Raw genomic sequence first — 56,082 nt, 5'->3', positions numbered from 1 at the left:
ACGCGTGGGTGCGCGCGCTGATCTCCCTCGTACTCGTCCTCGGCGTGGTCTACGTGCTGTTCCAGTACGTCTTCCCGTGGGCCGAGCCGCTCCTTCCGTTCAACGACGTAACGGTGGACGAGGGATCGGGAGCCACTCCGTGAGCGCGCGCATTCTGGTCGTGGACAACTACGACAGCTTTGTCTTCAACCTGGTCCAGTACCTGTACCAGCTCGGCGCCGAGTGCGAGGTGCTGCGCAACGACGAGGTCGCCCCCGCCCACGCCCAGGACGGCTTCGACGGCGTGCTCCTCTCCCCGGGGCCGGGCACTCCCGAGGAGGCGGGCGTCTGCGTCGACATGGTCCGCCACTGCGCCGCCGCCGGCGTCCCCGTCTTCGGCGTCTGCCTCGGCATGCAGTCCATGGCCGTCGCGTACGGCGGCGTCGTCGGCCGCGCGCCCGAGCTGCTGCACGGCAAGACCTCCCCGGTGGTCCACGAGGGGCTCGGGGTCTTCCGCGGGCTCCCCTCGCCCTTCACCGCGACCCGCTACCACTCGCTGGCGGCCGAGCCGCAGACCCTGCCGGACGCGCTGGAGGTCACCGCGCGGACCGAGGACGGGATCATCATGGGTTTGCGGCACCGCGAGCACGATGTCGAGGGCGTCCAGTTCCACCCCGAGTCGGTGCTCACCGAGTGGGGCCACCGGATGCTCGCCAACTGGCTCGTCCGCTGCGGCGACGAGGGCGCCGTCGAGCGCTCGGCGGGGCTGGCCCCGGTGGTGGGCAAGGCCGTCGCGTGACCTCGCTCGCGCCGTCCGCCCCCGCAGAGGGCCGGGCCGCGCGGCGCAGGGCCGCCCAGCAGGCCGCCAGACGGGCCCGCAGGCGCGGGGGCGGGCGGCGGCGCAAGCGGCCCGCCTCGGGCGGCCCTGTGGTCGTCCTGAGCCGTCTGGCGGGCGAACTGCTGATCACCACGGGAGTGGTGATGCTGCTGTTTGTCGCCTACCAGCTCTGGTACACCAACGTGCTCGCGCAGCGCACGGCCGACGGGGCCGCCGGCTCGCTGCGCCAGACCTGGGAGCGGCTGCCGCAGGGGGACGCCGCCCCGCCCCCGGCGGCCTTCGAGCCGGGCCAGGGCTTCGCGATCCTCCACATCCCGAAACTGGACGTGAAGGTGCCCGTGGCCGAGGGCACCAGCAAGGCAAAGGTGCTCGACCGCGGCATGGTCGGGCACTACGCGGACGGGGCGCTGAAGACGGCGATGCCCTCGGACAAGCAGGGCAACTTCGCGGTGGCGGGCCACCGCAACACCCACGGCGAGCCGTTCCGCTTCATCAACCGGCTGGTGCCGGGCGACCCGATCGTGGTCGAGACCCGGGACGCGTACTACACGTACGAGATGGCCTCGGTGCTGCCGCAGACGCCGCCGACCAACGTGTCCGTCCTCGAACCGGTGCCGAAGGGCTCCGGGTTCACGGCGCCGGGCCGGTACATCACGCTGACGACCTGCACGCCCGAGTTCACCAGCACCTACCGCCTGATCGTATGGGGCAGGATGGTCGAAGAACGCCCCCGCGGCCAGGGCGCTCCGCCCGCGCTGGCCGCCCGCTGAGCCCGCAGCGGCTCTCCCGCCCGAAGGACGAACCGCAGTGCCCCCTACCGCGCCGCCCCGGAACCGCAGTCTGCTCGCCGGGTTCCTGAGCCTGCTGGGCGAGTTCCTGATCACGGTCGGCCTGGTGCTCGGCCTGTTCGTGGCGTACTCGCTGTGGTGGACCAACGTCCTCGCCGACCGGCAGGCCTCCTCCCGCGGCGACGAGATCCGCCGCCAGTGGCTGAGCGCCCCCGCCGCCGGCGCCCCCGCCGAGCCCGGCGCGCTGGACACGCAGGGCGGCGCCGGCTTCCTGCACGTGCCGGCGATGGGCGGCGGCGAGGTGCTCGTCAAGCGGGGCACGTCGCCCGAGGTGCTGAACCACGGCGTCGCCGGCTACTACACGGAGCCGGTGAAGTCGGCGCTGCCCTGGGAGGCCTCGGGGAACTTCGCGCTGGCGGCGCACCGCGACGGGCACGGCGCCAAGTTCCACGACATCCACAGGATCCGCAGGGGCGACGCGATCGTCTTCGAGACGCGGGACACCTGGTACGTCTACAAGGTCTTCGCGGAACTGCGCCAGACCTCCAAGTACAACGTCGACGTGATCTCCCCCGTGCCCAAGGAGTCGGGCAAGACCGCCCCGGGCCGCTACATCACCCTGACGACCTGCACCCCCGTCTACACCTCGAAGTACCGCTACGTGGTGTGGGGCGAGCTGGTGCGCACCGAGAAGGTCGACGCGAAGCGGACGCCGCCGGCCGAGCTGCGCTGACGCGGCCGCCGGCCGGCGCGCACGGAAGAGGCCCGGCCCTCCCGCGGGGGGGCCGGGCCTCTTCGGGGGCCGGGTGCCGGTCAGCGGCCGCCGGTCAGGCCTCCGAAGAAGCCGCCGCCCTGCTGGTTGCCGCCGGGCATGGTGAACAGGTTCACCGTGGCGCCGGTCTGGACGGGCGAGCCGGCGTTCGGGTCGGAGCCGACGACCTGCGCCTTGTCGTCCGTCGGACCGGACAGCACCCGGCCGAAGGTCAGTCCCCGCGCCGCGAGTTCTTGCTTGGCCTGTTCGAGGGTCCGTCCGGCGAGGTTCGGGACCTGGGTCGGCTGTGCTCCTTTGCTGATCTGCACGTTGACCGTCGTCCCCGGGGCCAGCTGCTCCCCGGCCGGGTACTGCTGCTGGACGATGGTCTTCGGCGCGGCGCCCGGCGAGTCGACCTCGGTCGTGCTGCCCAGCTTCAGCTTGGCGGCGTTGAGCAGCTTGGTCGCTTCCTCGCGGGTCTTGCCCATGATGTTCGGCATCTCGGACTTCGCCGGCTCCTTCGCCACCGTCAGGGTGACCGTCGAGCCCTGCTGGGCCTGCGCGCCGGGCTTCGGGCTCTGCTCCAGGACGGTGCCGGGGGTCCGCTCGGACTCCTGGAGCTTCTTCTCGACCTGGAACTTCTTGTCCCTGAGCGCCTTCTCCGCCTCCTCGAACGGCATGTTGAGGACGTCGGGCAGGGACTGGAGCGGAGCGCCCGCGGAGATCGTCAGCTTGACCACGGTGCCCTCGTCGACACGGGTGTCGGGCGCCGGGTCCTGCTTGCAGACGTTGCCCTTGGGCTGGTCCGCACAGGGTTCGTCGCCCGCCTTCTCCACCTTGAGGCCGACGTTGTCGGCGCTGCGCTGCGCCGCGTCGAAGGTCTGGCCGACCAGCTTGGGCACGGCGGGCCGGTTGTCGACCCCGCCGCTGAAGAGGGAGCGGCCGATCAGGGTCGCCCCGACCAGCACCAGTATTCCCGCCGTGACCAGCAGGATGGTCGAGGCCCGGCTCTTCTTCTGCTGCCGGCCGCGGCCGTGCCCCTGGTCGTAGCCGGGGCCCTGGTCCGGGTAGTAGCCGCCGTCGCCGCCCGGGGGCATCGGCGGCATCATCGACGTCTGGCCGGCGTCGGCCGGGCGCATGGCGGTGGTCGGCTGGTCGTAGCCCTGCGGACCGTACGCGTGGTTCGGGTCGGGGTAGCCGTAGCCGGCCGCGCCCATCGTCGCGGCGGCGGCGACCGGCTGGCCCTCCAGGCAGGCCTCGATGTCGGCGCGCATCTCGTCGGCCGACTGGTAGCGGTAGTCGGGGTCCTTGACGAGCGCCTTCAGCACGATCGCGTCCATCTCGGGCGTGATCTCGGGGTCGAAGTTCGACGGCGGCTGGGGCTCTTCGCGGACGTGCTGGTAGGCGACCGCCACGGGCGAGTCGCCGATGAACGGGGGCCGCACGCACAGCAGCTCGTACAGCAGGCAGCCCGCGGAGTAGAGGTCGGAGCGCGCGTCGACCTGCTCGCCCTTGGCCTGCTCCGGGGAGAGGTACTGGGCGGTGCCGATGACGGCCGCGGTCTGGGTCATGGTCATGCCCGAGTCGCCCATGGCGCGGGCGATGCCGAAGTCCATGACCTTGACCTGGCCGGTCCGGGTGAGCATGACGTTGGCGGGCTTGATGTCGCGGTGGACGATGCCGGCGCGGTGCGAGTACTCCAGTGCCTGGAGGATGCCGATCGTCATCTCCAGCGTGCGCTCGGGCAGCAGCTTGCGGCCGGAGTGCAGGAGCTCGCGCAGGGTCGAGCCGTCGACGTACTCCATCACGATGTACGGGATGGAGATGTTGTCGACGTAGTCCTCGCCGGTGTCGTAGACCGCGACGATCGCCGGGTGGTTGAGCGAGGCTGCCGACTGGGCCTCGCGCCGGAACCGGGCCTGGAAGGACGGGTCTCGGGCCAGGTCGGCGCGCAGGGTCTTGACGGCGACGGTACGGCCGAGCCGGGTGTCGTGGGCGAGGTAGACCTCGGCCATGCCACCGCGGCCGAGCACGTGGCTCAGCTCGTACCGGCCGCCGAGGCGACGCGGCTCTTCCATAACGTTCCAGCCCTCTCCGTCAGTCCCGACCGCACCCGTGTGTGGTCCGGCGGTGTGCTGTCCGCGCAAAGGCTACCGGCCGATCGTCGGTGATCGGTTGGCGGCCACAGCCTGATACCGGACCGGTACAGTGCGCTCGCCCGGCGGCGCCGCCGGCGGTCCGGTCCCCCGCGGCGGCCCTCGCGCCCCGCCGCGGTCGTTCCATTGTCCGTGCCGTCCGCCGGTGCACCGCGTCCGTCAGATCTTGCTCTTCAGGACCGCGTCCATGACGGCCTTGGCGACCGGGGCGGCCAGGCCGCCGCCGCTGATGTCCTCGCGGTCGGCATTGCTGTCCTCGATGACGACGGCGACGGCGACCGGGGAGGTTCCGTCCGGGTTCTGGACGTAGGAGATGAACCAGGCGTAGGGGCGCTTCTTGTTGCCCTCGCCGTGCTGCGCGGTGCCGGTCTTGCCGCCGACCGTGACGCCCTTGATCTTCGCGGGCTTTCCGGTGCCGTTCTCGACGACGTCGACCATCGTCTGCTGGATCTTCTGCGCGTTCGCGGCGGAGAGCGGGCGGCTCATCTCCTGCGGCTCGTGCTTCTCGACCACGTCGAGGTTGGGCGCGGTCAGCTGGTCGACCATGTACGGCTTCATCAGCTTGCCGTCGTTGGCGATGGCGGCGGTCACCATGGCCATCTGCAGCGGGGTGGCCGCGGTGTTGAACTGGCCGATGGAGCTCTGGGCGTTGCCGTCGCGGTTCATCGTCTTGTCGTAGACGCTCGCGAAGGCGCGGACCGGGGTGTCGATCTTGTCGTTGTTGAAGCCGAACTTCTCGGCCGTCTCGACCATGTTGTCGCGGCCGACCTTGTCGCCGAGGTTGGCGAAGACCGAGTTGCAGGAGACCCGCATCGCCGCGAGGAGGCTGGCCTTCTCGCAGCCCTGGGCGTGGTTGACCATCGGGGTCCGGGTGCCCGGCAGGATGTACGGCTCCGGGGTGTCCGTCGGCTCGTTGACGTCCTTCACGACGCCGTGCTCCAGCGCGGCGGCCGCGGTGACGACCTTGAACGTGGAGCCGGGCGGGTACGTCTCGCGCAGGGCGCGGTTGACGAGCTTCTTGTCCTCGCCGTCCTTCAGCTCGACCCAGGCCTTCTCGTCCGCCTTGGAGTTGCCCGCGAAGCTGCCGGGGTCGTACGACGGGGTGCTGACCAGGGCCAGGATCGCGCCGGTGCGCGGGTCGATGGCCGCGACCGCGCCCTTGTTGTTGCCGAGCGCCTTGAAGGCGGCTTCCTGCACGTCCGGCATGAGCGTGGTGACGACGTTGCCGCCGGCCTTCTTCTCGCCGGTGAACATGCCGATGGTGCGGTCGAAGAACAGCCGGTCGTCGTTGCCCGTGAGGATCTTGTCCTCCAGGGCCTCCAGCTGCGTGGACCCGAAGGCCTGCGAGGCGTAGCCGGTGACCGGCGCCCACAGCTCGCCGTTGACGTAGGTCCGCTTGTACTTGTAGTCGCTGCCGTCGGTGGCCGTCGAGCCGGTGATGGCCTGACCGCCCTTGACGATGATGTTGCCGCGCTGGATCGCGTACTGGGCGATCTGGACCCGGCGGTTCTCCTTGCGGGTGCTGAGCTCCTCGGCCTGCACGTACTGCAGCCAGTTCGTGCGCACGAGCAGGGCGAGGACCAGCAGTCCGCAGAAGATCGAGATGCGGCGCAGCGGCTTGTTCATGACGGGCGGACCACCTGGGTCATCTCGGAGTCGGGGGACGGCGCGGGGGCGGGCGCGGGGCGGCGCGCGGTGTCGCTGATCCGGATGAGGATGCCGATCAGAGCCCAGTTGGCGAGGACGGACGAACCGCCGGACGCGAGGAAGGGCATCGTCATACCGGTCAGCGGGATGAGTCCCATGACGCCGCCTGCGACCACGAAGATCTGGAGCGAGAAGGCTCCGGACAGGCCGATGGCGAAGAGCTTGCCGAACGGGTCGCGGGCGGCCAGCGCGGTGCGCACACCGCGCTCGATGATCAGGCCGTAGAGCAGGAGGAAGGCCATCACACCGGAGAGCCCGAGCTCCTCGCCGACCGTGGAGAAGATGAAGTCGGAGTTCGCGGCGAAGCCGATGAGGTCCGAGTTGCCCTGGCCCCAGCCGGTGCCGAGGACGCCGCCGGAGCCGAAGCTCATGATCGACTGGCCGACCTGCTCGCAGGCGCCCGAGGTGGTGTAGCAGCCGAAGGGGTCGAGCCAGGCGTTGACGCGGGCCTGGACGTGGCTGGCGAAGGTGCCGACGACGACGGCGCCGCCGACGCTCATCAGCAGGCCGATCACGATCCAGCTGGTCCGCTCGGTCGCCACGTACAGCATGATCACGAACATGCCGAAGAAGAGCAGCGAGGTGCCGAGGTCGTTCTCGAAGACGAGGATGAGCAGGCTCATCGCCCAGATCATCAGGATCGGGCCGAGGTCGCGGCCGCGCGGCAGGTACAGGCCCATGAAGCGGCGGGAGGCCAGGGCCAGGGCGTCGCGCTTGACCATGAGGTAGCCGGCGAAGAAGACCGCGATGACGATCTTGGCGAACTCGCCGGGCTGGATGGAGAAGCCGGCGACGCTGATCCAGATCTTCGCGCCGAAGACGTCCGCGCCGAGGCCCGGGATGACCGGCAGGATCAGCAGGACGAGCGCGGCCGCCATCGAGATGTACGTGAACCGCTGGAGCGTGCGGTGGTCCTTCAGGAGCATCAGCACCGCCGCGAACAGGGCGATGGCCACCGCGGTGTACATCATCTGGCGCGGCGCCGACTCCGAGAACGCGCCGAAGCTCCGCTTGGCCAGGTTCTGGAGCCGCTCCGACTGGTCGAGCCGCCAGATCAGCACGCAGCCGAGGCCGTTGAGCAGGGTGGCGATCGGCAGCAGCAGCGGGTCGGCGTACTTGGCGTAGCGGCGTACGACGAAGTGGGCGAGGCCTGCCAGGACGGCGAGGCCGCCCCCGTAGGCGAGCATGCCCGGGGGCAGCTCGCCGTGGATCGCGAGCCCCACGTTGGCGTAGGCGAAGATCGGGATGACCACGGCGAACACGAGCAGCATGAGCTCGGTGTTCCGCCGGCTCGGCAGCTCGATGGCACCGATGGTGGTCGTGTTGGTGACAACGCTCATGGTGTGGCAGGCCCCCTGTGCCCGCGTGGGTCTACTGCTTCTGGCACTGGCCGACCAGCTGCTGCTCCTCGGGAGTCAGGCTGGGACCGGGTGTCGGGCTGTTCTGCGCCTCGGCCTTGCGGCGCTCCTCTTCCTTCTTGCACGCGGCGACCTGGGTGCCGAGTTCATCGACCTTCTTGCGGGCCCCGTCGAGGCTGGCCTCGCCGATGGTGTCCTCCACCAGCTTCCGCTTGAAGGGCGGCAGGTACTTCAGTTCGATGTCGGGGCGGTCGGTCTCCACCTTGGAGAGCTCCAGCGGCCCCAGATTCTGGCTGATGCCGCGGAAGAGCGCCACGTGGTCGCCCTTGACGCCGATGTAGTACTGCGTCTGCGTCCAGCGGTGGGCCGCGTAGAGGCCGCCGCCGACGACGCCGGCGACGAGCAGCAGGAGCAGGGTGCGGGTGGTCCACTTGCGCCCTTTGCCGCGGCGCCTGCGGGGGTTGTCGTACCCGTCGTCGAAGGCGGCGCCGTCGTCGTAGGGCTCGGGGTCGCCGAAGCTGCCGTACCCGCCCCCGGACTGGCTCTGGTCGGGGTAGCCGTAGCCGGGGACGTCGCCGCTGCCGGGCGGCCCGAAGGCGCCGGCGGGCGGGGGCGCCTGCCGGCCGAGGCCGGCGGCGCGGCCCGCGGGGGTCTGCATGGCGCCGCCGTCGAAGAGCTGGTGCTGGTTCTCGGCGACCGCGCCGACGACGACCGGGGTGTCGTTCAGCTGGGCGGCGAGCGTGTCGCCGCTGTCGGTGTCGAGGACGTCGGCGACGATGCAGGTGATGTTGTCCGGTCCGCCGCCGCGCAGGGCGAGCTGGATCAGGGACTGCACCGTCTCGTGCGGGCCGTGGTAGTCGGCGAGGGTCTCCTCCAGGGTCTGGTGGGAGACGACGCCGGAGAGCCCGTCGGAGCAGATCAGGTAGCGGTCGCCGGCCCGGACCTCGCGGATCGACAGGTCGGGCTCGACGGTGTCGCCGCTGCCCAGGGCCCGCATGAGCAGCGAGCGCTGCGGGTGGGTGGTGGCTTCCTCTTCCGTGATGCGGCCCTCGTCGACGAGGCGCTGCACCCAGGTGTGGTCCTGTGTGATCTGCGTCAGGACGCCGTCGCGCAGCAGGTACGCGCGGGAGTCTCCGACGTGGACCAGGCCGAGCCGCTGGCCCGTCCACAGCAGGGCGGTCAGCGTGGTGCCCATGCCTTCGAGCTGGGCGTCCTCCTCGACCATGATGCGCAGCTGCTCGTTGGCGCGCTGCACGGCGGAGCCGAGGGAGGTGAGGATGTCGGAGCCCGGGACGTCGTCGTCGAGCTGCACGAGCGAGGAGATCACCTCGGAGCTGGCGACCTCGCCGGCGGCCTGGCCGCCCATGCCGTCGGCGACCGCGAGGAGGCGCGGGCCGGCGTACCCGGAGTCCTCGTTGCCCTCGCGGATCATGCCCTTGTGGGATCCGGCGGCGAACCGCAGGGACAGACTCATGTGCACCTGCCCTGTCGACGCCTCGTCGGGGTACAGCCGGTCTCGAGCCACACTGCCCACCCTCCGGTCGGGAGCGCGCTCGGGTCCGTGCCCCGGGCGGGACGGACTGCCGCGGCTCGCTCGCTCCGCTCGCTCATTCTCGTACTACTTCCGCAGCTCGATGACGGTCTTGCCGATGCGGATCGGGGCGCCCGGCGGGATGGGCGTCGGGGTGGTCAGCCGGGTCCGGTCGAGGTACGTGCCGTTCGTGGACCCGAGATCCTCGACGATCCACTGGCCGTCACGGTCGGGGTAGATCCTGGCATGGCGGCTGGAGGCGTAGTCGTCGTCCAGCACGATGGTGGAGTCGTGCGCCCGGCCCAGCGTGATCGTCTGGCCTGCCAGGGCGACCGTGGTGCCGGTCAGGGTGCCCTCGGAGACGACGAGCTTGGTGGGCGCGCCGCGGCGCTGGCGCTGCTGCGGGGGCCCGGCGGCCTGGCGGCCCGGCGCCTGCGGCGCGGAGCCGCTGCCGCGGCGCGAGCCGCGCTGCGTGACGCGCGTACCGAAGAGGTCGCTGCGGATGACCTGGACGGCCACGATGACGAACAGCCACAGAACGGCCAGGAAACCCAACCGCATGACCGTCAGGGTCAGCTCTGACATTGCCCCCGCTTCACCCTTCGGCTTGCCGGTAAATGATGGTGGTGCTGCCCACGACGATCCGCGAGCCGTCGCGGAGCGTAGCGCGGGTGGTGTGCTGCCCGTCCACCACGATGCCGTTGGTGGACCCGAGATCCTGGATCGTCGAGGGCGTTCCGGTCCGGATCTCGCAGTGCCGGCGCGAGACGCCGGGGTCGTCGATCCGCACGTCGGCCTCGGTGCTTCGGCCGAGTACGAGCGTCGGGCGGGAAATCTGGTGGCGGGTGCCGTTGATCTCGATCCAGTGGCGCCGCGGGCCGCCGCCGGGGGCGGCGGGCCCGGCCGGGGCGCCGGGCCGGTGGCCGGGGGCGCCCGGCGGCGGCCCGGCCGGCATGGGCGGCGCGGCGACCGGCGGGTAGCCGTAGCCGCCCGGCTGGTTCTGCGGGGCCTGGGGCTGCGAGGTGCTGGCGGCCAGGGTCCGGCTGCGGACCCGGTAGAGGCCGGTGTCCAGGTCCTCCGCCTTCTCCAGGTGGACCTTGATCGGGCCCATGAAGCTGTAGCGCTGCTGCTTGGCGTAGTCGCGGACCAGGCCCGCGAGCTCGTCGCCGAGCTGGCCCGAGTACGGGCTCAGGCGCTCGTAGTCGCCGGTGCTCAGCTCCACGATGAAGTCGTTGGGGACGACCGTCCGCTCGCGGTTCCAGATCGTGGCGTTGTTGTCGCACTCCCGCTGGAGGGCGCCGGCGATCTCGACGGGCTGGACCTCGGACTTGAAGACCTTGGCGAAGGTGCCGTTCACCAGACCTTCGAGTCGCTGCTCGAACCGCTTCAGAACTCCCATGGGGCACCTCCTCCGTCGCTGTCGCCCTGTACTGCTTACTGATCGTATCCACGCGTGGCGGATTCGGGTGGTTCCCCCTGGGACCTGTGCGGACGAGTGTTGGTCCTCACAAGGGATCGTAGGGGTGCGCAAGGGACAGTGTCCCGCACCCGGTGCGCTGTGCGGGAGGGGCGTTCCGGGTCGCCTCCCGGGTGCCCCCGGAAAGCGATGTGAATCCAGCCCCGATGACGTGCTAATGTTTCGACGTCGCCAGGGGGACGGACCGAAAGGGAAGAACCACTGGGACGCTGCTCGGGCGAGTGGCGGAACGGCAGACGCGCTGGCTTCAGGTGCCAGTGTCCTTCGGGACGTGGGGGTTCAAATCCCCCCTCGCCCACTGACAGAACCCCCGGTTCGGAGAAATCCGCACCGGGGGTTCTTTCGTCATGGCCCCAACTCCGTGTGACGCGGCCGACTTTCGTCGGCCGGAACGCGACGAAAGAGGGCGGACCCGTGCCCGCGCGGGTGTCTAGGGTCGTCGCGTGGATGTGACGGCGAAGACACGTGCGGGCCTGCGGTGGCTGCGGGGCCCCGAGCCCTGGACCGGCCGGATGCTCGCGGCCGACCTGGCGCTGGCCGCGGGCGTCGCGCTGCTCGGCCTCGGGGTGGAGGAGCTCGACAGCGGCGGTCCGGTGCGCATGGCGCTCGGTGCCGCGGCCGTGTTCCCGCTCGTCCTGCTGCGCCGGCGGCTGCCCGCGGCGACCCTCGTCGCCGCAGCGGCCGTCGGCCCGTTCCTGCCGGGCACGGTGCTGGTCACCCTCCCGCTCGGCTGGTCCGCGGGCCGGCGGATCGTCGGGGCGGGGCGGGCGCTGGCGGCGTTCGTCCTCGCCTTCCTCGCCTCCGTGGGCTTCGGCGTCCTCGAACAGTGGTCGGGGATGCGGCCGCTGCTGGTCGTCGTGTTCACCACGCTGATGTTCCTGGTGACGACCGTGATGCCCGGCCTCGCCAGCCGGTACTGGTCGCAGCGCCGGACCCTGCTGCAGGCCCTGCAGGAGCGCAACAGGCAGCTCCTGCGGGAGCGGGCGATGGTCGCCGGGCAGGCCCGGCTGCGCGAACGCCAGCGGATCGCCCAGGACATGCACGACAGCCTGGGCCACCAGCTCGCCCTGATCTCGGTGCACACCGGCGCCCTGGAGGTCGATCCGGAGCTCACGGACCGCCAGCGTGAGGCCGTCGGCGTGCTGCGGCAGGCCTCGGTGTCGGCCATGCACGAACTGCGCGAGGCCGTCGGCATCCTGCGCGACGGCGTGGAGGCGCCCGCCCCGGTCGAGGAGGCGCACCCCGCCGCCCGCGGGGTCGCCGGTATCGCCGGGATCGTCGAGGCGGCGCGCAGCGCCGGCACCGACGTGCGGCTCGGCACGGCGGGCACGCCGCGGCCGCTGGCCGCGGCGTGCGACCACGCCGCGTACCGGATCGTGCAGGAGGCGCTGACGAACGCGTACAAGCATGCGCCGGGCGCGGCGATCGCGGTCGAGCTGCGCTACGAGGACGACTCCCTGGTCGTGGAGGTCGCCAACGGGCCGGCCCCCGCGGCGGCTGCCGGGGCGGTGGTCTCCGGCGGGCAGGGGCTGACCGGCCTGCGGGAGCGGGCCCGGCTCGTCGGCGGGATGGTGCACGCCGGGGCGACCGGGGACGGCGGCTTCCGGATCGCGGGCGTGCTGCCGTACGGGGCCGAGCCGGCCGGGGCCGAGGACGCCGCCGACGACTTCGGCCAGCAGGAGCGGGGGCTCGCCGGGGGGCCGCCGATGGACTGGGCGGCCGTCGACCGGGAGCTGGCGGTGCGGGGGCGCAGCCGGGCCGGGGGGCTCGCGCTGGGCTGCGGCATAGCGGTGGCGGCCGTGGTGGCGCTCCTGATCGTGTTCGCGGCCATGATCGCCCTGTTCATAGGGTCGGCGAACAACGCGATGATCAGCCGGGCGGACTACGACCGGGTGCGCGTCGGCGATTCCGAGCAGTCGGTGCGGGACCGGCTGCCCGACGGCGACAGCTTCCTGACGGACGGCCTGGACCGGAAGGGGCCGCCGCGGCCCGGGGGCTCGGAGTGCCTGGCCCTGATGTCGGTCGACGACTCGGACTTCGGAACCGATACGGTTTTCCGGTTCTGCTTCAAGGACGGCAAGCTCGTCGACAAGCAGTCGTACGAGGCCGAGCACTAGGAGCACGGGTGACAGCCAAGGTGATCCGCGTCGTGATCGCTGACGACGAGCCGCTGATCCGGGCGGGGATCAGGATGATCCTGACCTCGGACCCGGCGATCGAGGTCGTGGCGGAGGCGTCCGACGGCCGGCAGGCGGTGGACCTCGCCCGCGCCCACACGCCCGATGTGGTGCTGCTGGACATCCAGATGCCGGTGATGGACGGCCTGACCGCGCTCGGCGAGCTGCGCCGGGCCGCCCCCGAGGTGCGGGCGCTGGTCCTGACGACCTTCGGGGAGAAGGAGAACGTGCTGCGGGCGCTCGGCCAGGGCAGTGCCGGGTTCCTGCTGAAGGACTCGGCGCCGGGCGAGCTGATCGGCGCGGTCCGGGCGGCCGCCGCGGGCGACGCCTACCTCTCGCCCGGGGCGACCCGGCACGTCGTCGACCAGCTGGCCTCCGGCAGGGCCGCCGCCCGCAGCGAGGAGGCGCGGCGGCGGATCGCCGAGCTGAGCGAGCGGGAGTGCGGGGTCCTGGCGCTGCTCGGGGAGGGGCTGTCCAACGCGGACGCCGGCCGGCGGCTCCACATGAGCGAGGCGACGGTGAAGACGTACGTCAGCCGGATCCTGTCGAAGCTGGGCTGCGAGAACCGGGTGCAGGCGGCCCTGCTGGCCAGGGACGCCGGGCTGTAGGTAGGTTCGCCGGCATCGGAAGGCAACAGGACCGCGGCGGAGTGCGGCGGTCGGGGCGGGGGCACGGATGACGGTGGCGGAGCAGTACGCGGCGGGCGCGGGCCTGGCCGCATCGGTGCTCGGGGCGGCGGACGGCGGCCGGATCCCGGCCGTCCGCGGTTTCGCGCCGCGGCACGAGGCGGGCTCGCCGAGGGAGGCCGGCAAGGCGCTGCGCGAGCGCGTCCCGCGGTCCGCGCACGCCCGGTTCGAGCCGCCCGCCGGACGGCCCGACGCGGTGCAGGCCGTGGAGGAGTCCAACGCCGGGCGGGTGGCCGCGCTGACGCCGATACGGGTGGGCCGGATGGCCGCGAACCCGTTCGCGTTCCTGCGGGGTGCGGCCGGGCTGATGGCGCACGACCTGTCCGCCGGGCCGGTGACCGGGATCGGCGCCCAGATCTGCGGCGACGCGCACGCGGCGAACTTCGGGCTGTACGGCGACGCCCGCGGCGGGCTCGTCATGGATCTCAACGACTTCGACGAGACCGTCTTCGGCCCGTGGGAGTGGGACCTCAAGCGGCTGGCGACCTCGCTCGTCCTGGCGGGCCGGGTGGCCGGCGCCGACGAGGACGCCTGCCGGGCGGCCGCCCTCGACGCGGTCGGCGCCTACCGGCGCACCCTGCGGCTGCTGGCGAAGCTGCCCGCGCTGGATGCGTGGAACGCCATCGCGGACGAGGAGCTCGTCTCGCACACCGACGCCCGCGACCTGCTGGGCACGCTCCAGCGGGTCATGGCGAAGGCCCGCAACAACACCTCCGCCCGGTTCGCCGCCAAGTCGACCGAGCAGGGCCCCGACGGCGGCCGGCGCTTCGTCGACGCCCTCCCGGTGCTGCGCCGGGTCGGGGACGCGGAGGCGGCCGCCGTGGCGTCGTCGCTGGACCCTTACCTGCGGACCCTCCAGGGCGACCGGCTGCCGCTGCTGGCCCGGTACGCGATCCACGACGTCGCCTTCCGGGTCGTGGGCACCGGGAGTGTCGGCACCCGTTCGTACGTGGTCCTGCTGGTGGACCACCGGGGCGAGGCGCTGGTGCTCCAGGTGAAGGAGGCGCGGCCGTCGGTGCTGCTGCCGCACCTGCCGGAGGTGGGATTCGCCGCCCGCGCCGAGGAGCACGAGGGCCGGCGGGTGGTGTCGGGGCAGAAGCGGATGCAGGTGGTGTCCGACATCCTGCTGGGGTGGACGACCGTGGAGGGGCGCCCGTACCAGGTGCGGCAGTTCCGCAACCGCAAGGGGAGCGTGGACCCGGCGGCGCTGACCGCGGCCCAGCTCGACGACTACGGCCGGATGACCGGCGCGCTGCTGGCCCGGGCGCACACGCACACGGCGGATCCGCGGCTGCTGTCCGGCTACTGCGGCAAGAACGGCGAGCTGGACGAGGCGGTCGCCGCGTTCGCGGTGGCCTACGCGGACCGCAGCGAGGCCGACCACGCCGACCTGGTGGCGGCGGTGCGGGCGGGGCGGATCGCCGCGGAGTCCGGCGTCTGAGGCGGGCGCCGCGGCCGCTGCCGGGCTGTGCCCCGGCGGTGCGGCGTCCGTCCGGGTCACGTTCGCGGACCGATGTTCCACGTGAAACATCGGTCCGGGCGCACCGGCCTTAGGCTGGCCGGGTGAGCGAGCAGCAGACTGAGGAAACCGCCGCCGGGGCGCCCGGCGGCGCCGGCGGCAGCGGTGCGGACGGCGGTGAGCGGCCCGAGGCCCGCCTGGAGCGGGCCGTGCGGGCGGCCGAGCAGGCGCTGATCGAGTTCGAGATCGCGGTCGAGACCTTCCGGGTGGAGGTGGAGAACTTCTCCCGGCTGCACCACCAGAAGCTCGGCCCGATGTACACGCGCCTCGACGAGCTGGACGCGCTGATCGCGGAGGCCCGCGCGGCCCGCACCGGCGACGAGGAGGACCTGCGGCTGGCCCGGGAGGCCCGGTCGCTGGTGATGCCGATGCCGGGCGTCGAGGAGCTCTTCCACGACTGGATGGACTCCGGCGGCATCTCCGACGACGCCGCCGCGATGCTCACCGACCGGCCGGTGCGGCCGCCGCAGCGGGTCCGGCCCACGGAGGAGGTCCGCCGCCTCTACCGCGAGCTGGTCCGCCGGGCGCACCCCGACCTCGCGCAGGACGACGCCGAGCGGGAGCGCCGCGACGCCTTCATCGCGCGGGTCAACGCCGCGTACGGGCGCGGCGAGGAGCAGCAGCTGCGCGAGCTGGCCGCCGAGTGGGAGGCCGGCCCGGCCGCCGCCCCCGCGCAGGGGTACGGCGAGAGCGAGGAGCTGTACGCCCGCCTGGAGTGGCTGGCGCAGCGCAAGGAGCTGCTGTCGGTGGTGGCCCGGGAGCTGGAGGACAGCGCGATCGGCGCCATGCTGCGGATGGCGCCCGAGGACCCGGACGGGCTGCTCGACGAGATCGCGGAGCAGCTGCTCGCGCAGGTCTCCGAGAAGGAGGCCCTGCTCGCGGAGCTGGCCGGCCGGCCGTAGCGGGGCCGCAGGGCCTCCGGCTCGGCTAAGTTGGGGGGCCCTGACCTGTGACGAGAGAGGGCGACGTATGAACTTCGGGCCGCTTCCCTCGGTGGACGCCGCCGCGGTGCCCGCTGAAGGGTTTGTCCTGGACGTCCGCGAGGACGACGAGTGGGCCGCGGGCCACGTCGAGGGCGCGCTGCACATCCCCATGAGCGACTTCGTGGCCCGCTTCGGCGAGCTGACGGAGGCCGTCGAGGACGGCCGCCGGGTCCACGTGGTGTGCCGCGTCGGCGGGCGCTCCGCCCAGGTGACCCAGTACCTGGTCCGCCAGGGCATCGACGCGGTCAACGTCGACGGCGGCATGCAGGCCTGGCAGGGCGCCGGCCGTGCGATGGTGGCGGAGACCGGCGCCGACGCCTTCGTGCTCTAGGCCCTGTCGTCACACTCCCGTCTGCCCTTCGGGCGACGACGCGAGTGTGACGACAGGGCCTGGCAGGGGCGCCCCGGCGGGGGCTCAGGAGAGCGGGTGGGCGGCCAGCAGGTCGCCCAGTTCCTGCTCGTGCGCGGCGGCCGGCCCGAGCTGGAGCTCCAGCTGCTTGGCCCAGGCGTGGTAGCGGTGCAGCGGGTAGCCGGTGTCGGCGCCGAGGCCGCCGTGCAGGTGCTGGGCGGTCTGGACGATGCGGCGCACGCCCTCCGACGCCCAGATCTTCGCGACGGCGAGGTCGCCGGCCGCGGGCAGCGGGCCGCCTGCCCCGTCGGCGTCGAGGCGCCACGCCGCCTGCCAGAGGACGGCCTCCATCGCGCGCAGGTCGACGTAGCGGTCGGCGGCCTGCACGGCGACCGCCTGGAACGTGGCGACAGGGAAACCGAACTGCTCGCGCTGCGCGGTGTACCGGCTGGTCATGCCGAGGACGGCCGAGCCGGCGCCGAGGGCGAGCGCGCACGTCCCGAGAGTGAGGAGACCGCGCAGCCGCTCCCAGGCCTGCGGGGCTTGGATGAGGTGTGCCGCGGGGACGCGCACCCCGTTCAGGGTGAGCTCGGCGAGCCGCTCCCCGCTGGTGGAGAACTGGTCGGCGAGGGCGAGGCCCGGCGCGCCGCGCGGTACCAGGGCGAGAACCGCCTCCCCGCCGCCGGTGTGCGCCGGTACGGCGGTCCAGTCCGCGCCGTGCGCCCAGGGGACGGCGGTCTGCATGCCGTCCAGGAGCCAGTCGGCGCCGTCGCGGCGTGCGGTGACGGCGAGCTCCGCCGGGTCGTGGCCGGTGCGGCCGTGTGCGGCGGCGGTCAGGACGGGCCGGCCCGCGCCGGCGCCGGGCAGCAGGGCGGCGGCCAGTTCAGGGCCGGCGTGGGCCTGGAGCGCCGCGGCGGTGGCGCAGTGCTCCAGCAGCGGCACCCGGGCGAGCACCCTGCCCGCCTCGCGCAGCACCAGGCAGAGGGCGGTGGCGCCGAGGCCCGCCCCACCGTGCTCCTCGGCCAGGACCAGGCCGAGGAGGTCCGCGGCCGCGAGGCGGGACCACAGGGCGCGGTCGAAGTCGTCCGCGACGGCGCCGGAGACCAGGGCCGGGCTCGGCACCACGTCCGGTGCGGTGTCCGCGAAGACGGCTGCGGCCGCCTCCGCGGCGGCCTGCTGCTCCTCGGTGAAGGTGAAGTCCACTGCCCGTCCTCCCGATGCGCCGGAACCCGCCCCCGTATCTGACGGAGCGTCAAGATAGGGCAGGTTCCGGCAATTGGACAGGCCGCGGTCGGCGGTGGGTGTCAGCGGTCGAAGTCGATCTCGACTTCCTCGGTCAGCGCGTGCGACTGGCAGGCCAGCACGAACCCGGCCTCCGTCTCCTCGGCCTCCAGGGCGAAGTTCCGGTCCATCCGGACCTCGCCCGAGACCACGAACGCCCGGCAGGTCCCGCAGACGCCGCCCTTGCAGGCGTACGGCGCGTCCGCCCGGTTCCGCAGGACCGTGTCGAGCAGGGACTCGCCGGCCTGCACGGGCCAGGTGCCGGCGCGGCCGTCCAGGCGCGCGGTGACCCGGCCGTGGGCCGGCGCGGCGGCGGACGCGGGCGCGGCGGGCGCCGCCGTGTCCTCGACGTGGAAGACCTCCTCGTGGATCCGGGTGCGGACCACGCCCAGCGAGCCGAGGGCGCGCTCCGCCTCGACGACCAGCCCGTACGGGCCGCACAGGTACCAGCCCGTCACGTCGGCGACGGGCAGCAGCGCCGGCAGCAGGCCCGTCAGGCGCTCCTGGTCGAGCCGGCCGGAGGGCAGGCCCGCCTCCTGCTCCTCGCGGGAGAGCACCGTCACCAGCTGGAAGCGGTCCGGGTAGCGGTCCTTGAGATCGGCGACCTCCTCCAGGAACATCGTGGAGGCGGCCGTGCGGTCGCTGCGCACCAGGCAGAACCGGGCGTCGGGCCGGGCCGCGAGCAGCGTCGCCGCGATGGACAGCACCGGGGTGATGCCGCTGCCGCCGACGACGGCCGCGTAGTGGGCGCCGGCCGGGGCGGCCGCCGGGTCGAGGACGAAGCGCCCGGCCGGGACCATCACCTCCAGGACGTCCCCGGCGGCGGCCTCCTTGTGCGCGAAGGTGGAGAACTCGCCGCCCTCCACCAGGCGGACGCCGACCTGGAGCGACGCCGGGCCCGGCCCGGCCGGGTCGGGGGCCGGGGAGCAGATCGAGTACGTGCGCCGGACCTCGGCGCCGCCGGGGGCGGTGCGGCGCAGCGTCAGGTGCTGGCCGGGAGCGTGCCGGTAGGCGTCGCGCAGCTCCTCGGGGACCGACAGCGTCAGCGCCACGGAGTCGTCGGTGAGCCGGTCGACCGCCGACACCGCCAGCCGGTGGAAGGCGCCGTGGCGCGCGGGTCGCGCGGGGCTCGGCGCGGGCGCCGGCGTCGTCGCGGCCATCTACAGCTCCTTGAAGTGGTCGAACGGTTCGCGGCAGGCGGTGCAGCGGCGCAGCGCCTTGCACGCGGTGGAGGAGAAGCGGCTGAGCAGCTCGGTCTCGGTGGACCCGCAGTGCGGGCAGCGCACCGACAGGGCGACCGGCACCGGTCCGCCCGCCGCGTGCGGGCGGGGCGGGGCGATGCCGAACTCGGCGAGCTTGCGGCGTCCTTCGGCCGTGATGTCGTCGGTCGACCAGGCCGGGGAGAGCACGGTGCGGACCCGCACGTCGGGGATGCCGTGGCCGGCGAGGACGCGCTCGATGTCGGCGGACATCGCCTCCACCGCCGGGCAGCCGGTGTAGGTGGGGGTCAGGGTGACCTCGGCGTGGCCGTCCTCGTGCACCCGCACCCCGCGCAGGACGCCGAGGTCGGCGAGGGTGAGCACGGGCAGCTCCGGGTCCGGGACGGAGCCGGCGAGGGCCGCCAGCTCCTCCTCCAGGCGGGTCGCGGTCGCGGTGCCGGATCCGGAGCCGGCCGGGCCGGTCACCACGACGCCCCCGGGTGGCTGCGGTGCAGGTGCTGCATCTCGGCGAGCATCCTGCCGAAAGGCTCGGTGTGCAGGCCCTGCCGGCCCGCTCCGGCCGCCCAGGCGCCGGTGCGCGGCCCCTCGGGGAGGGCGAGGCCGGCCCGCTCCAGCACCTCGGCCAGGGCGGCGGTCCAGCGGCCCTCCAGGGCCGCCCAGTCGATGCCGTCGAGCCCCTCCACCGGCTGGAACATCTCTCCGGTGAACTTCCACAGGGCGTCCAGGGCGGCGCGCATCCGGCGCCGGCTCTCCTCGGTGCCGTCGCCGAGGCGGAGCGTCCACTGCACCGCGTGGTCGCGGTGGTAGGCGGTCTCCTTGACGGCCTTCGCGGCGAGCCCGGCGAAGGGGCCGTCCCCGGCGGCGAGGTCCGTGTGCAGTTCGTGCTGGTACAGGCTGAAGTACAGCTGACGGGCGATGGTGTGCGCGAAGTCCCCGTTCGGCTGCTCGACGAGCTGGAGGTTGCGGAAGGACCGCTCCTCGCGGAGGAAGGCCATCTCGTCCTCGTCGCCCGCCATGGACAGCAGGAAGCGGGCCTGGCCGAGCAGGTCGAGCGCGATGTTGGCGAGGGCGACCTCCTCCTCCAGCTCGGGGGCGTGGCCGGCCCATTCGCCGAGGCGGTGCGAGAGGATCAGCGCGTCGTCGCCGAGGGCGAGGGCGGCGGAGACGGCGGTGCCGGTGGCGGTCACAGGTGGCTCACCCCCTCCGGGATGTCGTAGAAGGTCGGGTGCCGGTACGCCTTGTCGGCGGCGGGCGCGAAGAAGGGGTCGCGCTCGTCCGGCGAGGAGGCGGTGATCTCGGCGGAGGGCACCACCCAGATGGAGACGCCCTCGCTGCGCCGGGTGTACAGGTCGCGGGCGTTGCGCAGGGCCATCTCGGCGTCCGGCGCGTGGAGGCTGCCCGCGTGCGTGTGCGACAGGCCTCGCCGCGAGCGCACGAACACCTCCCACAGCGGCCAGTTCTGCGTCATACCCGTGCCTCCTCGTTCCGTTCCGCCGCGGCCGGTGCCGCCGCGTGCTTGCGTGCGTAGGCCGCGGCGGCCTCGCGGACCCACGCGCCCTCCTCGTGCGCCCGGCGGCGCTGGCTCAGCCGCTGCTCGTTGCAGGGGCCGTTGCCCTTGAGGACGTCCCAGAACTCCGCCCAGTCGATCGGTCCGAAGTCGTAGTGCCCGCGCTCCTCGTTCCACTTCAGGTCCGGGTCGGGCAGGGTCAGGCCGAGGGTCTCGGCCTGGGGGACGGCGATGTCCACGAACCGCTGGCGCAGCTCGTCGTTGGAGTGGCGCTTGATCCGCCAGGCCATGGACTGCGCCGAGTGCGCCGACTCGTCGTCCGGCGGGCCGAACATCATCAGCGAGGGCCACCACCAGCGGTCCACCGCGTCCTGCGCCATCGCGTGCTGCTCCGGGGTGCCCTTCGAGAGGGCGAGGAGGAGCTCGAAGCCCTGGCGCTGGTGGAAGGACTCCTCCTTGCAGATGCGGACCATCGCGCGGGCGTACGGGCCGTAGGAGCAGCGGCACAGCGGTACCTGGTTGGTGATCGCCGCGCCGTCCACGAGCCAGCCGATCGCGCCGACGTCCGCCCACGTCAGCGTGGGGTAGTTGAAGATCGACGAGTACTTCTGCCGGCCGGAGTGCAGCTTGTCGAGCAGCTCGTCCCGGCTGGTGCCGAGGGTCTCGGCCGCGCTGTACAGGTACAGGCCGTGCCCGGCCTCGTCCTGCACCTTGGCCATGAGGATCGCCTTGCGCCGCAGTGAGGGCGCGCGCGTGATCCAGTTGGCCTCGGGCTGCATGCCGATGATCTCGGAGTGGGCGTGCTGCGCCATCTGGCGGACGAGCGAGGCACGGTACTCCTCGGGCATCCAGTCCCGCGGCTCGACGCGCTCGTCGGCCGCGACCGCGGCGTCGAAGGCCGCCGCGAGCTGTGCTCCGAGGTCAGCCCCGAGGCCCGAGTCCTGCCCCGATTCCGGGGTCACTGCCACCATCCCGGCCCCCTGCCAGAGTCCTTTGACCGCCCGACCGACCGATCGTTCGGTTCATGCTCTTCAATGGTGAGACGGCGCCCCGTAGGGTGTCAACCTCTGAGGTCGACCCTGTGGACGGCGAAACGATCGGGGCGGGATGGAAGCGAACGGGCGCGAGGCCGCGGAGGAGCCCCTTCCACCCGATCCGCCGCCGCCCGTCCGGGCGCCCGGCATCGCCGGCCTCGGCACCCCCGGCCGCGTCGTCGCCTCGGCTGCCCTGGCCGCCGTCGCCCTCACCGCCTGCGCGCACCTCGCGGCCGTCTTCCTGCACGTCGCCCCGGCCAACACGCTCAGCAAGCGGCACGCGGGGGCCGTGGACGCCTGGATCTACCCCGAGTTCGAGCAGAACTGGAAGCTCTTCGCCCCCAACCCCCTCCAGCAGAACATCGCCGTCGAGGCGCGCGCCCAGGTCCGCACCCGCGACGGCGGCCTCGTCACCGAGGAGTGGCGCGACCTCTCCGCCGAGGACGGCAAGGCCATCCGGCACAGCTTCTTCCCCAGCCACACCCGCCAGAACGAGCTGCGGCGGGCCTGGGACTTCTTCACCGCCTCGCACGACGAGGAGGACCAGCCCGTCGGCGAGCGCGGCGGACTGTCGGAGCAGTACCTCAAGCGGATCGCGCTGAACCGGCTGCGGGCCGCCCGCCCCGCCGACGGCGGCGAGATCGTCCGGGTCCAGCTGCGCTCCGCCACGCGTGCCGTCGAGGCCCCCGCGTGGAGCGACGAGGAGACCGACACCCGCACCCACCACCGGGAGCTGTCGTGGTGGACGGTGTGAGGAGGGCCCGGGCCGCCGCCGGCCGCGCCCTGGCCCGCGCCACCGGGGAGGCGCTCGGCCCCTACCAGAGCGCCGTCGTCCGCATCGGCTTCGCGACGACCTGGCTGTGCTTCCTGCTGCGCGAGTTCCCCCACCGGCACGAGCTGTACGGGCCCGACGGCCCGTGGAGCTGGGAGCTGGCCCGGCGGCTCGTCGACTCCAACCACGCCTTCACCGTCCTGCTGTGGTCGGACTCGGCCCTGTGGTTCGAGGCCGTGTACGCGCTGTCGGCGGCGTCGAGCGCCCTGCTCGCCCTGGGCTGGCGTACCAGGGCGGTGTCCGCCGTGTTCGCGGCCGGGGTGCTGTCCCTGCAGAACCGCAGCGTGTTCATGGGCGACGGCGGGGACAACGTCATCCACCTGATGGCGATCTACCTGGTCCTGACCCGGTGTGCGCAGGTGTGGTCGCTGGACGCGCGCCGGGCGCGGCGGCACGGCTCGGCCTCCGCCGGGGCGGCCGGGCCGGTGCTGTGGGGCCTCCTCGGCGCGGTGTTCGCGTTCGGCACGGTGACCGGGCGGCTCGGCTACGGCTGGGTCGCCGCCTTCGCCGCCCTGTGGGTCGTCTGCGCCGTGTGGTGGACGGCCGACCGGTACGAGCCGCGCAGCGAGGCCCGGGCCGTCCTCGACGTCCTCGCGAACACGGTGCACAACGCCGGCATGCTCGTCATCGCGGCCGAGGTGTGCCTGATCTACGCGACCGCCGGCTGGTACAAGGTCCAGGGGTCGCGGTGGCAGGACGGGACCGCGCTGTACTACCCGCTCGGCCTCGACTACTTCAGCCCCTGGCCGGAGCTGTCGTCGCTGCTGGCGGGCAGCGGCACGCTGGTGATGCTGCTGACGTACGGGACGGTCGCGGTGCAGGTGGCGTTCCCGTTCACGGTCTTCCAGCGGCGTGTGAAGAACGTCCTGCTCGCCGTGATGGTGCTGGAGCACGCGGGCATCGCGGTGCTGCTGGGGCTGCCGTTCTTCTCCATGGCGATGATCGCCGCCGACGCGGTGTTCCTGCCGACCGCGTTCCTGCTGTGGCTCGGGGCGCGGGCCGCAGGCGCGCGCACCGGGCTCGCGCGGCGGCTGCGCCGGGCGCGGCCGGGCGGCGGACCGGACGCCGCGGTCCTCCCCTCGCAGCGGGCCCCCGGCGGCGGGGCGGGGACCGGCCCCGGTCCCGCTCCGCCGGATGTGCGCACCGCGGGGTGAGCGCGGCGCCGTAGGGTCGGGGCATGAGCGACAAGACGGTGCGGGAGTGGCAGGCGGGGCTGGAGCAGGACGGGCTCGTGCTGCTCGACGGATTCCACGCCCTCAAGCACGCCCTGCGGTTCGGTGCGGACGTGCGGATCGCCGTGGCCCAGGACCCCGGCGCCGCCCTCGCACTGGCCGCGCAGCTCGCCCCCGACGTCCTCGACGACGTACGGCGGCTGCTGCGCCCCGCCGACCTGCGCGGGCTCCTCGCCCGCGTGCACCCCACCGGGGTCGCCGCCCTCGCCGTACGGCCGGACGCGGCGCGGGGGCGGGCCCTGCTGGACCGGCGGCCGCGGAGCGCGCCCGTGGTGGTGCTGGACAACCCCCGCAACCTCGGGAACGTCGGAGCCGTGGTCCGGCTGGCCGCCGGCTTCGGAGCCACGGGCGTGGTGACCCGCGGCGACCTCGACCCCTGGCACCCGAACGTGGTCCGGGCCGGCGCCGGGCTGCACTACGCGACGACCGTGGACCGGGTCACCCTCGACACCCTGCCCGAGGGCCCCCTGTACGCGCTCGACCCGGAGGGCGAGGACATCCGCGCCCTCGCCCTCCCGGACGACGCCCTGCTGGCCTTCGGCTCCGAGCGCCACGGCATCTCGCCCGAGCTGCGCGCCCGCGCCGACCACCTGGTGTCGCTGCCGATGAGGCCCCAGGTGTCCAGCTACAACCTGGCCACCAGCGTGGCCATGTCCCTCTTCCACTGGGGCGGGCCCAAGGCCGGCTGAGCCTGCCCCTGCCCTACCCCTGCCCCCGCCGCAGCCGTCAGGCCTGGCGGCGGACCTCCACCATGCGGAACCGGTTCGCGACGAACGCCCCGTCGCACAGCGCCGCGTTCGCCGCGGGGTTGCCGCCGGAGCCGTGGAAGTCGGAGAAGGCGGCCGTCTGGTTGACGTACACCCCGCCGGTCAGGTTCAGCGACAGCTGCGCCGACTCCTCCAGGCAGACCTCCTCGACGGCCCGCTCGGTGTCCGCCGAGGTGGTGTACGCGCCCACCGTCATGGCGCCCTTCTCGCGGACCGTGCGCCGCAGCAGTTCCAGGGCGTCCGCCGTGGAGTCCACGGCGACCGCGAAGGAGACCGGGCCGAAGCACTCGGAGAGGTAGGGCGCCGCGTCGTCCGGCTTGGCCGCGTCCAGCTTCACCATGACCGGGGTGCGGACCACGGCGTCAGGGAAGTCGGGGTTCGCGACCTCGCGGGAGGCGAGGGCCACCTCGCCGAGCCCGGCCGCCGCCTCCAGCCGGGCCTTGACGTCCGGATTGACCAGGGCGCCGAGCAGGGCGTTGGCCCGGGCGTCGTCCCCGAGGAGGCCGCCGACCGAGGCCGCGAGGTCCGCGACGACCTCGTCGTAGGTCTTGCGGCCGGCGTCGGTGTCGATGCCGTCGCGCGGGATCAGCAGGTTCTGCGGGGTCGTGCACATCTGGCCGCTGTACAGGGAAAGCGAGAAGGCCAGGTTCGCCAGCATGCCCTTGTAGTCGTCCGTGGAGTCGACGACGACCGTGTTGACGCCGGCCTTCTCCGTGTAGACCTGAGCCTGGCGGGCGTTGGCCTCCAGCCAGTCGCCGAACTCCGTGGAGCCCGTGTAGTCGATCACCTTGATCTCGGGGCGGACCGCGAGGGCCTTGGCGATGCCCTCGCCGGGGCGCTCGGCCGCCAGCGCCACCAGGTTCGGGTCGAAGCCGGCCTCCGCCAGGACGGTACGGGCCGCCTGCACGGTCAGGGCGAGCGGGAGGACCGCGCGCGGGTGGGGCTTGACCAGCACCGGGTTGCCGGTGGCGAGGGAGGCGAAGAGGCCCGGGTAGCCGTTCCACGTGGGGAAGGTGTTGCAGCCGATCAGCAGGGCGATGCCGCGCGGGACTGCCTTGAAGGTCTTGTCCAGCCGGAGCGGGTCACGCTTCCCCTGCGGCTTGGACCAGGCGGCCTCGCCGGGCACGCGGGTCTGCTCCGCGTACGCGTACGCCACGGCCTCCAGGCCGCGGTCCTGGGCGTGGGGGCCGCCCGCCTGGAACGCCATCATGAAGGCCTGGCCGCTGGTGTGCATCACCGCGTGCGCGAACTCGTGCGTCCGGGCGCTGATCCGGGCCAGGATCTCGATGCAGACCAGGGCGCGCGCCTCCGGGCCGGCATCCCGCCAGGCGGCCATGCCCGCCTTCATCGCGGGCAGCAGCACGTCCATGTCGGCGTGCGGGTACTCCACGCCCAGCTCCGGGCCGTACGGGGAGACCTCGCCGCCGGTCCAGCCGTCCGTCCCCGGCTGGTCCAGCTCCAGGCGCGTGCCCCGCAGCGCCTCGAAGGCCGCCAGGCCGTCGGCCGGGGCGGTCTCGCCGTAGGCCTTGGGGTGCTCCGGGTGCGGGGACCAGTACGCGCGGCTGCGGATGGCCTCCAGCGCCTGGTCGAGGGTGGGCCGGTGCCGGGCGGAGAGCTCCGACAGGGCGGTCGTCTGGGGGCGGGTGGGCTCGGCGGCCATCAGGGACCAACTCCTCGTTGAGCCGGGCAAGATCGGACTGGATCGCGGCTGGGTTCAGGCAAGGGCGGGTGAAGACGAGCAGACTGGAGTTAGAGTAACCGAACGATCGGTCGGGACAAGAGGGCCCGACCGGCCTGTGGACAACCCGGTGCGGGAGGATCAGGACATGACAGCAATCGAGCGGTCCCGCACCGTGGCGGTCGTCGGCGCGGGCACCATGGGCCAGGGAATCGCCCAGGTCGCCCTGCTGGCGGGCCACCGCGTCCTGGTCCACGACGTGAGCGCCGGCCTCGCCGCCGACGCCGTCGGCATCGTCCGGGACCGCGTGGAGCGGATGGCGGCCAAGGGCCGCATCGAGCGCGCCGAGGCCGCAGACGCGGCCGCCCGGATCGGATCCGCGGCCACCCTGGCCGACCTCGCGGACGCCGCCCTGGTCATCGAGGCCGTCGTCGAGGACACCGCAGTCAAGCGGGCGCTGTTCGCCGCCCTCGAAGAGGTGGTCGCGCCGGACGCGCTGCTCGCCACGAACACCTCCTCCCTCTCCGTCACCGAGCTCGCGGGAGGCCTCGCCCACCCGGGCCGCTTCCTCGGCCTGCACTTCTTCAACCCGGCCCCGCTGCTCCCGCTCGTCGAGGTGGTCAGCGGCTTCGCGACCGACCCGGCCGCCGCCGAGTCCGCGTACCGCACCGTCCTCGGCTGGGGGAAGACGCCGGTGCGCTGCGCCGACACCCCCGGCTTCATCGTCAACCGGATCGCCCGGCCCTTCTACGCCGAGGCCTTCGCCGTGTACGAGGAGCAGGGCGCGGACCCGGCGACGATCGACGCCGTGCTCCGCGAGTGCGGCGGCTTCCGGATGGGGCCCTTCGCGCTGACCGACCTGATCGGCCAGGACGTCAACGAGGCCGTCACGCGCTCCGTGTGGGAGTCCTTCCACCACAGCCCGAAGTTCACCCCCTCGCTCGCGCAGCGCCGCCTGGTCCAGTCGGGCCGCCTCGGCCGCAAGTCGGGGCACGGCTGGTTCCCGTACGGGCCGGACGCACAGCTTCCGCAGCCGCACACCGCCGCGCCCGAGGAGGCGCCGGAGAAGGTGACCGTCGTCGGCGACCTCGGGCCGGCCGCGGAGCTGGTGGACCTGATCGAGGAGGCCGGCGTGGCCGTCACGGCCGCCGGCAGCGGGGGCCCGTACATCCAGCTGCCCGGCGAGGGCCAGCTGGTCCTCGCCGACGGCAGGACGTCCGTCGAGTTCACCGACGTCGTCTACTTCGACCTCTCGCCGGACTACCGCGGCGCCGCCCGGATCGCCCTGTCCGCCTCGGCGGACACGAGCGAGCGCACCCTCGCCGAGGCCGTCGGCCTCTTCCAGCGGCTCGGCAAGCAGGTCTCCGTCATCGGCGACGTGCCCGGCATGATCGTGGCCCGCACGGTCGCGATGCTGATCGACCTCACCGCGGACGCCGTCGCCCGCGGCGTCGCCACCGCCGAGGACATCGACACCGCGATGAAGCTGGGCGTGAACTACCCGCTCGGCCCGCTGGAATGGCACCGCCGCCTCGGCCGCGACTGGGCCTACGACCTGCTGCACCACCTGGACGAGCGCTGCCCGGGCGGTCGGTACGCACCCTCCCTCGCGCTGTTCAGGCTCGGCTACGCCGAGGACGCGGCGGACGCCGGCGAGGCCGGGGACGGCGCGGACGGGCAGGACGGGGACGGCGCATGACCACCGCCAGGCGCGACACCTACACCCCGGAGAGCCTGCTCTCCGTGGCGGTCCAGGTCTTCAACGAGCGCGGCTACGACGGCACCTCCATGGAGCACCTCTCCAAGGCGGCGGGCATCTCGAAGTCCTCGATCTACCACCACGTCGCGGGCAAGGAGGAGCTCCTGCAGCGCGCCGTCAGCCGGGCCCTGGACGGGCTGTTCTCCGTCCTCGACGAGCCCGGCGCGGTACGCGGCCGGGCGGTGGAGCGCGTGGAGTACGTGACCCGGCGCACCGTCGAGGTGCTGGTCGACGAACTGCCGTACGTGACGCTGCTGCTGCGGGTGCGGGGCAACACGCGCACCGAGCGGTGGGCGCTGGAGCGGCGCCGCGAGTTCGACCACCAGGTCGCGGAGCTGCTGAAGGCCGCCGCGGCGGACGGCGACCTGCGCGCGGACGTGGACATCAGGCTGGCCACGCGCCTGCTGTTCGGCATGGTGAACTCGCTCGTCGAGTGGTACCGGCCGCACCCGGGGACCACCCCCGGCCAGCTGGCCGACGCGGTCGTCCACATGGCCTTCGACGGGCTGCGCACCGCCCGGCCGTAGCGGACTGGGTCCTTCCGTCCTGGCCTGCGGTTTTTGGCCGAAAAATTGTGCGATCAACAGGGCTCGGCGGCATGTACGCTGGGCCCGACTCGATCCTGAGCGCGTTCAAAAATCATCATGGGGGGCCGGTGCGCAACCGCCGTCTTGTCATCTCCGCTGCCGTCGTTGCGGCGGCCAGCTTCGGAACGGTCCTGGTGCCCGCAGCGGCGCAGGCCGCTCCCGTCCGACCCGCGGCCAAGGGGGGGCCTGCCGGGGGCGTGGACGCCGGCCCGCTGGCCAAGCCCGAGGCCAAGACCTTCCACAGCCCGGCCGAGCGGTCGGTCCGCAAGGCCCTGCCCGGCACGAAGGGCAAAGCGGGAGCAGGTGCGGAGGCCGGCGCCACCGCGCAGTCCGACGCCACGGCGCAGGCGGAGCCCGCCCCCGCCGCCAACGAGGAGCTGGCCGTCGTCCTGAACGGCCGCACCACCACCGCCCACGGCGTCGAGCTGCAGGCGGCGATCATCAGCGCCCCCGGCACCACCCTCAAGGTCACCTTCGACTGGGGCGACGGAACCGTCGAGACCGCCGACGGCCTGCCCGGCCTGGAGGTCAAGCGCGAGCACCGCTACGCCGAGGTGGGCGAGTACAACGTCAAGGTGACGGTGACCGACGCGGCGAACAACGCCCAGGTCGTGAACGAGGTCCCGCTCTCGACCAGCGGCTCGGACTTCACCCCGCACACACCGACCCGCCTGCTGGACACCCGTACCGGCGGCGGCAAGGTCGCGCCCTACACCTCCACCCGGGTGAAGATCGCCGGGAACGCGAAGATCCCGGCCGGCGCCACCGCGGTCGCCCTGAACGTCACCGTCACCAACACCGCCACGGGCGGCCACGTCACCGCCTTCCCCGGCGGCGGCAAGCGCCCGACCACCTCGAACCTCAACTTCGAGGCGGGCCAGACCGTCCCGAACATGGTGATCGTGCCGGTCGGCAAGGACGGGACCGTCGAGCTGTACAACGGCGGCTGGGAGGCGGTGGACCTCATCGCCGACGTCACCGGCTACTTCAGCCGCAGCGCCTCCAGCGGCTTCACGCCGATGACGCCGGTCCGCACCGTCGACACCCGCTCCGGCCTCGGCGCGCCGCGCGGCCAGGTCGCCGGCCGGGCCAGCTTCTCCACCCAGCTCGGCGGCCTGTACGTGCCCTCGAACGCCACCGCCGTGGCCCTGAACGTGACGGCGACCGCCCCGCGCGAGGCCGGCCACCTGACCGTCTACCCGAGCGGCCAGGCGGCCCCGAACACCTCGAACGTGAACTTCACGGCCGGGCAGACGGTCGCCAACTCGGTGATCGTCCCGGTCGGCTCCGACGGCCGGATCAGCGTCATGAACGGCGCCTGGGCGGGCGTCGACGTCATCGTCGACGTGGTCGGCTACTACAGCCCCGACAGCTCGGGCGCCTTCATGGCCACCACCCCGCACCGCCGCCTGGACACCCGCGAGTGGGGCAGCGGCCCGCTGCCCGGCCAGGACTACATCTGGATGGACATCTCCCACGGGGAGCCGGGCATCGCCGGGTACGTGCTGAACACGACGGTGACCAACACCCGCGACAGCGGCTTCCTCTCCGTCGCCCCCGACGTCAACTCGCCGGCGTCCTACTTCGACAACACGGCCGTCTGGCAGGACCCGCCGCGGTCCTCGTCGCTGAACTTCACGCCGGGCAAGACGGTCCCGAACCTGGTGCAGGCGAGCTCCGGCGGCACCAACGGCACCATCGACCTCTGGAACCAGAGCTTCGGCGACATCGACCTGATCGTCGACATGTTCGGGTACTACGAGACGAAGTGACCCGGTGAAACGGCGCCCCGGAGGCAGGCCCGCGAGGCCGCCTCCGGGGCGCCGCCGTGTCCGGTGCAGGACCGGCGGGGCGGTCACTCCTCCGCGATGGCCCGGGCTCCGCCGCCGGGGCCCGCATCGAGCAGGTCGGTCTCCTCGAAGACCAGCAGGGTGCGCGTCGAGAGCACCTCCGGGATCGCCTGGAGGCGGGTGAGGACCAGTTCGCGCAGGGTGCGGTTGTCGGGCGTGTGGACCAGCAGCAGGACGTCGAAGTCGCCGCTGACCAGCGCGATGTGGGCCGCGCCCGGCAGCTCGCGGAGCTTCTCGCGGACCGTCCGCCACGAGTTCTGCACGATCTTCAGCGTGATGTAGGCGGAGGCGCCCTGGCCCGCCCGCTCGTGGTTGACGCGCGCCGTGAACCCGCGGATCACGCCGTCGTCGATGAGCCGGTTGATGCGGGCGTAGGCGTTCGCCCGGGACACGTGCACCTGCTCGGCGACCGACCGTATGGAGGCCCGTCCGTCCGCCTGGAGCAGCCGCATGATCGAGCGGTCGATCGGGTCCAGTGGGCGGGGAGGGGCCTGAGGGGCGGGAGCGGCACCTCCGGCCGGGGCGGGTGCGGATCCCGCTGCGGCCATTTGTTCATCCGGCATTGCCCACTGCCTCCCTGTCCTGGACGTCCTGCATCCATCCCAGGGCCCCGGCGCCACTTTGTCCACAGCCTGCACCCGCCTGTAGCCAAATTGCGCCATCGACCGAACAATCGGTTGGTGAGGCGCCTCACACCCGTGGCCGCGCCCCTCCCCCAGCCCACCCGCTGGGCGGTACCCCAGCCCGCTTCCCATGAGGAGGTGTACGCCGCCATGACGGTCCAAGAGCTGCCCGGCGCAGGTGCGTCCCACCGGTCGACCCCGCCGCCCGCCTGGAGGCCCCGTACGGACGCCGCTCCGCTGCTCCCGGACCCCGAGCCGTACCGGGTGCTGGGCACCCCGGCCGCGGAGAAGCTCGACGCCGACCTGATGCGCCGCTGCCACGCGGAACTGGTCCGCGGCCGCCGCTACAACGCGCAGGCCACCGCGCTGACCCGGCAGGGCCGGCTCGCCGTCTACCCCTCCACCGTCGGCCAGGAGGCCTGCGAGATCGCGGCCGCCCTGGTCCTCCAGGAGCAGGACTGGCTCTTCCCGAGCTACCGCGACACCCTGGCGGCCGTGGCGCGCGGCCTGGACCCCGTCCAGGCGCTGACCCTGCTGCGCGGCGACTGGCACACCGGCTACGACCCGCGCGAGCACCGCATCGCCCCCCTCAGCACCCCGCTCGCCACCCAGCTCCCGCACGCGGTCGGCCTGGCCCACGCGGCCCGGCTGCGCGGCGACGACGTGGTGGCGCTCGCCATGGTCGGCGACGGCGGCACCAGCGAGGGCGACTTCCACGAGGCCCTGAACTTCGCGGCCGTCTGGAAGGCCCCGGTGGTCTTCCTCGTCCAGAACAACGGCTTCGCGATCTCCGTCCCGCTGTCCAAGCAGACGGCCGCCCCGACCCTGGCGCACAAGGCCGTCGGCTACGGCATGCCCGGCCGCCTGGTCGACGGCAACGACATCGCCGCCGTCCACGAGGTGCTGTCCGAGGCCGTCCGGCGGGCCCGCTCGGGCGGCGGCCCGACCCTGGTCGAGGCCGTCACCTACCGCATCGAAGCCCACACGAACGCCGACGACGCGACCCGCTACCGCGGGGACGCCGAGGTCGAGGCATGGAAGGCGCACGACCCCGTGGCACTGCTGGAGCGCGAGCTGACCGCCCGCGGGATCCTGGACGAGCAGGCCGTCCAGGCGGCCAGGGACGCCGCCGAGGAGATGGCGGCCGACCTGCGCGAGCGGATGAACGCCGACCCGGTCCTGAACCCGATGGACATCTTCGCGCACGTCTACGCGGAGCAGACCGGCCGGCTGCGCGAGCAGGCGGACATGCTGCGCGCCGAGCTCGACGCGGAGGAGCAGTCGTGACGACGGTGGCGGCGAAGCCCGCGACGATGGCGCAGGCCCTGAACCGGGCCATGCGCGACGCGATGGCCGCGGATCCGGCGGTGCACGTGATGGGCGAGGACGTCGGCACCCTCGGCGGCGTCTTCCGCATCACCGACGGGCTCGCCAAGGAGTTCGGGGAGGACCGCTGCACGGACACCCCGCTCGCCGAGGCCGGCATCCTGGGCACGGCGGTCGGCATGGCCATGTACGGCCTGCGGCCGGTCGTGGAGATGCAGTTCGACGCGTTCGCCTACCCGGCGTTCGAGCAGCTCGTCTCGCACGTGGCGCGGATGCGCAACCGCACCCGCGGCGCGATGCCCCTGCCGATCACCATCCGCGTGCCCTACGGCGGCGGCATCGGCGGCGTCGAGCACCACAGCGACTCCTCCGAGGCCTACTACACGGCCACCCCCGGGCTGCACGTGGTGACCCCGGCGACCGTCGAGGACGCGTACGGGCTGCTGCGCGCGGCCATCGCCAGCGACGACCCGGTCGTCTTCATGGAGCCGAAGCGGCTCTACTGGTCGAAGGCCGACTGGAACCCCGAGGCCCCGGCCGGCGTGCCCGGCATCGGCAAGGCGCTCGTCCGCCGCGCCGGCACCGGCGCCACCCTGATCACGTACGGGCCGTCGCTGCCGGTGTGCCTGGAGGCGGCCGAGGCGGCGCGCGAGGAGGGCTGGGACCTGGAGGTCCTCGACCTGCGCTCGCTGGTTCCGTTCGACGAGGAGGCGGTCGTCGCCTCGGTGCGCCGCACCGGGCGCGCCGTGGTGGTCCACGAGGCGAACGGCTTCGGCGGCCCCGGTGCGGAGATCGCCGCCCGCATCCAGGAGAAGTGCTTCCACCACCTGGAGGCGCCGGTGCTGCGTGTGACGGGCTTCGACATCCCGTACCCGCCGCCGATGCTGGAGAAGCACCACCTGCCCGGTGTGGACCGGATCCTGGACACCGTGGCCCGCCTCCAGTGGGAGGACTGATGGCGCAGGTGATGGAGTTCAAGCTCCCCGACCTCGGGGAGGGACTGACCGAGGCCGAGATCGTCCGCTGGCTGGTCGCGGTCGGCGACGTCGTCGCCGTCGACCAGCCCGTGGTCGAGGTCGAGACGGCCAAGGCGATGGTGGAAGTGCCGTGCCCTTACGGCGGTGTCGTCACCGCCCGCTTCGGGGAGGAGGGCACGGAACTCCCCGTCGGAGCACCGCTGATCACGGTGGCGGTGGGTGCGGGCGCGGGTGACGCGGCCGGCGCGGGCACGGTGCAGGAGCCGGAGGAGTCCGGTTCGGGCAACGTCCTGGTCGGCTACGGCACGGACCACTCGCGCACGGCGCGTCGGAGGCGGGTGCGACCCGCCTCCGCGGCTCCGGCCCCCGCTCCCGCCGCCCCCGCGGCCCCTCCGGCCCCAGCGGCCGCTCCGGCCGCGCCTGCCGTCCGGCCCGCCGGGCCGGTGCCCGTCATCTCGCCGCTGGTGCGCAAGCTGGCCCGCGACAACGGGATCGACCTGCGGGTCCTGACCGGGTCCGGGCCCGAAGGCCTGATCCTGCGCGCGGACGTCGAGGCGGCGCTCCGGGCGCCGGCCGCCGTCTCCGCCGCACCCGCCGTTGCTCCGGCGACCGCCGCCGCGGCGCCGGCCGGCGCCGAGCGGATCCCGCTCAAGGGGCTGCGCGGCGCGGTCGCCGACAAGCTCTCGCGCAGCCGGCGCGAGATCCCCGACGCGACCTGCTGGGTCGACGCCGACGCGACCGAGCTGATGGCGGCGCGCGCGGCGATGAACGCCGCGGGCGGCCCGAAGGTCTCGGTGCTGGCCCTGCTGGCCCGGATCTGCACGGCGGCGCTGGCCCGCCACCCGGAGCTCAACTCCACGGTCGACCTCGCGGCGAACGAAATCGTCCGCCTGCCCTCCGTGCACCTGGGCTTCGCCGCCCAGACGGAGCGCGGCCTGGTCGTCCCGGTCGTCCGCGACGCCCACGAGCGCAGCGCGGAGTCGCTGACGGCGGAGTTCGCGCGGCTGACCGAGCTGGCGCGCACCGGGAAGCTCGCCCCGTCCGACCTGACGGGCGGCACCTTCACCCTGAACAACTACGGGGTGTTCGGGGTGGACGGCTCGACGCCGATCATCAACCACCCGGAGGCCGCGATGCTCGGGGTCGGCCGGATCACCCCGAAGCCGTGGGTGCACCGGGGCGAGCTCGCCGTCCGCCAGGTCGTGCAGCTGTCCTTCACCTTCGACCACCGGGTGTGCGACGGCGGCACGGCGGGCGGCTTCCTCCGGTACGTCGCCGACTGCGTGGAGAACCCGGCGGTGCTGCTGCGCACCCTGTAGGCCCGCCCGCGGGCGGGGCGGCCGGTCCGGGCGGGGGTCAGACCGCCCGGACCGGCGCGCTGCCGCGCCCTGCCCCCGGCCCCCGCGGTGCGCGGCGGGCTCAGACGGCCAGCAGCACCTTGCCGACGTGGGCGCCGGACTCCACCAGCCGGTGGGCCTCGGCGGCCTCGCGCATCGGCAGCACGGTGTGGACGACGGGCCGGACGCGGCCGGCCGCCACCAGCGGCCACACGTGCTCCCGTACGGCCGCGACGATCGCGGCCTTCTCCTCCCGGGGCCGCGCCCGCAGCGTCGTCCCGGCGACCGCGGCCCGCTTGGCGAGCAGTGCGCCGAGGTTCAGCTCGGCCTTCACACCGCCCTGGAGGCCGATCACGACGAGCCGCCCGTTCACGGCGAGGGCGTCGACGTTCCGTGCGAGGTACTTGGCGCCGATGATGTCCAGGATGACGTCGGCCCCGGCGCCGCCGGTCGCGGCCTTCACCTCCGCCGCGAAGTCCTGCGTCCGGTAGTCGATCAGGATGTCGGCGCCGAGCTCCCTGCAGCGGGCGAGCTTCTCGGGGCCGCCCGCGGTGACCGCCACCGTTGCCCCGGCCGCCTTCGCCAGCTGGACGGCCATGGTGCCGATGCCGCTCGCACCGCCGTGCACCAGCACGGTCTCGCCGGGGCGCAGGTGGGCGACCATGAAGAGATTCGACCAGACGGTGCAGGCGGCCTCGGGCAGGGCCGCGGCCGTCGCCAGGTCGGTGCCCGCGGGGACGGGCAGCAGCTGGCCGGCGGGGACGGCGACCCGCTCCGCGTAGCCGCCGCCGCTGAGCAGGGCGCACACCTCGTCCCCGACGGCCCAGCCGGACACGCCGGGCCCGACGGCGGCGATCCGCCCCGAGCACTCCAGGCCGGGGTGGGGGGAGGCGCCGGGCGGCGGGTCGTAGAAGCCCTGCCGCTGGAGGAGGTCGGCGCGGTTCACCGCGCTCGCGGCGACGTCGACGAGGACCTCTCCCTCGCCCGCCACCGGGTCGGGTGCCCGGTCCCAGACGAGGGCCTCGGGACCGCCGGGCTGCTCGATCGTGATCGCATGCATGGCCCGGAGCGTACGCCAGCCCCGCCCCGGGCCGGTCCGTGCAGCGGTGTGCTCAGCCGGTCGGGCCGAGGTTGATCGGGGGCTGGGCCGGCGGGGCGGCGCGCACGATGGTGATCAGACGGTCGGTCAGCTGGAGAGGACTGGCGTGCGGGTCGGTGTACGGCAGCAGCCGGTGCCCGCGCAGTACGCTGACGACCAGGTCCTCGGTCTCCCGGACCCCCTTGCCGACCTCGGACTTCTTCACGGGCCGCTCCACGATGTCGAGGCCGCTGCCCTGCTGGATGAGGTCCTCCATCACCTCGCCGGAGCTGGGGCTCAGCACCGACAGCCCGAGGAGCCGCCCGGCCGCGCTCGCGCTGGTGATGACCGCGTCGGCGCCCGACTGCCGCAGCAGCGGCGCGTTCTCCTCCTCGCGGACCGCGGCGACGATCTTCGCGCCGCGGTTCATCTGCCGGGCCGTCAGGGTCACGAGGACCGCGGTGTCGTCGCGCTGGGTGGCGATGATGACCTGGCGCGCCTTCTGGAGTTCCGCGCGCAGCAGGACGTCGGAGCGGGTCGCGTCGCCCACGACGCCGGTGAGGCCCTCGGAGTTGGCGATCTCGATGACCTTGGAGCTGGGGTCGACGATGACGACCTGCTCCTTCTGGAGTCCCGTGGCCAGCAGTGTCTGGAGGGCCGAGCGGCCCTTGGTGCCGAAGCCGACCACGACCGTGTGCTCGCGCAAGTTTTTCCTCCAGCGGCTCAGCCGCCACTCTTCCCTGGTGCGCTCCGTGAGCACTTCCAGGGTGGTACCCACCAGGATGATCAGGAAGAGCACGCGCAGCGGCGTGATCAGCAGGATGTTGATCAGGCGGGCGCTGTCGCTGTACGGCACGATGTCGCCGTAGCCCGTCGTCGACAGGGTCACCGTCGCGTAGTAGAAGCAGTCGAGCAGGTCGACCGTCTCGTTCGCGTTGTCGTGGTAGCCGTCCCGGTCGAGCCAGACGATCAGCACCGTCAGGAGCAGGACGAACAGCGCCATCAGCAGCCGCTTGGCGACCTGCCGGAGCGGCTTCTCCACCACCCTGCGCGGCAGTTTGATGCGGCGTGAGACGAGCTGTTCGTCCGCCGCCCGCGCCATGGCGTCATGGCCGTGCAGTTTCACGTGAAACATCCTCCCGAGACCCACGGCAGGTCGAGGATCTCCAGGTCCTGTCCCGACCGCGCACCGTGCGGCGGTACGACGGCCAGCGCGTCGGCCGCCGCGATGCCGCGCAGCATCGCGGGCCCGTTGTAGCGCAGCGGTACGGCGTGCTCGTCGGTCAGCCGGACCGGGACGAGCCGGGTGTCGTACGGGTGCCCCGGCACGTCGCCCTGGACGGGGGCCCCGTAGCGGGGCCGCAGGCGGCGGCCCGCCAGGGCGCGCAGCAGCGGCTCGGCGAGGGTCAGCAGGCCGGAGACGGCGGCGAGCGGGTTGCCGGGCAGGCCGACCACGTGCCGGCCGTCGGCGGGGGCGCCGATACGGGCCAGCAGCATGGGGTGCCCGGGGCGTACGGCCACCCCGTCGACGAGCAGCTCGGCGCCGGCCCGGCGCAGGACCGGGTGGACGTGGTCGACGGGGCCGGAGGCGGTGCCGCCGGTGGTGATGACGACGTCGGCCCCCGAGCCGGTGACCGCCTCCAGCAGCGCCTCGGCGCCGGCGGCGTCGTCCCCGATCCGGCGGGTGGCGGTGACCTCGGCGCCGAGCCGCTCCAGCCAGGGGCCGAGCATGGGGCCGAGGGCGTCGCGGATCAGGCCGTCGTGCGGGCGGCCCTCGGTGAGCAGCTCGTCGCCGAGGACCAGCACCTCGACGCGGGGCCGGGGGCGGGTGGCGAGCTCGTCGTACCCGGCGGCCGCGGCGAGTCCCAGGACGGCGGGGGTGACCAGGGAGCCGGCGGGCAGCAGCAGGTCGCCGGAGCGGCACTCCTGGCCGCGGGGGCGGATGTCCTGGCCGGTGGTGACGGGCCGGTCGGCGTAGAGCTGCCCGCCGGCCTCGCGGGAGTGCTCGCTGCGGAGGACGGCGGTGGTCTCGGCGGGGATCCGGGCGCCGGTGGCGATCCGCACGGCCTCGCCGTCGGCGAGGGGCTCGGGCCGCCCGGAGCCGGCGAGCACGCCGCCGTCGGCGCGGACGGTCCAGGGGCCCGGTCCGGCGACGGCCCATCCGTCCATGGCGGAGGTGTCGAAGGACGGCAGATCGGTGAGGGCGTCCAGGGGCGCGGAGAGGACCTCGCCGAGGGCGTCGGCGAGGGGGACGCGGCGGGTGCGCGGCCGGACGCCGGCGCCGGCGCGGGCGGCGGCGTCACGGGCCTGCGGCCAGGCCGCGGCCCGGTGCCCGCCGCCCCCGGAGCCGCCCGATCCGGCGGGGCCGCTCCCGCCCGATCCGGCGGGGGCGGGGTTGACCAGGGCGAGCGCCTCGTCGAGGGCCCGCATGGCGTGGTCGGCGTCCGTGGGGGTCATTGCGGTGCCGCCCCGTTCTCCCCGGCCCCGGCCTCGGCGGCCCACTGCTGCGCGAGCGCGGCGGCCTTGTGGACAGCCTCGGCCAGGGCGGCGGCCGGGTCGGCCCCCGCGGCCTCGGCGCGCGCCGCCGCGTAGCCGACGAGGAAGGTCGTCAGGGGGGCGGCGGGCCGGGCGACGCCGTGGGCGGCGTCCCGGGCGAGGTCGAGCAGGGCCTTGGTGTCGACGTCGATGTCGATGCCGAGCTCGGCCTTGGCGGCGGTGATCCATTGGTCCAGCACGTTCCCATGCTCCCTGATCGTGGCGCGGGCCGATGCGAGATCGTCCCAGGTGTCGCAGTCGAACGAGGCGAGTGGCCCAGTATCCGTCACGTGGGCCAGAACCAGTTCGGCGGTCAGCGCCCGCAGCGGCAGACCGGTGAGGGTTCCGTGCTCGGCGGCCAGCAGGGCGATCTCGCGGCGCAGCGGCTCGGCCCGGTAGGCGGCGACGAGCGGCTGGTCCCGCCCGGCGCTGTCGCGCAGCAGGGCGCCCTCCGCATCCCCGGTCGGGGCGAGGCGGCCGAGGAGGGCGCGGACCGTGCCGCGGTCGAGGAAGGGCAGGTCGGCGGAGAGGACGAGGACCGTGTCGGCGGTGGTGTGCCGCAGCCCCGCGTCGAGCGCGGCGACGGGGCCCGCGCCGGGCGGGCTCTCCAGGGTCCAGGAGACGGGCCGGGCCGTGGGCCGGCGCCCGCCGACCACCACGGTGGCCGCGGCGTCGGGGCAGGCGTCGAGGACGCGGTCGAGCAGCGTGCGGCCGCCCACCCGCAGACCAGGCTTGTCCGCTCCGCCGAGGCGCCGCGCGGCGCCGCCGGCGAGGACGATCGCGTCGTAGCTCATGCCCACGAGTATGCGCGGACCATGTTCCGCGACGGGAGCCGCACTTGCCGGACCCTCTGATCTCCCCTGCCGACGGGGCTCCCGCCCGCCCCGGCCGCCCGCCCCGGCCGCCCGCCCCGGACACGCGCCCCGGCCGCCCGCCCCGGACACGCGCCCGCGCCGGGCGGGATGCCGGCGGACGGGCCGGCACCGCCCGGCGCGGGCCGGTACGGCAGGGACGGCCGGGGCGGCGGCGCCGCCCGGCTACAGGTAGGGGCCGGAGCGGATCGCGCCGTGCGGCCCGTCGCCCTCGTCGTCGTGCTGGCCGCCGGGCGGCAGCGCGCGGCGCATCTGCTCCAACTGGGCCCGCGCGGCCATCTGCTGTGCGAACAGGGCGGTCTGGATGCCGTGGAACAGGCCTTCCAGCCAGCCCACCAACTGTGCCTGAGCAATCCGCAGTTCCGCCTCGGAGGGCACGGTCTCCTCGGTGAACGGCAGGGAGAGGCGCTCCAGTTCCTCGACGAGCTCCGGAGCCAGGCCGTCCTCCAGCTCCTTCACCGACGCCGCATGGATGTCCTTCAGACGGACCCGGCTGGCCTCGTCCAGAGGTGCTGCGCGCACTTCTTCCAGAAGTTGCTTGATCATGCTGCCGATGCGCATGACCTTGGCGGGCTGTTCGACCATCTCCGTCACCGGGACCTCGCGCGACTCGTCATCGGCGCCGCCGACCGCCATCCCGTCCTGTCCCACGATCAGGACGTGCGGGGGACTGTCCTGCGACCGTTCACTCCTCGGCATCTCCATGCCGGCCATTGTCTCGCACACGTGCGTACGCACACGGTGTGCCCCCGTACGGGCGTGATCCACCCTGTACGGGGGCACCGGCCGTGCGGCACGGGCCGGTCGGGCTCAGCCGGCGGCGCGCCGGGCGATCCCGCTCGCGGACCGGGTCACCGCGGCGGCGAGCAGGGCCGCGCCCAGCGGGACCAGGACGAGGAGCGCCGCGAAGGTGTCCCACGGCAGCACGATCGGCACGAACGGCACCTCCTCCCCGATCCCGGACGCCTTCGCCATGTCGGCGATCTCGCGCCGCTGTGCGAGCCGCAGCGCGACCGCGGGGAGGATGCCGGAGGCGGTGCCCAGGGCGACGCCCATGAGGGCCACCACGCCGCACTGGAAGCCGCTGAGGGTGCGCCGCACCCGCGGGGGTGCGCCGACCGCGGCGAGGGTCTTCAGGTCGGCTTCGGCGTCGGTCTGCGCGAGGCCGGTCGCGATGCCCGCGGCGCCGATGGTGACGAGGGCGGCGAAGACGGTCAGCGCGAGCATGGCCGTGGTGTCCTCGGGCTCGAAGCCGGACTCGATGGCCACGGGCGCCTCCACGCCGATCCGGTCGATCTCGGCGGCCAGCTGCTGGCGCTGCCGCTCGGTCGGCGGTCCCTCCAGCGTGAAGTAGGAAGCGAACGGCTGGGCGGTGAGCCCGGCGGCCTGCGCGGCGGAGGGCGGCAGGACCACGGAGATGCCGTAGCCGTTGGTGCCCTTGGGCGCCTGGTGCACGGCGAACACCTTGTCCTCGCCGGGCGGCTCGCCCGGTCCCGCGAACGTGCGTTCCGCCTCGGAGGTGATGAGCCGGACGGTGGCCTTGCCGTCCTTGACGTCGCGCGGGTCCAGGGAGACGGCCTTGCCGGACTTCAGCGCGGCGACGGTGCCCGGGTCGGTCACGGCGAGCGCGGTGAGCAGCTTCTCGTCGGCGACGACCAGCTCGTACATCGAGCTGTGCTGTGAGACGGTGCAACGCCAGTCCCGGCGCAGCCTCCTGACCTCCGCGGCGGTGAACTCGGGGGCCCCGTCCTCCCAGAGCGGGCAGCGCTGGTCCTTCGGCCGGACGATCTGGGCCCGGCCGCAGTCGCCCGGTCCCGTCACCCGCTCGCAGCCGGGCTTGCCGACCTGGACATGGGCGACGTCCGCCCGTACGGAGACGGGCAGTTCCCGGCTCACGGCCTGGCGGACGGCCCCCATGGACTTCTGGTGCCCGGACTCGTGCAGTTCCACCTTGCCGGAGCCGGCAGGCAGTTGGGCGACGTACTCGGCGCGCTGCTGCGCCTCGCTGCTCTGCTGGTACGTGGCCAGCGCGACGGTGCCGGCGACGGCGGCGAGGACGGCCGCCACGGCGGGCGCGGTGCGGCCCCGGTTGCGCACGGCGTCGCGCAGGGCGAGCCGCGGCGAGAGCGGCAGCCAGCGCCCCGCCCGGCCGAACAGCCCGACGAGGACGGGGGTGAGGGCGACGACGCCCAGTTCGGCGAGCGCGCTTCCGCCGGCGACGACGGTGGCGCCCGCGTCGGCGGTCGCGCCGTAGAGGGCGATGGCCGCGCCGAGGGCGACGGCCGCGAGCCCGGCGAAGGGCAGGACGCGGTTGGCCCGGCGGATGCCGCGCCGCCCGGTCAGCGAGGACAGCACGGTCTCCCGGGAGGCGGTGATCGCGGGGACCACGGCCGCGAGCAGGCCGGTGAGGACGGCGAGCAGGGCGATGCCGAGGAGTTCCAGGGGCCGGAGGTCGAAGCTGCCGAAGCGGACGCCGATGCGCTCCTCCAGGAGGGGCTGCAGCGCCAGGGTGAGGAGGATGCCGGCCGCGGTGCCGACGACGGCGGCCGCGGCGCCGATGACGAGGCCCCCGGAGAGGACGATGGCCCGGATGTGGCGCCGGTCGCCGCCGTTGGCGCCGACGAGGCCGAGCTGGCGGCGCGAGCGGCGGGCGCCGACCGCGAAGGCGGGGCCGGCGAGCAGGCAGATCTCCAGCATGGCGAGGCCGACGACGGTGGCGAGGATGGCCGTCTCGCTGGCCGGCAGCGATGCGAAGTCGCGCTCGCCCGTGCTGTCCATCAGCGCGTACAGGGGGACGTCGGACCGCGCGGGCGGGTCGAGGGCGACGGCCCGGGAGCGGACCAGGACGCCCTTGGTGTTGGCCTCCTTGACCATGTTCCACGTGAAACCACCCGGCCCGGTCTTCACCAGGTAGGCGTCGTCGGCGACCACCCCGGGCACCCCGGCGGCCCGCAGCTCCTTGTCGAGCGGGGTGAGCAGGGTGCCGGGCGGGGCGGTGATCTCGATCTTGTGCAGGTCGGAGGGGAGCTCGTACGCGCCGACGATCCGGTACCACGTGGCGGAGCCGCGCGGGGTGAACTGCGAGCCCACGAAGAGCCCGGAGGCCTCCAGGAAGGCGTTGGTGGCGACGACCTCCCCGGCCTCCTCGGGTGCCCGCCCGCGGTCCATGACGATCATGCCCTTGACCAGGGGGCTGGCCGTGTCGACCTCGCGCAGCTCGGTCTGCAGCAGCCCGTACCGGCTCCGGATCTTGGTGTGGCCGGTGCTGACCTTCAGGGCCTCGGATCCGGCCGGCACCGCGGACCTCGCGTGGTCCGCCCCGGGCTCGGGGGACTGCTGGAACGCGTGGTCGGAGACGGCCGTGTAGCCGCCTCCGTCGGGCCGCTGGTAGATGGGGCCGCCGATGCCGGAGGAGGTCAGCAGGGCGTCGGCGGCGCCGATCTTGCGGCTGACCTCCTCGGCGGGCGAGAGTTCCGAGCTGCGCAGGGTGACGTCCGCGGCGCTGACACCGATGATCGGCAGGGCGATCATCGCGAGGACGAGGAAGCTGCGGCCCTTGGCGCGCCAGGCGTCGCGCCGGGCTATGCGGAGGGCCGCGACCCAGGAGTGGTACGCCTTCACCGGCCGCCCGCCTGACCCGGCAGCAGCGATTCGGCGTGGCTGCGCAGTGTGGAGTCGACGACGCTGCCGTCGCGCAGGAAGACCACGCGGTCGGCCCAGGCGGCGAACCGCGGTTCGTGGGTGACGAGGATGCCGGCGGCGCCCGCGTCGCAGCGGGACCGGAGCAGGGCGAGGACGGATTCGCCGGTCTCGGAGTCGAGGGCGCCGGTGGGCTCGTCGGCGAGGACCAGGCGGCGGTCGCCGACCAGGGCGCGGGCGATGGCCACGCGCTGCTGCTGGCCGCCGGACATCTCGTCCGGGAACCGGTCGGCGGTCGCGCGCAGCCCCATCTCGTCGAGTGCGGCCAGGGCGCTGGTGCGGGCCCTGCGGGCCGGGACCCCGTCGAGTTCGAGGGGCAGGGCGATGTTCTCGGCGGCGGTGAGGGCCGGGATGAGGTTGTAGTCCTGGAAGACGTAGCCGATGCTGCGGCGGCGCAGGGCGGCGAGTTGGCTGCGGCTCGCGGTGGTGATGTCGGTGCCCTCGACGAGGACGCGTCCGCTGGTCGGCATGTCGAGGCCGCCGGCGAGGGTGAGCAGCGTGGACTTGCCGGAGCCGGAGGGCCCCATGACCGCGACGAGTTCGCCGGGGTAGACGGACAGGTCGACGCCGCGCAGGGCGTGCACCTCGGTGGCGCCGGTGCCGTGCGTGCGGCCCAGGTCCTGGAGCTGGAGTACGGGTCGTTCGGTGTGCGGGTGCGGGTGCGGGTGCGGGTGCGGGTCGGGCATGGTCCCCCCTGGGACGGTGGCGGCGTCAGCGCTGCGGGGCGTGGGACGCGCGGGGTTTCGGGGTGGTGGCGGGGTCGGCGGCCTGCGGCGGGTCCCCGTCGGCTCTCCGGTCGGCCGTCAGGGAGAGCCGTACGAGCCGGGATTCGCTGTGGTCCAGCCAGCGGGCCTCCGCCTCGGTCTGGAAGATGAGCTGTTCGAGCACCAGCAGCCAGGCCACGTCGTCGCGTTCGCGGGCCGCGCCCGACTCCAGGGCGGCCAGGGCCTGCGCCTTGAGGCGGGTGTAGTCCTGCATCGCCTTGACCGTGGCGTGCCGCTGGGCCTGGATGACCGCGCGGATGTCCACGCCGGGGGAGCCGACCGCCATGGCGAGCTTGATGGCGAGCTCGTCGCGGGGCGGGCTGGTGCGGTCGACGGGGCGCTCGTACCAGAGGCGCAGCTCGGCGCGGCCCGCCTCGGTGATGGCGTACAGGGTGTGGCCGGCGGGGTCTTCGCCGCCGGGGGCGACGAGGCCGTCGCGCTCCAGGCGGGCGAGGGTCGTGTACACCTGCCCGACGTTGAGGGGCCAGGTGGAGCCGGTGCGGGATTCGAACTCGGTACGCAGCTGGGAGCCGTACCGGGGTCCGTCATCCAGCAGGGCGAGTAGTCCGTGGCGGATCGACATACTCAGTATGTATACCGAGTATGTCGTGCGCCGCAACCATCGTCCGGCGTAGTCCCCGAGGGGGAGGCGGGCTCCGGCGCGGCACCCGCGGCGGGTTCACTGCCCGCGTCGCAGCCGCGCCCCGAGGCAGCCGAGGCCGATGCCCATCAGGGCGAATCCGGTGCCGAGCGGCAGGAGGTGGGCGGCCAGGTCGGCGGCGCGCTCGTTCGGGCCGGTGCCGAGTGCCGTGACCGGCGCGGGCGGGACGGGCGCGTCGGGCGGGACGGGTGCGTTGGGTGCGTCGGGCGCGTCCGGCGGGCGGGCCGGGGGGTGCGGGACGGGCCGCGCGGGCGCGGGCGGCAGGGGGCGGGAGGCCGGTACGGTCCGCGGGTTCGGCGGCTCGGCCGCGGGGCGCCCGGGCCGCTGCCGGCCCGCCCCGGCGGGGGTGCCGGCCAGCTGGGCGCGCATGCCGGCGTCCTCGCCGCTGCGGTCGCCGCCGGGCTCGCGCCCGCTCCGCTCGGCCGGCTCATCCCGGTCGACCGGCTCGCGGCGGGCCTCCGGCTCCGCCGGGAGGCTCTCCGGTCCGGGGCGGCCGTCCTCCCGGTCCTCCAGGCCCTCCCGGTCCTCCGTGCCTTCCAGGTTCTCCCAGCCCTCCGGATCGCCCCGGCCCCCGCGCGCGTCCCGCCGGTCCCCGGCGCCGGCCTCAGGGGCGCCGTCCGCGCCGTCAGCCTTCGGGCCGGCGCCCTCCCCGGGGTCCTGCCGCACCGCGGCGGAGGCCGGCTCCGCCGCCTCCGCGCCCGGGGCGGCAGGGAGAGCGCAGACGGCGGCCGCGGCGGCCAGGACCGCCCCGGCCGCCCAGTGCGATGCGCGGCGTCGGTGCACGGCGAGCGCCTCCCGTCCGCATGGGTCCCCCCGGGACGGAGCCCGGGAGGAGGCCGAGATGTCCCGCCCAGAGTCACATGGTGGTACAAAAGCGGCATCCCGGGCGCCCCACACGGGTGGCCCGGGATGCCGGTGTCGTCACAACGGCCCCGTACGGGCCCGTCAGGCCTCCGCCGGAGGCGCTACTGCGGGTCGCCGGTGGAGACGACCAGCGTGAACTCGGTCCCCTCCTTGTCGACCTTGCCGCCCGCCTCGGGCAGCTGCTGGAGGACGGTGTCCTCGCCGTAGACCGCCTCGTCGCGCTTCTCGATCTTGTACTTCCAGCCCGCCGCCTGGATGCACTCCTTCACCGAGAGCAGGTGCTTGTACCGGAAGTCCGGCGCGATCACCTTCGTCGCGTCGCTGTAGTGCTTGGTGGGCTCCTTGCACTTCTGCGGGTCGATCGTGCGCGTCGTGTCCGGGCCCTTGTGCCCGGCCTTGGCGGAGCCGGAGGGGCTGGCCTGGCCGCCCGCCGTCTGGCCGGTCGCCTGGTCGTCCTTGCCGCCCTGCTCGCCGTTGCCGGAGATCGCGTAGACCAGCCCGCCCACCGCGAGCAGCGCCACGGTGATCGCGCCCACGACGACCGGCATGTTCTTCCGGCCGCCCGCCCCGGACGCGGCCGGGGCGACCTGCCCGGAGCCGGCGAACGGCGGAGGCGTCTGCGGCGCATAGCCCTGGGCCGTCTGCGGCTGCGGCGGGTAGGCGTAGCCGCCCTGGCCCATCGCCGCAGGCGGCGGCGTCGGCGCGTACGGGGCGGGCGCCGGGGTCGGCGCGTACGGCTGCTGCACCGCGTGCCCGGGCGGTCCCTGGAGGCCCGGGTCGAGCGGCGGGAACACGGTCGAGCCGACGCCCGCGCCGCTGCCGCCCGTGTGGGCGCCGGGGACGATGGCCGGGGCGCCGGTCTGCCCGGCCGCCAGGACGCGCGCGATCTCGTCGCGCATCGCGGCGGCGGTGGGGAAGCGCTCGTTCGGGTTCTTCTTCAGGGCCCGCGCCACGAGCGCGTCCATCGCCGGGCTGACGGACCGGTTGACGGAGGACGGCGCGACCGGCTCCTCCTGTACGTGCGCGTACGCGATCGCCAGCGGCGAGTCGGCGTCGAACGGCAGCCGCCCCGTCAGCAGCTGGAAGAGCATGATGCCGACCGAGTACAGGTCGGAGCGGGCGTCGACGCCGCGGCCCAGCGCCTGCTCCGGCGACAGGTACTGCGGGGTGCCGACGACCATGCCGGTCTGCGTCATCGACGTGACGCCCGACTGCATGGCGCGGGCGATGCCGAAGTCCATCACCTTGACCACGCCGCGCTTGGTCATCATGACGTTGCCGGGCTTGATGTCGCGGTGGACCAGGCCCATCTCGTGGCTGGTCTCCAGCGCGGCCAGCACGTCGGCCGTCACCTTCAGCGCCTTGTCGGCGGGCATCGCCCCGTACTGGCGGATGTCCTCCTCCAGCACGGAGCCCAGCGGACGGCCCTCCACGTACTCCATGACGATGTACGGCATGACGGCCGCGTCGGCCCGGCCGTCGGGGAAGACGACCTCGCCCTCGCCCGTGTCGAAGACCGAGACGATGTTGGTGTGCGACAGTTTCGCAACAGCCTGCGCCTCACGCCGGAACCGCTCGCGGAACGACTGCTCGCGGCCCAGGTCGCTGTGCAGCGTCTTGATGGCCACCTGCCGGTCCAGCGCCGAGTCGTACGCCAGGTAGACGGACGCCATGCCGCCCGCGCCGAGCAAATCCCTTAGCTGGTAACGGCCACCGGCCAGAGATCCGCCCGCGTACCGGGCCTGATTGCCGTCCTGGCTCATGACTGTTGCTTCCCCTCGGGGTGTGTCCTGACGCGTCTGGCTGAGCGCATGTCGGGCCCAGTCTGCCGGAGGGCAAGCACACGTCAAGCCAGGTGCCCGTTCCGTGACCGCGGGGCAACGGCGTGCCATTGTCCGAACGGCGACGTGTGCGGAGGCTGTAGCGTTCATCGGAGCACCGTAAAAAGGACCTACCGCTGAGCGCGGCGGCCGAGAGAGACGACGGCGAGGACTCATGGCACCCGAACCCGAGGAACGCGGCGCCGGGATGGCAGATGGTCCTGAGCACTGGGGCGCCGGCGGCCTGGTCGGCGACGGCCGCTACCGGCTGACGCACCGCCTGGGCCGCGGCGGCATGGCGGAGGTGTTCGCCGCCGAGGACGTCCGGCTCGGCCGGACCGTCGCGGTGAAGCTGCTGCGGGCCGACCTCGCGGAGGACCCGGTCTCCAAGGCCCGCTTCACGCGCGAGGCGCAGTCCGTCGCCGGACTCAACCACCACGCCGTCGTCGCCGTGTACGACTCCGGCGAGGACAAGGTCGGCGCCAACACGGTGCCGTACATCGTCATGGAGCTGGTCGAGGGCCGCACCATCCGCGACCTCCTCCTCAGCAGCGCCGAGCCGCCCGGCCCCGAGCAGGCCCTCATCATCGTCTCCGGAGTGCTGGAGGCGCTGGCCTACTCGCACCAGCACGGCATCGTGCACCGCGACATCAAGCCCGCCAACGTCATCATCACCGGCGCCGGCGCCGTCAAGGTGATGGACTTCGGCATCGCCCGCGCCCTGCACGGCGCCCAGTCGACGATGACGCAGACCGGCATGGTCATGGGCACCCCGCAGTACCTGTCGCCGGAGCAGGCCCTCGGCAAGGCCGTCGACCACCGCTCCGACCTCTACGCCACCGGCTGCCTCCTCTACGAACTGCTCGCGCTGCGGCCTCCCTTCACGGGCGAGACGCCCCTGTCGGTGGTCTACCAGCACGTCCAGGACGCGCCGGTGCCGCCCTCGCAGCTGCCGGACGGCCCCGACATCCCGCAGGAGCTCGACGGGCTCGTCATGCGCGCCCTCGCCAAGGACCCGGACGACCGGTTCCAGAGCGCCGAGGAGATGCGCGGACTCGTCCAGTACGCCCTCCAGATGCTCCAGGACCAGGGGTCGGGCTCGGGCACCTGGAACACCGGCCCGGTCACCATGGCCCTGCCCCACGGCCGGGGCGGCGCCGCGCCGACCACCGCGATGCCCGTCGCCCAGGGCGGCGCGCAGGGCTACCCCGCGCACGCCACCACCTCGCAGTTCCAGCAGCCGATGGTGCCGCCGCTGAACCCGGATGACGGCGCGGCCTTCCCCGGCGGGTACGACGCCCACGGCCGCGGCCACGGCGGCCAGGGCGCGGGCGGCGGCCGCGACGGGTACGACGGCTACGACCGGTACGACGACCGCGGCGGCGGCCGCTGGAAGCTGTGGCTGTTCGCGGTCCTCGCCATCGTCGCCATCGCCGGCGGCGTCGCGTACGCCGTCAAGTCCGTCGGCCAGCAGGGCAGCGGGGACGGCGGCAAGCCGGCGACCGTGCAGAGCTCCTCCGGCGGCGCGCAGAACAGCCCGTCGTCCTCGCAGGACACCCCCTCGGCGGACACCTCGGGCAACTCCCGCCCCTCGGAGGACTTCTCGCCGCCGCCGAGCCGCACGCGGAACTCGCCGAGCCCCTCCTTCTCGCAGTCGGCGTCGTCCAGCCCGTCGCCCTCCGCGTCGAAGTCCGCCTCGTCCTCGCCGTCGCCCTCGAAGGCGTCGCCGTCGTCCAAGCCCCCGTCGGTACCGGTGGAATCGCCGAAGCCGCAGCTGGAGGACGCGGGCTGAACACCCGCCGGCCCGCACGCAAAGCAGGCCCGGAAACGGTTTGAATAGTTCCGTTTCCGGGCCGGCAGGCCCGCCCATTGCGCCGTTCCGGTGATTACCGGTCGGGAACTTCTCAGGCGCGGCGCTCGGCCTTGAGCCGCGCCACGTATGCGGCGGCCTGCGACCGGCGCTCCATGCCGAGCTTCGACAGCAGCCCGGACACGTAGTTTTTGATCGTCTTCTCGGCGAGGTGCAGCCGCTCGCCGATGGCCCGGTTGGTCAGGCCCTCGCCGATCAGGTCGAGGATCCTGCGCTCCTGCCCGGTCAGGCTCGCCAGCCGGTCCTCGCCCCGGCCGCCCCCGCCGTCCCGCAGCCGCTCCAGCACCCGCGCCGTCGCCACCGGGTCGAGCAGCGACCGGCCCGCCGCCACGTCCCGCACGGCGCCCAGCAGCTCACTGCCGCGGATGGCCTTCAGGACGTACCCCGAGGCACCGGCCATGATCGCGTCGAAGAGGGCCTCGTCGTCGGCGAAGGACGTCAGCATCAGGCACTTCACGTGCTCGTCCCGCGAGCGGACCTCGCGGCAGACCTCCACCCCGCTGCCGTCGGGCAGGCGCACGTCGAGGACGGCCACGTCCGGGCGGGTGGCGGGGATGCGCACGAGGGCATCGGCTGCGCTGCCGGCCTCTCCGACGATCTCGATGTCCTCCTCGCCCGACAGGAGCTCGTGCACTCCGCGCCGTACCACTTCGTGGTCGTCCAGGAGGAATACCTTGATTTTTCCGTCTTCGCGCACGAACTCAGTTTCACACACTCACCCCTTCCCCCAGGTCGTTACCCGGGATAACGTGCCGTTGTTCCGGCCCCCTGCAAGGCTGTGACCAGTGGTTGTTCCCGCGACCCCGGATTTACTTGGAAATCCAAGCAAAAACGCAGGTCAGCGGGGTTTCGCAGTTATGCGGCGCACTGGGTAACGTGCATTGCGCAGGGCAGTCGCCGGGGCACCTGTCACGCTCGGATCCCGTACACGACGCGCACCCACCCCGTGCGCGGACACGGAGCCGGGTGAGCCGCACTGGACCCCGGAGAACCCGGGAGCCGGACCGACGGAGGAGCAACACGTGACCGTGGAGAGCACTGCCGCGCGCAAGCCGCGACGCAGCAGCGGCACCAAGCGGGCGGCAGGCGCCGCGAGCGCCGCCAAGGCCCCCGCAGCCAAGGCCGCCGCCACCCCGCAGAACACCGAGCCGCAGCTCGTACAGCTGCTGACGCCCGAGGGCGAGCGCATCGGCGCGGCGGAGAACCCCGACAACGCGGAGTTCGCGGCCTTCGTCGAGGACATCACCACCGAGGACCTGCGCGGGCTCTACCGCGACATGGTCCTCACCCGCCGCTTCGACGGCGAGGCCACCGCCCTGCAGCGCCAGGGCGAGCTGGGCCTGTGGGCCTCGCTGCTCGGCCAGGAGGCCGCCCAGATCGGCTCCGGCCGCGCCCTGCGCGACGACGACTACGTCTTCCCGACCTACCGCGAGCACGGGGTGGCATGGTGCCGCGGGGTCGACCCGACGAACCTCCTCGGCATGTTCCGCGGCGTGAACCACGGCGGCTGGGACCCCAACGGCAACAACTTCCACCTGTACACGATCGTCATCGGCTCCCAGACGCTCCACGCGACCGGGTACGCGATGGGCGTGGCCAAGGACGGCGCCGACTCCGCGGTCATCGCCTACTTCGGCGACGGCGCGTCCAGCCAGGGCGACGTCGCCGAGGCCTTCACCTTCTCGGCCGTCTACAACGCCCCCGTGGTGTTCTTCTGCCAGAACAACCAGTGGGCGATCTCCGAGCCGACCGAGCGCCAGATGCGCGTGCCGCTCTACCGCCGCGCCGAGGGCTTCGGCTTCCCCGGCGTCCGCGTCGACGGCAACGACGTCCTCGCCTGCCTCGCGGTCACCCGCTGGGCCCTGGACCGCGCCCGCCGCGGCGAGGGCCCGACGCTCGTCGAGGCGTACACCTACCGCATGGGCGCCCACACCACCTCCGACGACCCGACGCGCTACCGGCGCGACGAGGAGCGGCAGGCCTGGGAGGCCAAGGACCCGATCCTGCGCCTGAAGGCCCACCTCCTCGCCTCCGGAGGCGCCGACGAGGCGTTCTTCGAGGAGCTGGAGACCGAGAGCGAGGCCCTGGGCAAGCGCGTCCGCGAGGTGGTGCGCGCCATGCCCGACCCCGACACCATGGCGATCTTCGAGAACGTCTACGCGGACGGGCACGCGCTCGTCGACGAGGAGCGCGCCCAGTTCGCCGCCTACCTCGCGTCCTTCGAGGAGGGTCACTGATGGCTGTCGAGAAGATGTCGGTCGCGAAGGCGCTCAACGAGTCGCTGCGCAAGGCCCTGGAGACGGACCCGAAGGTCCTGATCATGGGCGAGGACGTCGGCAAGCTGGGCGGCGTCTTCCGGATCACCGACGGGCTCCAGAAGGACTTCGGCGAGGACCGGGTCATCGACACCCCGCTCGCCGAGTCCGGCATCGTCGGCACGGCGATCGGCCTCGCCCTGCGCGGCTACCGCCCGGTCGTCGAGATCCAGTTCGACGGGTTCGTCTTCCCCGCGTACGACCAGATCGTCACGCAGCTCGCCAAGATGCACGCCCGCGCGCTCGGCAAGGTCAAGCTGCCCGTCGTCGTCCGCATCCCGTACGGCGGCGCGATCGGCGCCGTCGAGCACCACTCGGAGTCCCCCGAGGCGCTCTTCGCGCACGTCGCGGGCCTGAAGGTGGTGTCCCCGTCGAACGCGAGCGACGCCTACTGGATGCTCCAGCAGGCCATCCTCAGCGACGACCCGGTGATCTTCTTCGAGCCGAAGCGCCGCTACTGGGACAAGGGCGAGGTCGACACCGAGGCCATCCCGGACTCCCTGCACACCGCGCGCACCGCCCGCGAGGGCGCCGACATCACGCTGGCCGCCTACGGCCCGATGGTGAAGCTCTGCCTGGAGGCGGCCGCCGCCGCGGCCGAGGAGGGCAAGTCGGTGGAGGTCGTCGACCTGCGCTCGATGTCCCCGATCGACTTCGACGGGCTGCAGGCCTCCGTCGAGAAGACCCGCCGGCTCGTGGTCGTCCACGAGGCGCCGGTGTTCCTCGGCGTCGGCTCGGAGATCGCCGCCCGCATCACCGAACGCTGCTTCTACCACCTGGAGGCGCCGGTGCTGCGCGTGGGCGGCTTCCACGCCCCGTACCCGCCGGCCCGCCTGGAGGAGGAGTACCTGCCCGGCCTGGACAGGGTGCTCGACGCCGTCGACCGCTCGCTGGCGTACTGAGGAGAGCCCCCGTGACCATCCGCGAATTCAAGATGCCCGACGTGGGCGAGGGCCTCACCGAGGCCGAGATCCTCAAGTGGTACGTCCAGCCCGGTGACACCGTCACCGACGGCCAGGTCGTCTGCGAGGTCGAGACGGCGAAGGCGGCCGTCGAGCTGCCGATCCCGTTCGACGGCACCGTGCACGCGCTCCTCTTCGAGGAGGGCACCACGGTCGACGTCGGCCAGGTCATCATCTCGGTGCAGACCGGCCCGGGCGGCGAGCCCGAGACGGCCGCCCCGGCCGCGCAGGCCCCGGCCGCCGCGCCGGAGGCCGCCGAGGAGCCGGCGCCCGAGGGCCGCCAGCCCGTCCTCGTCGGCTACGGCGTCTCCCAGTCCTCCACCAAGCGCCGCCCGCGCAAGGCCGTCCCGGCCGCGCAGAACGGCACCGCCGCGCCGGCCGCCGCCGTCCCGGCCCCGGCGCCGGCCCCCGCGCCTGCGCTCAACGGCAGCGGGCACGCGGGCGGCGGCGACCGGCCGCTGGCCAAGCCGCCCGTCCGCAAGCTCGCCAAGGACCTCGGGATCGACCTCGCCTCCGTGGTGCCCACCGGCGAGGGCGGCGTCGTGACCCGCGAGGACGTGCACGCCGCCGCCGCGGCCGCACTCGCCCCGCAGGCCCCCGCCGCCGCCCCCGCCGCCGCGCCTGCTCCGGCGGCCGTGCCCGCCCAGGCCGCCCCGGCGGCCGAGCCGGGCGCCCGGGAGACCCGTATCCCGGTCAAGGGCGTCCGCAAGGTCACCGCCCAGGCCATGGTCGGCTCCGCCTTCACCGCGCCGCACGTCACCGAGTTCATCACCTTCGACGTGACCCGCACGATGAAGCTGGTCCAGGAGCTCAAGGCCGACCCGGACCTGGCGGGGCTGCGCATCAACCCGCTGCTGCTCATCGCCAAGGCGGTGCTGATCGCCGTACGCCGCAACCCGGACGTCAACGCGTCCTGGGACGAGGCGGCCCAGGAGATCGTGCTCAAGCACTACGTCAACCTGGGCATCGCGGCGGCCACCCCGCGCGGCCTGATCGTCCCCAACATCAAGGACGCGCACACCAAGACGCTGCCGGAGCTCTCCGAGGCCCTGTCCGCGCTGGTCGCCACGGCCCGCGACGGCAAGACCTCCCCGGCGGACATGCAGGGCGGCACCCTCACCATCACCAACGTCGGCGTCTTCGGCGTCGACACCGGCACGCCCCTCCTGAACCCCGGCGAGTCCGCGATCCTCGCGGTCGGCGCGATCAAGCTCCAGCCGTGGGTCCACAAGGGCAAGGTGAAGCCGCGCCACGTCACGACGCTGGCGCTGTCCTTCGACCACCGCCTGATCGACGGCGAGCTCGGCTCGAAGTTCCTGGCGGACATCGCGGCCGTGCTGGAGCAGCCGCGCCGCCTGGTCACCTGGTCGTAGCGCACGCACCGCACCGGCCTGCGGCCGGCTCCCCGCGCGGGGAGCCGGCCGCTTCCGCGTTCCGCCCGTCCGCCGGGGCGCACGGCCGGACGGGTGACGGGGTAGCCTCCCCGCCGTGAGAGGAGGACCGGTGCCCATCGCCGCGTTGCAGGTGTACTCCGTCGAGGAGGCTGACGGCTCGGGAGGGGTGTGCCGCGTGCGCTGCATCGGCGGCGCCGCCCGCACCGGCCAGGTGTACGCCGCCGGCGACGCCCGGCTCGGACTGCGCTGGATCGAGCGGCAGGGCCGCCGGGAGTCCTCGCTCGGCGCAGGCCGGGCGGCCCGCGTGCACCTCGCCGGCCCCGCGGCCGCCCTGCTCGCCGGCGGCCAGGTGCTGACCGCCGTACCGCCCGGCGGGCACGCGCTGGAGGAGCTGGAGGCCTGGCTGGCCACGGAGCCGCCGCTCGGCGACGAACCCCACCCGATGACGCTGAGCAGCCTGGCCGCCGCCGGGATGCAGGACGAGGCGCTGCCCGACGCGCGTCGGCTGCGCTGGGGCCGGGTGGCGCTGGCCGCGGTCGAGCGCCGGGCCGACTGGGCGGGGCTGCACGCGCTGGACCGTGCCGCCGACAGGGCGGGCGTACGGGCGTACCTGATCCGGGAGTTCGGGCCCGGCCGGGGCGGGGACCCGGCCGCGCTGTGCCGGGAGCTGCTGGCCCTGATCGACCTGGCGCCCGCGGAGGCGGTTGCGCAGGCCCGGGTCTGGCGGGAGCTGCCCCGGCGGCGCATCCGGCACCTGCGGCGGGTCAAGGTGCTGCTGGATCGGATGGCCTCGGTGGGCCCGCAGCTGGCCGAGTCGGACGACCCGGTCGTGCAGGCCGTCGGGGAGTGGGCGGGGGTACGGGCCCTGCTGCCCTGAGCGCCGCGCCCGGCCCGTCCGCGGCGGCCCCGACCGCGCCGCCGCCGGCCGCCGCCCCGGCACACGTACGACATCTGCCGGGAGCAGGACGGCACGCTCCACGGCGTGTGGGTGTCGGCGCCGACCGGCCGCATGCAGGAGGCCCGCGCCGTCTTCGACACGGCGGTGGACTCCTACCTCCCGGCCGGCGGCTGACCGGGCCCGGCAGGGGCGTTCGCGCGGTTGCCCGGCGCTGCCCGCGGCCGGACACTGGTGGTATCGGCGTGCCCCGCTCCCGGATGCGGTTCCGGGCGGAGGCGACGCCCCCTCTCCCGCCGCTGCCCCCGCCGGCTCCTGCCGTCCCGCGCAGGGCCGTGTCCGCCGCGCAGCCCCTCCGCGTCGAGCGCCGAACGGCCGCGGCCGTCCGGTGCGCTGCCGACCGACCGACCGCCGGTCCTCCCGCCCAGGAGGTGTCCCATGAGCAGCACCTGCCGACTCAACTGCATCATGCCCCCGTACATCCTCGAAAAGCTGCTGGAGAGCGGGGACGGCGCTGCGCGCCGGGCCGCCCTGAGCACGATGCTGACCACTGCCCGCCTGGCGGGCGAGCGGACGGTGTGGGCGGAGATGGCCGGCGCGGCTGCGGCCCCGGCCGCCGGCCGGCGGACCGTCTTCGACGCCGGGCACGGGAGCTTCCTGCCGCTCGCCGAGGTGGCCAGGACGGAGGACGGGCCCGAGTCCGCCGACGACTCCGTCAACCAGGTCTTCGACAACTTCGGCCTGACACGCGACTTCCTGAAGGAGGTCCTCCAGCGCAACTCCCTCGACGGCCGGGGCATGCGCCTGGACGGGTACGTCCACTTCGCCACCGGTTTCAACAACGCGTTCTGGGACGGGCGGCGGATGGTGTTCGGCGACGGGGACGGCCGCCTGTTCACCGACCTCGCCGGATCCCGCAGCGTCGCCGTCCACGAGCTGGGGCACGGCGTCACCGAGCACACCTCGGGGTTCGAGTACCACAACCAGTCCGGGGCGCTGAACGAGTCGATGTCGGACGTCATGGCGGCGATGGTCGTCCAGTGGGCGCTGAAGCAGCCCGCCGAGGAGGCCGACTGGCTGATCGGGGCGGAGGTCTTCACCCCGGAGATCGAGGCCGACGCGCTGCGGTCGATGAAGGCGCCGGGGACGGCCTTCCACAACGCGCTGTTCGGACGGGACCCGCAGCCGGACCGGATGAGCAGGTTCGTCCACCTGCCCGACACGGAGGAGGGGGACTGGGGCGGGGTGCACTTCAACTCCGGCATCCCGAACAAGGCGTTCTACCTGGCAGCCACGGGGATCGGCGGGTTCTCCTGGGAGGCCGCCGGGTCCATCTGGTACGAGGCGCTGCGGGCGTCCGCCCGGGACGCCGGCTTCCAGGACTTCGCGGACACGACCTTCCGGAAGGCCGGGGAGCTGTTCGGCGCGGACAGCGCCGAGCAGACGGCCGTGCTCGCGGCGTGGCAGGAGGTGGAGGTCGGGATCCGGGGCGTCCCGCCGGGGATCGCGCGGAGCCGGGCGCACGGCCCGGCCGGCGCGGGCCGGCAGGACGGCCTGGCGGCGCTGAGCCGGCAGGTCGGCGAGCTGAACGCCGCGGTGAAGGCGCTGGCCAAGGACGTGGCCGCGCTGAAGGCGGCCCGATGAGGGTGAGCCTGGCGGTACACGGCGGGCTGGCGGCCACGACGCACCGCGGCCCGCCCGAGGTGGTCGACACGGCCGACCTGCCCGCCGCCGAGGCGGCGGAGCTGGCCCGGCTGGTGGCGGCGCTCACCCCGCCGCCCGGGACGGACGGGCCCGGCCGCGCCAGGGACGCGGCGGGCTACACGATCACGGTCGAGGACGGCGGCCCCCCGACGGCCTTCACCGGGTCGGACGCCGCCATGTCCCCCTCCTTCGCCGCCCTGCTGGCCTGGCTCCGCGACCACTTCGCCCGCCGGGCGACGCCCTAGTTCCAGGGGATGTTCAGCCAGGGGCTCCCCGGGTCGGTGGTGAGCGCCTCGTGGGTGGCGGCCATGCCGGTGTACCAGTGCCCGTACTCCTCCTC

General features: G+C 73.8%; 51 protein-coding genes and 1 tRNA gene (2 of these 52 cut by a window edge). 26 read left to right on the top strand and 26 right to left on the bottom strand.

Annotation, left to right across the window (positions count from 1 at the left end; genetic code table 11):
- The 4 genes in view from MUK52_RS16010 to MUK52_RS15995 are tightly spaced (at most 37 nt apart) and all read left to right on the top strand, a layout consistent with a single transcriptional unit that may run on beyond the window.
- On the top strand, positions 1-143 hold the 3' portion of the coding sequence (locus MUK52_RS16010; protein WP_174250323.1) for a hypothetical protein. The gene continues 34 nt to the left of window position 1, outside the view; the window shows 143 of its 177 coding nt (coding positions 35-177); the start codon falls outside the window, past its left edge; the stop codon is at positions 141-143.
- Entirely contained in the window at positions 140-778 is a 639-nt protein-coding gene (locus MUK52_RS16005) for an aminodeoxychorismate/anthranilate synthase component II (protein ID WP_284577268.1), read from the top strand. Before MUK52_RS16010 ends, MUK52_RS16005 begins: the two co-directional genes overlap by 4 nt.
- The gene (locus tag MUK52_RS16000) at positions 775-1,587 is read left to right on the top strand and encodes a class E sortase (RefSeq protein WP_428985378.1); all 813 of its coding nucleotides are present in this window, start codon (positions 775-777) and stop codon (positions 1,585-1,587) included. The genes MUK52_RS16005 and MUK52_RS16000 overlap by 4 nt, the downstream gene beginning before the upstream one ends.
- Before the next feature lie 37 nt (positions 1,588-1,624).
- The gene (locus MUK52_RS15995) at positions 1,625-2,338 is read left to right on the top strand and encodes a class E sortase (RefSeq protein WP_114053278.1); all 714 of its coding nucleotides are present in this window, start codon (positions 1,625-1,627) and stop codon (positions 2,336-2,338) included.
- Positions 2,339-2,418: 80 nt separating this feature from the next.
- Here the strand turns inward: MUK52_RS15995 and pknB are convergent, their stop codons facing one another.
- The 6 genes from pknB to MUK52_RS15965 form a co-directional block, all read right to left on the bottom strand.
- Positions 2,419-4,434 carry a Stk1 family PASTA domain-containing Ser/Thr kinase gene (gene pknB, locus MUK52_RS15990; protein WP_114053279.1) on the bottom strand — a complete coding sequence of 672 codons (2,016 nt, stop codon included), beginning with the start codon at positions 4,432-4,434 and terminating at the stop codon, positions 2,419-2,421.
- Positions 4,435-4,671: 237 nt separating this feature from the next.
- Entirely contained in the window at positions 4,672-6,138 is a 1,467-nt protein-coding gene (locus tag MUK52_RS15985) for a peptidoglycan D,D-transpeptidase FtsI family protein (protein ID WP_284577266.1), read from the bottom strand.
- Complete coding sequence (locus tag MUK52_RS15980) at positions 6,135-7,559, bottom strand: FtsW/RodA/SpoVE family cell cycle protein (protein ID WP_114053281.1); 1,425 nt, start codon at positions 7,557-7,559, stop codon at positions 6,135-6,137. The genes MUK52_RS15985 and MUK52_RS15980 overlap by 4 nt, the downstream gene beginning before the upstream one ends.
- 31 nt (positions 7,560-7,590) lie before the next feature.
- Positions 7,591-9,051, bottom strand: a complete 1,461-nt coding sequence (locus MUK52_RS15975) for a PP2C family protein-serine/threonine phosphatase (RefSeq protein ID WP_114058353.1) — start codon at positions 9,049-9,051, stop codon at positions 7,591-7,593.
- A 144-nt stretch (positions 9,052-9,195) separates the two neighbouring features.
- Positions 9,196-9,693: an FHA domain-containing protein FhaB/FipA gene (locus MUK52_RS15970; protein WP_114053282.1), complete on the bottom strand. Its 498-nt coding sequence runs from the start codon at positions 9,691-9,693 to the stop codon at positions 9,196-9,198.
- A gap of 10 nt (positions 9,694-9,703) precedes the next feature.
- On the bottom strand, positions 9,704-10,507 hold the full coding sequence (locus MUK52_RS15965; RefSeq protein ID WP_114053283.1) for an FHA domain-containing protein: 804 nt from the start codon (positions 10,505-10,507) through the stop codon (positions 9,704-9,706).
- A gap of 293 nt (positions 10,508-10,800) precedes the next feature.
- On the opposite strand from MUK52_RS15965, the gene MUK52_RS15960 reads away from it, so the two are divergent.
- The 6 genes from MUK52_RS15960 (at position 10,801) to MUK52_RS15935 (ending at position 16,281) form a co-directional block, all read left to right on the top strand.
- A tRNA-Leu gene (locus tag MUK52_RS15960) sits at positions 10,801-10,883 on the top strand.
- A gap of 145 nt (positions 10,884-11,028) precedes the next feature.
- Positions 11,029-12,702 (top strand): sensor histidine kinase, encoded by a 1,674-nt coding sequence (locus MUK52_RS15955; RefSeq protein ID WP_246042216.1) that lies wholly within the window; start codon positions 11,029-11,031, stop codon positions 12,700-12,702.
- A gap of 8 nt (positions 12,703-12,710) precedes the next feature.
- Complete coding sequence (locus MUK52_RS15950) at positions 12,711-13,370, top strand: response regulator (RefSeq protein ID WP_114053285.1); 660 nt, start codon at positions 12,711-12,713, stop codon at positions 13,368-13,370.
- Positions 13,371-13,437: 67 nt separating this feature from the next.
- On the top strand, positions 13,438-14,889 hold the full coding sequence (locus MUK52_RS15945; RefSeq protein ID WP_114053286.1) for a DUF2252 domain-containing protein: 1,452 nt from the start codon (positions 13,438-13,440) through the stop codon (positions 14,887-14,889).
- Between the two features lie 122 nt (positions 14,890-15,011).
- Complete coding sequence (locus MUK52_RS15940) at positions 15,012-15,869, top strand: J domain-containing protein (RefSeq protein WP_428985379.1); 858 nt, start codon at positions 15,012-15,014, stop codon at positions 15,867-15,869.
- 67 nt (positions 15,870-15,936) lie between these two features.
- Complete coding sequence (locus MUK52_RS15935; RefSeq protein WP_114053287.1) at positions 15,937-16,281, top strand: rhodanese-like domain-containing protein; 345 nt, start codon at positions 15,937-15,939, stop codon at positions 16,279-16,281.
- 84 nt (positions 16,282-16,365) lie between these two features.
- Here MUK52_RS15935 and MUK52_RS15930 read toward each other — a convergent pair whose 3' ends face one another.
- The 6 genes from MUK52_RS15930 to paaA all read right to left on the bottom strand — a co-directional run bounded on the left by MUK52_RS15930 (position 16,366) and on the right by paaA (position 21,278).
- Positions 16,366-17,502 carry an acyl-CoA dehydrogenase family protein gene (locus MUK52_RS15930; RefSeq protein ID WP_284577257.1) on the bottom strand — a complete coding sequence of 379 codons (1,137 nt, stop codon included), beginning with the start codon at positions 17,500-17,502 and terminating at the stop codon, positions 16,366-16,368.
- 101 nt (positions 17,503-17,603) lie between these two features.
- Complete coding sequence (locus MUK52_RS15925) at positions 17,604-18,740, bottom strand: 2Fe-2S iron-sulfur cluster-binding protein (protein WP_284577255.1); 1,137 nt, start codon at positions 18,738-18,740, stop codon at positions 17,604-17,606.
- Positions 18,741-19,265 carry a 1,2-phenylacetyl-CoA epoxidase subunit PaaD gene (gene paaD / locus MUK52_RS15920; protein ID WP_114058355.1) on the bottom strand — a complete coding sequence of 175 codons (525 nt, stop codon included), beginning with the start codon at positions 19,263-19,265 and terminating at the stop codon, positions 18,741-18,743. It abuts the gene before it with no gap.
- On the bottom strand, positions 19,262-19,987 hold the full coding sequence (gene paaC / locus MUK52_RS15915; protein ID WP_114053290.1) for a 1,2-phenylacetyl-CoA epoxidase subunit PaaC: 726 nt from the start codon (positions 19,985-19,987) through the stop codon (positions 19,262-19,264). The genes paaD and paaC overlap by 4 nt, the downstream gene beginning before the upstream one ends.
- Positions 19,984-20,268 (bottom strand): 1,2-phenylacetyl-CoA epoxidase subunit PaaB, encoded by a 285-nt coding sequence (gene paaB, locus MUK52_RS15910; RefSeq protein ID WP_114053291.1) that lies wholly within the window; start codon positions 20,266-20,268, stop codon positions 19,984-19,986. The genes paaC and paaB overlap by 4 nt, the downstream gene beginning before the upstream one ends.
- Positions 20,265-21,278, bottom strand: coding sequence for a 1,2-phenylacetyl-CoA epoxidase subunit PaaA (paaA, locus tag MUK52_RS15905; protein ID WP_114053292.1), 1,014 nt, complete (start codon positions 21,276-21,278; stop codon positions 20,265-20,267). Before paaA ends, paaB begins: the two co-directional genes overlap by 4 nt.
- Positions 21,279-21,414: 136 nt before the next feature.
- On the opposite strand from paaA, the gene MUK52_RS15900 reads away from it, so the two are divergent.
- From MUK52_RS15900 to MUK52_RS15890, 3 genes are read left to right on the top strand one after another with little or no spacing between them, the layout of a single operon-like run.
- Positions 21,415-22,095 carry a DUF5819 family protein gene (locus MUK52_RS15900; protein WP_246042217.1) on the top strand — a complete coding sequence of 227 codons (681 nt, stop codon included), beginning with the start codon at positions 21,415-21,417 and terminating at the stop codon, positions 22,093-22,095.
- Positions 22,080-23,327: an HTTM domain-containing protein gene (locus MUK52_RS15895; RefSeq protein WP_428985380.1), complete on the top strand. Its 1,248-nt coding sequence runs from the start codon at positions 22,080-22,082 to the stop codon at positions 23,325-23,327. Before MUK52_RS15900 ends, MUK52_RS15895 begins: the two co-directional genes overlap by 16 nt.
- 23 nt (positions 23,328-23,350) lie before the next feature.
- A complete protein-coding gene (locus tag MUK52_RS15890; protein WP_284577251.1) occupies positions 23,351-24,094 on the top strand; it encodes a TrmH family RNA methyltransferase in 744 nt (247 codons plus the stop codon).
- Positions 24,095-24,131: 37 nt separating this feature from the next.
- On the opposite strand, the gene paaN is transcribed toward MUK52_RS15890, so the two are convergent.
- A complete protein-coding gene (paaN, locus tag MUK52_RS15885) occupies positions 24,132-25,832 on the bottom strand; it encodes a phenylacetic acid degradation protein PaaN (RefSeq protein WP_114053294.1) in 1,701 nt (566 codons plus the stop codon).
- A gap of 166 nt (positions 25,833-25,998) precedes the next feature.
- Between paaN and MUK52_RS15880 the strand changes: the two genes are divergently transcribed.
- The 3 genes from MUK52_RS15880 to MUK52_RS15870 all read left to right on the top strand — a co-directional run bounded on the left by MUK52_RS15880 (position 25,999) and on the right by MUK52_RS15870 (position 29,968).
- Positions 25,999-27,549, top strand: a complete 1,551-nt coding sequence (locus MUK52_RS15880; protein ID WP_114053295.1) for a 3-hydroxyacyl-CoA dehydrogenase — start codon at positions 25,999-26,001, stop codon at positions 27,547-27,549.
- Positions 27,546-28,136 carry a TetR/AcrR family transcriptional regulator gene (locus MUK52_RS15875; protein ID WP_114053296.1) on the top strand — a complete coding sequence of 197 codons (591 nt, stop codon included), beginning with the start codon at positions 27,546-27,548 and terminating at the stop codon, positions 28,134-28,136. Before MUK52_RS15880 ends, MUK52_RS15875 begins: the two co-directional genes overlap by 4 nt.
- Positions 28,137-28,264: 128 nt before the next feature.
- The gene (locus MUK52_RS15870; protein ID WP_162793087.1) at positions 28,265-29,968 is read left to right on the top strand and encodes a PKD domain-containing protein; all 1,704 of its coding nucleotides are present in this window, start codon (positions 28,265-28,267) and stop codon (positions 29,966-29,968) included.
- An 83-nt stretch (positions 29,969-30,051) separates the two neighbouring features.
- Here MUK52_RS15870 and MUK52_RS15865 read toward each other — a convergent pair whose 3' ends face one another.
- Complete coding sequence (locus MUK52_RS15865) at positions 30,052-30,609, bottom strand: Lrp/AsnC family transcriptional regulator (RefSeq protein ID WP_284577248.1); 558 nt, start codon at positions 30,607-30,609, stop codon at positions 30,052-30,054.
- Positions 30,610-30,819: 210 nt separating this feature from the next.
- Between MUK52_RS15865 and pdhA (MUK52_RS15860) the strand changes: the two genes are divergently transcribed.
- Genes pdhA (MUK52_RS15860) through MUK52_RS15850 form a run of 3 tightly spaced genes read left to right on the top strand, consistent with a single transcriptional unit; the run spans position 30,820 to position 34,291 of the window.
- Positions 30,820-31,956, top strand: coding sequence for a pyruvate dehydrogenase (acetyl-transferring) E1 component subunit alpha (pdhA, locus tag MUK52_RS15860; protein WP_114053299.1), 1,137 nt, complete (start codon positions 30,820-30,822; stop codon positions 31,954-31,956).
- A gap of 26 nt (positions 31,957-31,982) precedes the next feature.
- Positions 31,983-32,951 carry an alpha-ketoacid dehydrogenase subunit beta gene (locus MUK52_RS15855; RefSeq protein ID WP_284581716.1) on the top strand — a complete coding sequence of 323 codons (969 nt, stop codon included), beginning with the start codon at positions 31,983-31,985 and terminating at the stop codon, positions 32,949-32,951.
- The gene (locus MUK52_RS15850) at positions 32,951-34,291 is read left to right on the top strand and encodes a dihydrolipoamide acetyltransferase family protein (protein WP_284577245.1); all 1,341 of its coding nucleotides are present in this window, start codon (positions 32,951-32,953) and stop codon (positions 34,289-34,291) included. Before MUK52_RS15855 ends, MUK52_RS15850 begins: the two co-directional genes overlap by 1 nt.
- 100 nt (positions 34,292-34,391) lie before the next feature.
- Here MUK52_RS15850 and MUK52_RS15845 read toward each other — a convergent pair whose 3' ends face one another.
- The 10 genes from MUK52_RS15845 to MUK52_RS15800 all read right to left on the bottom strand — a co-directional run bounded on the left by MUK52_RS15845 (position 34,392) and on the right by MUK52_RS15800 (position 46,545).
- Positions 34,392-35,369, bottom strand: a complete 978-nt coding sequence (locus MUK52_RS15845) for an NAD(P)H-quinone oxidoreductase (RefSeq protein ID WP_114053302.1) — start codon at positions 35,367-35,369, stop codon at positions 34,392-34,394.
- 52 nt (positions 35,370-35,421) lie between these two features.
- The gene (locus tag MUK52_RS15840) at positions 35,422-36,522 is read right to left on the bottom strand and encodes a potassium channel family protein (protein WP_114053303.1); all 1,101 of its coding nucleotides are present in this window, start codon (positions 36,520-36,522) and stop codon (positions 35,422-35,424) included.
- Positions 36,510-37,844 (bottom strand): molybdopterin molybdotransferase MoeA, encoded by a 1,335-nt coding sequence (locus MUK52_RS15835; RefSeq protein ID WP_502963574.1) that lies wholly within the window; start codon positions 37,842-37,844, stop codon positions 36,510-36,512. The genes MUK52_RS15840 and MUK52_RS15835 overlap by 13 nt, the downstream gene beginning before the upstream one ends.
- Positions 37,841-38,716, bottom strand: a complete 876-nt coding sequence (locus tag MUK52_RS15830) for an NTP transferase domain-containing protein (protein WP_284577238.1) — start codon at positions 38,714-38,716, stop codon at positions 37,841-37,843. Before MUK52_RS15830 ends, MUK52_RS15835 begins: the two co-directional genes overlap by 4 nt.
- Before the next feature lie 243 nt (positions 38,717-38,959).
- Positions 38,960-39,499, bottom strand: coding sequence for a bacterial proteasome activator family protein (locus tag MUK52_RS15825; RefSeq protein ID WP_284577235.1), 540 nt, complete (start codon positions 39,497-39,499; stop codon positions 38,960-38,962).
- Positions 39,500-39,604: 105 nt separating this feature from the next.
- Positions 39,605-42,325 carry an FtsX-like permease family protein gene (locus MUK52_RS15820; protein WP_114058358.1) on the bottom strand — a complete coding sequence of 907 codons (2,721 nt, stop codon included), beginning with the start codon at positions 42,323-42,325 and terminating at the stop codon, positions 39,605-39,607.
- Positions 42,326-42,411: 86 nt separating this feature from the next.
- Positions 42,412-43,179: an ABC transporter ATP-binding protein gene (locus MUK52_RS15815; RefSeq protein WP_284577232.1), complete on the bottom strand. Its 768-nt coding sequence runs from the start codon at positions 43,177-43,179 to the stop codon at positions 42,412-42,414.
- A gap of 25 nt (positions 43,180-43,204) precedes the next feature.
- On the bottom strand, positions 43,205-43,840 hold the full coding sequence (locus MUK52_RS15810; protein WP_284577230.1) for a PadR family transcriptional regulator: 636 nt from the start codon (positions 43,838-43,840) through the stop codon (positions 43,205-43,207).
- 96 nt (positions 43,841-43,936) lie between these two features.
- On the bottom strand, positions 43,937-44,701 hold the full coding sequence (locus MUK52_RS15805) for a hypothetical protein (RefSeq protein ID WP_284577227.1): 765 nt from the start codon (positions 44,699-44,701) through the stop codon (positions 43,937-43,939).
- A gap of 182 nt (positions 44,702-44,883) precedes the next feature.
- The gene (locus MUK52_RS15800; protein ID WP_114053309.1) at positions 44,884-46,545 is read right to left on the bottom strand and encodes a protein kinase domain-containing protein; all 1,662 of its coding nucleotides are present in this window, start codon (positions 46,543-46,545) and stop codon (positions 44,884-44,886) included.
- A gap of 232 nt (positions 46,546-46,777) precedes the next feature.
- On the opposite strand from MUK52_RS15800, the gene MUK52_RS15795 reads away from it, so the two are divergent.
- On the top strand, positions 46,778-48,394 hold the full coding sequence (locus MUK52_RS15795) for a protein kinase domain-containing protein (RefSeq protein WP_284577225.1): 1,617 nt from the start codon (positions 46,778-46,780) through the stop codon (positions 48,392-48,394).
- Between the two features lie 112 nt (positions 48,395-48,506).
- Here the strand turns inward: MUK52_RS15795 and MUK52_RS15790 are convergent, their stop codons facing one another.
- Positions 48,507-49,169, bottom strand: a complete 663-nt coding sequence (locus MUK52_RS15790; RefSeq protein ID WP_114053310.1) for a response regulator — start codon at positions 49,167-49,169, stop codon at positions 48,507-48,509.
- A gap of 325 nt (positions 49,170-49,494) precedes the next feature.
- On the opposite strand from MUK52_RS15790, the gene pdhA (MUK52_RS15785) reads away from it, so the two are divergent.
- The 6 genes from pdhA (MUK52_RS15785) (at position 49,495) to MUK52_RS15760 (ending at position 55,987) form a co-directional block, all read left to right on the top strand.
- Positions 49,495-50,709 (top strand): pyruvate dehydrogenase (acetyl-transferring) E1 component subunit alpha, encoded by a 1,215-nt coding sequence (gene pdhA, locus MUK52_RS15785; protein ID WP_114053311.1) that lies wholly within the window; start codon positions 49,495-49,497, stop codon positions 50,707-50,709.
- Positions 50,709-51,689, top strand: coding sequence for an alpha-ketoacid dehydrogenase subunit beta (locus MUK52_RS15780; RefSeq protein WP_284577222.1), 981 nt, complete (start codon positions 50,709-50,711; stop codon positions 51,687-51,689). The genes pdhA (MUK52_RS15785) and MUK52_RS15780 overlap by 1 nt, the downstream gene beginning before the upstream one ends.
- Positions 51,690-51,721: 32 nt before the next feature.
- Entirely contained in the window at positions 51,722-53,122 is a 1,401-nt protein-coding gene (locus MUK52_RS15775) for a dihydrolipoamide acetyltransferase family protein (RefSeq protein WP_284581714.1), read from the top strand.
- A gap of 115 nt (positions 53,123-53,237) precedes the next feature.
- A complete protein-coding gene (locus tag MUK52_RS15770; RefSeq protein ID WP_284577220.1) occupies positions 53,238-54,020 on the top strand; it encodes a hypothetical protein in 783 nt (260 codons plus the stop codon).
- Positions 54,021-54,476: 456 nt separating this feature from the next.
- Positions 54,477-55,682: a M4 family metallopeptidase gene (locus MUK52_RS15765; RefSeq protein WP_284577218.1), complete on the top strand. Its 1,206-nt coding sequence runs from the start codon at positions 54,477-54,479 to the stop codon at positions 55,680-55,682.
- Positions 55,679-55,987, top strand: a complete 309-nt coding sequence (locus tag MUK52_RS15760; RefSeq protein ID WP_114053315.1) for a protealysin inhibitor emfourin — start codon at positions 55,679-55,681, stop codon at positions 55,985-55,987. The genes MUK52_RS15765 and MUK52_RS15760 overlap by 4 nt, the downstream gene beginning before the upstream one ends.
- Here the strand turns inward: MUK52_RS15760 and MUK52_RS15755 are convergent.
- Positions 55,984-56,082: the final stretch of a DUF1266 domain-containing protein gene (locus tag MUK52_RS15755; protein WP_284577215.1), read on the bottom strand. The gene runs 1,122 nt beyond the window's last position; only the last 99 of its 1,221 coding nucleotides appear in the window; the start codon falls outside the window, past its right edge — the gene reads right to left on this strand; the stop codon is at positions 55,984-55,986. The genes MUK52_RS15760 and MUK52_RS15755 overlap by 4 nt on opposite strands.

It is taken from the genome of Streptomyces sp. 2P-4 (genome assembly GCF_030167965.1).
GTDB lineage: Bacteria > Actinomycetota > Actinomycetes > Streptomycetales > Streptomycetaceae > Streptomyces > Streptomyces globosus_A.
This window is presented reverse-complemented; position numbering and strand designations above follow the sequence as displayed.

Excerpts from the sequence above, each read along its gene's own strand:
- pknB (WP_114053279.1), bottom strand. The coding sequence starts at position 4,434 with ATGGAAGAGCCGCGTCGCCTCGGCGGCCGGTACGAGCTGAGCCACGTG.
- MUK52_RS15985 (WP_284577266.1), bottom strand. The coding sequence starts at position 6,138 with ATGAACAAGCCGCTGCGCCGCATCTCGATCTTCTGCGGACTGCTGGTC.
- MUK52_RS15980 (WP_114053281.1), bottom strand. The coding sequence starts at position 7,559 with ATGAGCGTTGTCACCAACACGACCACCATCGGTGCCATCGAGCTGCCG.
- MUK52_RS15975 (WP_114058353.1), bottom strand. The coding sequence starts at position 9,051 with ATGAGTCTGTCCCTGCGGTTCGCCGCCGGATCCCACAAGGGCATGATC.
- MUK52_RS15970 (WP_114053282.1), bottom strand. The coding sequence starts at position 9,693 with ATGTCAGAGCTGACCCTGACGGTCATGCGGTTGGGTTTCCTGGCCGTT.
- MUK52_RS15965 (WP_114053283.1), bottom strand. The coding sequence starts at position 10,507 with ATGGGAGTTCTGAAGCGGTTCGAGCAGCGACTCGAAGGTCTGGTGAAC.
- MUK52_RS15945 (WP_114053286.1), top strand. The coding sequence starts at position 13,438 with ATGACGGTGGCGGAGCAGTACGCGGCGGGCGCGGGCCTGGCCGCATCG.
- MUK52_RS15935 (WP_114053287.1), top strand. The coding sequence starts at position 15,937 with ATGAACTTCGGGCCGCTTCCCTCGGTGGACGCCGCCGCGGTGCCCGCT.
- MUK52_RS15925 (WP_284577255.1), bottom strand. The coding sequence starts at position 18,740 with ATGGCCGCGACGACGCCGGCGCCCGCGCCGAGCCCCGCGCGACCCGCG.
- paaB (WP_114053291.1), bottom strand. The coding sequence starts at position 20,268 with ATGACGCAGAACTGGCCGCTGTGGGAGGTGTTCGTGCGCTCGCGGCGA.
- paaA (WP_114053292.1), bottom strand. The coding sequence starts at position 21,278 with ATGGTGGCAGTGACCCCGGAATCGGGGCAGGACTCGGGCCTCGGGGCT.
- MUK52_RS15900 (WP_246042217.1), top strand. The coding sequence starts at position 21,415 with ATGGAAGCGAACGGGCGCGAGGCCGCGGAGGAGCCCCTTCCACCCGAT.
- MUK52_RS15890 (WP_284577251.1), top strand. The coding sequence starts at position 23,351 with ATGAGCGACAAGACGGTGCGGGAGTGGCAGGCGGGGCTGGAGCAGGAC.
- paaN (WP_114053294.1), bottom strand. The coding sequence starts at position 25,832 with ATGGCCGCCGAGCCCACCCGCCCCCAGACGACCGCCCTGTCGGAGCTC.
- MUK52_RS15880 (WP_114053295.1), top strand. The coding sequence starts at position 25,999 with ATGACAGCAATCGAGCGGTCCCGCACCGTGGCGGTCGTCGGCGCGGGC.
- MUK52_RS15875 (WP_114053296.1), top strand. The coding sequence starts at position 27,546 with ATGACCACCGCCAGGCGCGACACCTACACCCCGGAGAGCCTGCTCTCC.
- MUK52_RS15865 (WP_284577248.1), bottom strand. The coding sequence starts at position 30,609 with ATGCCGGATGAACAAATGGCCGCAGCGGGATCCGCACCCGCCCCGGCC.
- pdhA (WP_114053299.1), top strand. The coding sequence starts at position 30,820 with ATGACGGTCCAAGAGCTGCCCGGCGCAGGTGCGTCCCACCGGTCGACC.
- MUK52_RS15855 (WP_284581716.1), top strand. The coding sequence starts at position 31,983 with ATGGCGCAGGCCCTGAACCGGGCCATGCGCGACGCGATGGCCGCGGAT.
- MUK52_RS15850 (WP_284577245.1), top strand. The coding sequence starts at position 32,951 with ATGGCGCAGGTGATGGAGTTCAAGCTCCCCGACCTCGGGGAGGGACTG.
- MUK52_RS15845 (WP_114053302.1), bottom strand. The coding sequence starts at position 35,369 with ATGCATGCGATCACGATCGAGCAGCCCGGCGGTCCCGAGGCCCTCGTC.
- MUK52_RS15840 (WP_114053303.1), bottom strand. The coding sequence starts at position 36,522 with ATGTTTCACGTGAAACTGCACGGCCATGACGCCATGGCGCGGGCGGCG.
- MUK52_RS15835 (WP_502963574.1), bottom strand. The coding sequence starts at position 37,844 with ATGACCCCCACGGACGCCGACCACGCCATGCGGGCCCTCGACGAGGCG.
- MUK52_RS15830 (WP_284577238.1), bottom strand. The coding sequence starts at position 38,716 with ATGAGCTACGACGCGATCGTCCTCGCCGGCGGCGCCGCGCGGCGCCTC.
- MUK52_RS15825 (WP_284577235.1), bottom strand. The coding sequence starts at position 39,499 with ATGGAGATGCCGAGGAGTGAACGGTCGCAGGACAGTCCCCCGCACGTC.
- MUK52_RS15820 (WP_114058358.1), bottom strand. The coding sequence starts at position 42,325 with ATGATCGCCCTGCCGATCATCGGTGTCAGCGCCGCGGACGTCACCCTG.
- MUK52_RS15815 (WP_284577232.1), bottom strand. The coding sequence starts at position 43,179 with ATGCCCGACCCGCACCCGCACCCGCACCCGCACCCGCACACCGAACGA.
- MUK52_RS15810 (WP_284577230.1), bottom strand. The coding sequence starts at position 43,840 with ATGTCGATCCGCCACGGACTACTCGCCCTGCTGGATGACGGACCCCGG.
- MUK52_RS15800 (WP_114053309.1), bottom strand. The coding sequence starts at position 46,545 with ATGAGCCAGGACGGCAATCAGGCCCGGTACGCGGGCGGATCTCTGGCC.
- MUK52_RS15795 (WP_284577225.1), top strand. The coding sequence starts at position 46,778 with ATGGCACCCGAACCCGAGGAACGCGGCGCCGGGATGGCAGATGGTCCT.
- MUK52_RS15780 (WP_284577222.1), top strand. The coding sequence starts at position 50,709 with ATGGCTGTCGAGAAGATGTCGGTCGCGAAGGCGCTCAACGAGTCGCTG.
- MUK52_RS15775 (WP_284581714.1), top strand. The coding sequence starts at position 51,722 with ATGCCCGACGTGGGCGAGGGCCTCACCGAGGCCGAGATCCTCAAGTGG.
- MUK52_RS15765 (WP_284577218.1), top strand. The coding sequence starts at position 54,477 with ATGAGCAGCACCTGCCGACTCAACTGCATCATGCCCCCGTACATCCTC.
- MUK52_RS15760 (WP_114053315.1), top strand. The coding sequence starts at position 55,679 with ATGAGGGTGAGCCTGGCGGTACACGGCGGGCTGGCGGCCACGACGCAC.